The organism is Kitasatospora sp. NPDC051853 (genome assembly GCF_044452665.1).
Lineage (GTDB): Bacteria > Actinomycetota > Actinomycetes > Streptomycetales > Streptomycetaceae > Kitasatospora.
On the sequence record NZ_JBITBY010000023.1, the window covers coordinates 1 to 57671 of the forward strand.

Annotated in this window: 45 protein-coding genes and 1 rRNA gene; 34 read left to right on the top strand and 12 right to left on the bottom strand. The window is 73.9% G+C overall.

Going from position 1 to position 57671, the window contains the following annotated elements; all coding sequences use genetic code 11:
• From rrf to ACIA8O_RS39065, 8 genes are all read left to right on the top strand, one after another.
• Window positions 1-92: ribosomal RNA gene (gene rrf / locus ACIA8O_RS39030) — 5S ribosomal RNA — on the top strand; the annotation flags it as partial.
• A 239-nt stretch (window positions 93-331) separates the two neighbouring features.
• A complete protein-coding gene (locus tag ACIA8O_RS39035; RefSeq protein ID WP_396298839.1) occupies window positions 332-1690 on the top strand; it encodes a sensor histidine kinase in 1359 nt (452 codons plus the stop codon).
• Window positions 1642-2328 (top strand): LuxR C-terminal-related transcriptional regulator, encoded by a 687-nt coding sequence (locus ACIA8O_RS39040; RefSeq protein ID WP_396298840.1) that lies wholly within the window; start codon window positions 1642-1644, stop codon window positions 2326-2328. The genes ACIA8O_RS39035 and ACIA8O_RS39040 overlap by 49 nt, the downstream gene beginning before the upstream one ends.
• Window positions 2329-2455: 127 nt before the next feature.
• The gene (locus tag ACIA8O_RS39045; RefSeq protein WP_396298841.1) at window positions 2456-4069 is read left to right on the top strand and encodes a DUF2637 domain-containing protein; all 1614 of its coding nucleotides are present in this window, start codon (window positions 2456-2458) and stop codon (window positions 4067-4069) included.
• Window positions 4070-4157: 88 nt separating this feature from the next.
• The gene (locus ACIA8O_RS39050) at window positions 4158-5435 is read left to right on the top strand and encodes a DUF6986 family protein (protein WP_396298842.1); all 1278 of its coding nucleotides are present in this window, start codon (window positions 4158-4160) and stop codon (window positions 5433-5435) included.
• Window positions 5436-5575: 140 nt separating this feature from the next.
• Window positions 5576-6229 carry a YigZ family protein gene (locus ACIA8O_RS39055; protein WP_396298843.1) on the top strand — a complete coding sequence of 218 codons (654 nt, stop codon included), beginning with the start codon at window positions 5576-5578 and terminating at the stop codon, window positions 6227-6229.
• A 376-nt stretch (window positions 6230-6605) separates the two neighbouring features.
• A complete protein-coding gene (locus ACIA8O_RS39060) occupies window positions 6606-8180 on the top strand; it encodes a hypothetical protein (RefSeq protein ID WP_396298844.1) in 1575 nt (524 codons plus the stop codon).
• Between the two features lie 105 nt (window positions 8181-8285).
• The gene (locus ACIA8O_RS39065) at window positions 8286-10004 is read left to right on the top strand and encodes a restriction endonuclease (RefSeq protein WP_396298845.1); all 1719 of its coding nucleotides are present in this window, start codon (window positions 8286-8288) and stop codon (window positions 10002-10004) included.
• 92 nt (window positions 10005-10096) lie between these two features.
• Here the strand turns inward: ACIA8O_RS39065 and ACIA8O_RS39070 are convergent, their stop codons facing one another.
• The gene (locus ACIA8O_RS39070) at window positions 10097-10504 is read right to left on the bottom strand and encodes a DUF6278 family protein (protein WP_396298846.1); all 408 of its coding nucleotides are present in this window, start codon (window positions 10502-10504) and stop codon (window positions 10097-10099) included.
• A gap of 384 nt (window positions 10505-10888) precedes the next feature.
• On the opposite strand from ACIA8O_RS39070, the gene ACIA8O_RS39075 reads away from it, so the two are divergent.
• Window positions 10889-11656 (top strand): ZIP family metal transporter, encoded by a 768-nt coding sequence (locus ACIA8O_RS39075; protein ID WP_396298847.1) that lies wholly within the window; start codon window positions 10889-10891, stop codon window positions 11654-11656.
• 49 nt (window positions 11657-11705) lie between these two features.
• Here the strand turns inward: ACIA8O_RS39075 and ACIA8O_RS39080 are convergent, their stop codons facing one another.
• On the bottom strand, window positions 11706-12608 hold the full coding sequence (locus tag ACIA8O_RS39080; protein ID WP_396298888.1) for a LysR family transcriptional regulator: 903 nt from the start codon (window positions 12606-12608) through the stop codon (window positions 11706-11708).
• Window positions 12609-12712: 104 nt separating this feature from the next.
• Between ACIA8O_RS39080 and ACIA8O_RS39085 the strand changes: the two genes are divergently transcribed.
• Window positions 12713-13672 carry an EamA family transporter gene (locus tag ACIA8O_RS39085; protein ID WP_396298889.1) on the top strand — a complete coding sequence of 320 codons (960 nt, stop codon included), beginning with the start codon at window positions 12713-12715 and terminating at the stop codon, window positions 13670-13672.
• Here the strand turns inward: ACIA8O_RS39085 and ACIA8O_RS39090 are convergent.
• A complete protein-coding gene (locus tag ACIA8O_RS39090) occupies window positions 13584-14072 on the bottom strand; it encodes a MarR family winged helix-turn-helix transcriptional regulator (protein ID WP_396298848.1) in 489 nt (162 codons plus the stop codon). The two genes, ACIA8O_RS39085 and ACIA8O_RS39090, sit on opposite strands and share 89 nt — an antisense overlap.
• Window positions 14073-14216: 144 nt before the next feature.
• On the opposite strand from ACIA8O_RS39090, the gene ACIA8O_RS39095 reads away from it, so the two are divergent.
• Entirely contained in the window at window positions 14217-14549 is a 333-nt protein-coding gene (locus ACIA8O_RS39095) for a DUF2218 domain-containing protein (RefSeq protein ID WP_396298849.1), read from the top strand.
• Here ACIA8O_RS39095 and ACIA8O_RS39100 read toward each other — a convergent pair whose 3' ends face one another.
• Both ACIA8O_RS39100 and gabT read right to left on the bottom strand, forming a co-directional pair.
• Window positions 14550-15176 carry a phosphatase PAP2 family protein gene (locus tag ACIA8O_RS39100; protein ID WP_396298850.1) on the bottom strand — a complete coding sequence of 209 codons (627 nt, stop codon included), beginning with the start codon at window positions 15174-15176 and terminating at the stop codon, window positions 14550-14552.
• A gap of 396 nt (window positions 15177-15572) precedes the next feature.
• A complete protein-coding gene (gabT, locus tag ACIA8O_RS39105) occupies window positions 15573-16913 on the bottom strand; it encodes a 4-aminobutyrate--2-oxoglutarate transaminase (RefSeq protein ID WP_396298851.1) in 1341 nt (446 codons plus the stop codon).
• Window positions 16914-17153: 240 nt separating this feature from the next.
• Here gabT and ACIA8O_RS39110 point away from each other — a divergent pair, with 240 nt between their 5' ends.
• From ACIA8O_RS39110 to ACIA8O_RS39145, 8 genes are all read left to right on the top strand, one after another.
• A complete protein-coding gene (locus ACIA8O_RS39110; protein WP_396298852.1) occupies window positions 17154-19199 on the top strand; it encodes an ATP-binding protein in 2046 nt (681 codons plus the stop codon).
• 139 nt (window positions 19200-19338) lie between these two features.
• Window positions 19339-20901: a PucR family transcriptional regulator gene (locus ACIA8O_RS39115; RefSeq protein ID WP_396298853.1), complete on the top strand. Its 1563-nt coding sequence runs from the start codon at window positions 19339-19341 to the stop codon at window positions 20899-20901.
• Between the two features lie 366 nt (window positions 20902-21267).
• Complete coding sequence (locus ACIA8O_RS39120) at window positions 21268-22710, top strand: aldehyde dehydrogenase family protein (RefSeq protein WP_396298854.1); 1443 nt, start codon at window positions 21268-21270, stop codon at window positions 22708-22710.
• Between the two features lie 123 nt (window positions 22711-22833).
• Entirely contained in the window at window positions 22834-23241 is a 408-nt protein-coding gene (locus ACIA8O_RS39125) for a hypothetical protein (protein ID WP_396298855.1), read from the top strand.
• A 66-nt stretch (window positions 23242-23307) separates the two neighbouring features.
• On the top strand, window positions 23308-24528 hold the full coding sequence (gene dxr / locus ACIA8O_RS39130; protein ID WP_396298856.1) for a 1-deoxy-D-xylulose-5-phosphate reductoisomerase: 1221 nt from the start codon (window positions 23308-23310) through the stop codon (window positions 24526-24528).
• A 38-nt stretch (window positions 24529-24566) separates the two neighbouring features.
• A complete protein-coding gene (locus ACIA8O_RS39135; protein WP_396298857.1) occupies window positions 24567-25871 on the top strand; it encodes a M50 family metallopeptidase in 1305 nt (434 codons plus the stop codon).
• 142 nt (window positions 25872-26013) lie between these two features.
• A complete protein-coding gene (gene ispG, locus ACIA8O_RS39140) occupies window positions 26014-27174 on the top strand; it encodes a flavodoxin-dependent (E)-4-hydroxy-3-methylbut-2-enyl-diphosphate synthase (protein ID WP_396298858.1) in 1161 nt (386 codons plus the stop codon).
• A 113-nt stretch (window positions 27175-27287) separates the two neighbouring features.
• Window positions 27288-28166, top strand: a complete 879-nt coding sequence (locus ACIA8O_RS39145) for a GNAT family N-acetyltransferase (RefSeq protein WP_396298890.1) — start codon at window positions 27288-27290, stop codon at window positions 28164-28166.
• Between the two features lie 7 nt (window positions 28167-28173).
• On the opposite strand, the gene ACIA8O_RS39150 is transcribed toward ACIA8O_RS39145, so the two are convergent.
• Window positions 28174-28710 (bottom strand): hypothetical protein, encoded by a 537-nt coding sequence (locus tag ACIA8O_RS39150; protein WP_396298859.1) that lies wholly within the window; start codon window positions 28708-28710, stop codon window positions 28174-28176.
• Between the two features lie 99 nt (window positions 28711-28809).
• Here ACIA8O_RS39150 and ACIA8O_RS39155 point away from each other — a divergent pair, with 99 nt between their 5' ends.
• Window positions 28810-29370, top strand: a complete 561-nt coding sequence (locus ACIA8O_RS39155; RefSeq protein ID WP_396298860.1) for a GNAT family N-acetyltransferase — start codon at window positions 28810-28812, stop codon at window positions 29368-29370.
• Here the strand turns inward: ACIA8O_RS39155 and ACIA8O_RS39160 are convergent.
• On the bottom strand, window positions 29343-30263 hold the full coding sequence (locus ACIA8O_RS39160; protein ID WP_396298861.1) for an aminoglycoside phosphotransferase family protein: 921 nt from the start codon (window positions 30261-30263) through the stop codon (window positions 29343-29345). The two genes, ACIA8O_RS39155 and ACIA8O_RS39160, sit on opposite strands and share 28 nt — an antisense overlap.
• 152 nt (window positions 30264-30415) lie before the next feature.
• On the bottom strand, window positions 30416-31510 hold the full coding sequence (locus ACIA8O_RS39165; RefSeq protein WP_396298862.1) for a ferritin-like domain-containing protein: 1095 nt from the start codon (window positions 31508-31510) through the stop codon (window positions 30416-30418).
• Window positions 31511-31742: 232 nt separating this feature from the next.
• Between ACIA8O_RS39165 and rimP the strand changes: the two genes are divergently transcribed.
• The 10 genes from rimP (at window position 31743) to ACIA8O_RS39215 (ending at window position 45157) form a co-directional block, all read left to right on the top strand.
• Window positions 31743-32291: a ribosome maturation factor RimP gene (rimP, locus tag ACIA8O_RS39170; protein ID WP_396298863.1), complete on the top strand. Its 549-nt coding sequence runs from the start codon at window positions 31743-31745 to the stop codon at window positions 32289-32291.
• A gap of 46 nt (window positions 32292-32337) precedes the next feature.
• A complete protein-coding gene (nusA, locus tag ACIA8O_RS39175; RefSeq protein ID WP_396298864.1) occupies window positions 32338-33351 on the top strand; it encodes a transcription termination factor NusA in 1014 nt (337 codons plus the stop codon).
• 69 nt (window positions 33352-33420) lie between these two features.
• Window positions 33421-33714: a YlxR family protein gene (locus ACIA8O_RS39180; RefSeq protein ID WP_396298865.1), complete on the top strand. Its 294-nt coding sequence runs from the start codon at window positions 33421-33423 to the stop codon at window positions 33712-33714.
• A gap of 186 nt (window positions 33715-33900) precedes the next feature.
• Window positions 33901-37029 (top strand): translation initiation factor IF-2, encoded by a 3129-nt coding sequence (infB, locus tag ACIA8O_RS39185; protein ID WP_396298866.1) that lies wholly within the window; start codon window positions 33901-33903, stop codon window positions 37027-37029.
• A 155-nt stretch (window positions 37030-37184) separates the two neighbouring features.
• Window positions 37185-37481: a DUF503 domain-containing protein gene (locus ACIA8O_RS39190; RefSeq protein ID WP_345285664.1), complete on the top strand. Its 297-nt coding sequence runs from the start codon at window positions 37185-37187 to the stop codon at window positions 37479-37481.
• A 147-nt stretch (window positions 37482-37628) separates the two neighbouring features.
• Complete coding sequence (gene rbfA, locus ACIA8O_RS39195) at window positions 37629-38072, top strand: 30S ribosome-binding factor RbfA (protein ID WP_396298867.1); 444 nt, start codon at window positions 37629-37631, stop codon at window positions 38070-38072.
• A 2-nt stretch (window positions 38073-38074) separates the two neighbouring features.
• A complete protein-coding gene (locus ACIA8O_RS39200; protein ID WP_396298868.1) occupies window positions 38075-39196 on the top strand; it encodes a bifunctional oligoribonuclease/PAP phosphatase NrnA in 1122 nt (373 codons plus the stop codon).
• A 48-nt stretch (window positions 39197-39244) separates the two neighbouring features.
• Window positions 39245-40174 carry a tRNA pseudouridine(55) synthase TruB gene (gene truB / locus ACIA8O_RS39205; protein WP_396298869.1) on the top strand — a complete coding sequence of 310 codons (930 nt, stop codon included), beginning with the start codon at window positions 39245-39247 and terminating at the stop codon, window positions 40172-40174.
• A gap of 541 nt (window positions 40175-40715) precedes the next feature.
• Window positions 40716-44144 carry a hypothetical protein gene (locus tag ACIA8O_RS39210; RefSeq protein ID WP_396298870.1) on the top strand — a complete coding sequence of 1143 codons (3429 nt, stop codon included), beginning with the start codon at window positions 40716-40718 and terminating at the stop codon, window positions 44142-44144.
• Window positions 44145-44209: 65 nt separating this feature from the next.
• Window positions 44210-45157 (top strand): bifunctional riboflavin kinase/FAD synthetase, encoded by a 948-nt coding sequence (locus ACIA8O_RS39215; protein ID WP_396298871.1) that lies wholly within the window; start codon window positions 44210-44212, stop codon window positions 45155-45157.
• A gap of 72 nt (window positions 45158-45229) precedes the next feature.
• Here ACIA8O_RS39215 and ACIA8O_RS39220 read toward each other — a convergent pair whose 3' ends face one another.
• From ACIA8O_RS39220 to eccE, 3 genes are all read right to left on the bottom strand, one after another.
• Window positions 45230-47227: a MinD/ParA family protein gene (locus tag ACIA8O_RS39220; RefSeq protein WP_396298872.1), complete on the bottom strand. Its 1998-nt coding sequence runs from the start codon at window positions 47225-47227 to the stop codon at window positions 45230-45232.
• A gap of 166 nt (window positions 47228-47393) precedes the next feature.
• Window positions 47394-48152, bottom strand: a complete 759-nt coding sequence (locus tag ACIA8O_RS39225) for a hypothetical protein (protein ID WP_396298873.1) — start codon at window positions 48150-48152, stop codon at window positions 47394-47396.
• Window positions 48152-49408: a type VII secretion protein EccE gene (gene eccE, locus ACIA8O_RS39230; protein WP_396298874.1), complete on the bottom strand. Its 1257-nt coding sequence runs from the start codon at window positions 49406-49408 to the stop codon at window positions 48152-48154. The genes ACIA8O_RS39225 and eccE overlap by 1 nt, the downstream gene beginning before the upstream one ends.
• Before the next feature lie 355 nt (window positions 49409-49763).
• Between eccE and ACIA8O_RS39235 the strand changes: the two genes are divergently transcribed.
• From ACIA8O_RS39235 to mycP, 4 genes are all read left to right on the top strand, one after another.
• Entirely contained in the window at window positions 49764-51335 is a 1572-nt protein-coding gene (locus ACIA8O_RS39235; RefSeq protein ID WP_396298875.1) for a type VII secretion protein EccB, read from the top strand.
• A 213-nt stretch (window positions 51336-51548) separates the two neighbouring features.
• Window positions 51549-51821, top strand: coding sequence for a WXG100 family type VII secretion target (locus tag ACIA8O_RS39240; protein WP_396298876.1), 273 nt, complete (start codon window positions 51549-51551; stop codon window positions 51819-51821).
• A gap of 79 nt (window positions 51822-51900) precedes the next feature.
• Entirely contained in the window at window positions 51901-52194 is a 294-nt protein-coding gene (locus ACIA8O_RS39245) for a WXG100 family type VII secretion target (RefSeq protein WP_396298877.1), read from the top strand.
• Window positions 52195-52360: 166 nt separating this feature from the next.
• Entirely contained in the window at window positions 52361-53611 is a 1251-nt protein-coding gene (mycP, locus tag ACIA8O_RS39250) for a type VII secretion-associated serine protease mycosin (RefSeq protein ID WP_396298878.1), read from the top strand.
• 81 nt (window positions 53612-53692) lie between these two features.
• On the opposite strand, the gene eccCa is transcribed toward mycP, so the two are convergent.
• The gene (gene eccCa, locus ACIA8O_RS39255) at window positions 53693-57643 is read right to left on the bottom strand and encodes a type VII secretion protein EccCa (protein WP_396298879.1); all 3951 of its coding nucleotides are present in this window, start codon (window positions 57641-57643) and stop codon (window positions 53693-53695) included.
• Between the last annotated feature and the right edge of the window lie 28 nt (window positions 57644-57671).

Here is a 57671-nt window from a genome sequence, read left to right on the forward strand (position 1 = left end):
CGCCCGGTTACATTCCGAACCCGGAAGCTAAGCCTCACAGCGCCGATGGTACTGCAGGGGGGACCCTGTGGGAGAGTAGGACGCCGCCGAACAATTCTTCTAGAAAGCCCCCGCCGGGTCTCCCGGCGGGGGCTTTCTGCATTTCCGGAACGAAATGCCCCGTCCGGGGGTGGACCTAGCACCACCCCGAACTGGGGAGTGATGACCAGTGCGCCACCACGGGCCTCCGGGCAACACTGATGACCGTAAGTCGAGTCAGTCACGTTCCAGGAGCCGTCAGGTGACCACAGTCAGTCCTCCGAACCCCGCCGCCCCGCTGTACCGAGCTGCCGTGGATCTCGTCCGAACCGGGATCGGCTCCATCGGGTGGTTGGGGGCGGTCGTGGTCAGCTCGCTGCCGGGGGTGGCGGCGCCGGTTCTCGGGGCGTTGCTGGTCAGTGGCACGGTGCTGGCGGTCACCGGGTACAGCGATGCGGGTGCGCTGTTCGCCTTCGTGTTGGCATTGGCCGCCGCCGTGCTGATGGCCTCGCCGGCCGTGCGGTTGAACGCGGGCTGGACCCGTTCGCAGATCGAGCGTCGGTGCGGAGTCCAGGTGCCGGTGTCGTACACGGCGCGGCCGGAGCTGGAGATGGACGAGCGCGGGTACTGGTGGACGGGGTACTCGTACCACCGGGGCCAAGGGGTGGCCAGGGCGGCGCAGTTGGTGCACTGGTCGTTGAGGGATCCGGCGACGCGGGCGGAGATGGTCTGGCTGCTGGTGAATCCCGTCGCGGTGCTGGTCCTGCTGGGGCCGGTCGTCGGCTTCGGGCTGGGTGGTGTGATCCTCACCTTCAGCGGGTTCATGACCTACCAGACCTACGGGCCGGTGTCGGGTGCCGGCGCGGCCCTGATCTCGGCGGTGCTCGGTGGCACGATGGTCCTGCTCACGCTCGCCCTGCTGCCTCACGCGCTCCGGGTGCACGCCGATCTGGCACGCCGCATCCTCGACCCGAACGGGCGGGCGTCGAACATCCAACTCACCCGCCGGGTGGTCGAGTTGACGGAGACCCGGGCGGACGCGGTGGGTAGCCAGGCGGCGGAGCTGCGGCGGATCGAGCGGGATCTGCACGACGGGGCCCAGGCCCGGCTGGTGTCCATCGGGCTGACGCTCGGGACGATCGAGCACCTGCTGGAGAGCGACCCGGACGCGGCCAAGCAGCTGCTGGCCGAGACGAGGGAGTCCTCGGCGAAGGCGCTCCAGGAGCTGCGTGACCTGGTGAAGGGCATCCACCCGCCGGTGCTGGCCGAGCGCGGGCTCGGGGATGCGGTCCGCGCCCTGGCGCTGGACAGCACCCAGGACGTCGAGGTGACGGTCGGCCTGCCGTCCCGGCCGGAGCTGCCGATGGAGGCGGCGGTCTACTTCTCGATCAGCGAGCTGCTGGTGAACGCGGCCAAGCACTCCGGCGCGCAGCACGTCTGGGTGGACATCCTGCACCGGGCGGGCCGACTGCGGGTGACCGTCACGGACGACGGCAGGGGAGGGGCGACCAAGACGCCGCGCGGTGGACTGCGGGGCATCGAGCGGCGGTTGGGTACCTTCGACGGTGTCCTGTCCGTCAGCAGTCCGCTGGGCGGTCCGACCACCATCACCATGGAGCTGCCGTGCGCGTTGTCCTCGCCGAGGACCTCTACCTCCTCCGAGAAGGGCTGACCCGGCTGCTGGAGGCGCACGGGTTCACCATCGCCGCGGCGGTGGAGACCGGGCCCGAGCTCCTGGCGGCGTTGCTGGAGCACCGGCCGGACGTCGCGGTGGTGGACGTCCGGCTGCCGCCGACGCTCACGGACGAGGGTCTGCAGGCGGCGCTGGCGGCCCGTCGGGAGATCCCGGGTCTGCCGGTGCTGGTGCTCTCGCAGCACGTCCAGCAGCTCTACGCGCGGGAGTTGCTGGCGGACGGCACGGGCGGGATCGGGTACCTGCTGAAGGACCGGGTGTTCAACGCGGACCAGTTCGTGGACGCGATCCGTCGGGTGGCGGCGGGCGGGACGGCGATGGACCCGGACGTGATCGCCAAGTTGCTGGAGAGCAGGTCGCGTTCGCAGCCCCTCCAGTGCCTCTCGCCGCGGGAGCGGGAGGTGCTCGGGTTGATGGCGGAGGGGCGTTCCAACTCGGCGATCGCGAGCCGGCTGGTGGTCAGTGACGGGGCGGTGGCCAAGCACATTGCCAATATCTTCACGAAGCTGGGGCTGGCACCCGCGGACGACGCCAACCGCCGTGTGCTGGCGGTGTTGGCGCACCTCAACGGCACGCCTGCGGAGGTGGTCCAGACCGGAGGGCGACGCGGCGACTGAACGCCCGTACGAGTAGTATCCGGTGGGCCGAGACGGTCGCCGGCGTGGTGGTCCCGAACCTCGATGGGGGGATCCGGCAGCAACGGCCGAGTCCGGCAGCCGCCGAATCCCAGGGGTTGATCATCGAATGGCACGTCCGTCCCTCACCCGCGCCCACCGCGCCCTGCTCGGTGTGGTCGCGGCCGGCGCCTGTCTGATCTCGGGCATCGGCTTCGCCGGTTCCTACAACGCGGTGCGCGACCTGGCGATGGAGAAGGGGTTCGGCGCCTTCTCGTACGCCTTCCCGATCGGTGTGGACGCGGGCATCGTGGTGTTGCTCTCCCTGGACCTGGTGCTCACCTGGCTGCGGATACCGTTCCCGCTGCTGCGACAGACGGCCTGGCTGCTGACGGCCGCCACCATCGCCTTCAACGCCGCCGCCTCCTGGGGCGACCCGCTGGGGATGGCCATGCACGCGGTCATCCCGGTGCTGTTCGTGGTTGTGGTGGAGGCCTCCCGGCACGCGGTCGGGCGGATCGCGGCGATCACCGCGGACCGGCACATGGACTCGGTCCGGCTGATGCGCTGGGTGCTGTCGCCGGTGCCGACCTTCCGGCTGTGGCGGCGGATGAAGCTCTGGGAGCTGCGGTCGTACGACGAGACCGTCCGGCTGGAGCAGAACCGGCTGGTGTACCGGGCGCAGCTGCGGTTCCGGTACGGCCGGGGCTGGCGCCGCTCGGCGCCGTTCCAGGCGCTGCTGCCTCTGAAGCTCGCCAAGTACGGGGTCCCGCTGGACCCGAGCATCCTGGACCGGATCGACGGTCCGCTGGAGGGTTCCCCGGCGGAGGGCCCGGCCCGTGGCCGGGCGCTGCCGGTGATGGCGGCTCAGGTGACGGCCGGTCAGGACGAGGTCGTCGCCGCGCCCGTCGCGGTGGCTGCTGCGGGTGCGGGCCGGGCGGTGCAGTCGGCTCCGGCGCAGCAGCAGGCCCCCGTCCAGCAGGCCCCCGTCCAGCAGGCCCCGGTGCAGCAGGCTCCTGCTCAGCAGGCACCCGTGCACGAGAAGCCGGTCGCCGATGCGCAGGCCGTGTCCGATGCGCAGGTGACGGCCGCGTTGGCGGCGCCGACGCTGGCGAAGCTGGCGGCGGTCCGGTTGCGGGACGCGCAGGACCCGAGTGCGGCGGAGCCGCGGCCGGTCCCGACCGAGCCGGAGCTGAACGTGTGGACGGCGCGGGCGGTCCGTTCCCCGGCGCAGCCGAGCGAGCCGGTGCAGACGGCGCGGGTGCCGGGACAGCCGTCGCCCTGGTTCAAGGCGCCCCAGCCGCAGGCCGAGCCCGTCCCGGCGCCGGGACCCGTTCAGCAGCCGCAGCAGTCGCAGCAGCCCGAGCAGCCGCAGCGGGGCCCGCAGGAACAGCCGCAGGTGCGGCGTCCGGTGCGGCTGGAGCAGCTGGCCCCGCAGGGGGTGCCGGCCGGGTACGTGGAGGAGCTGCCGTTCGAGGAGGAGGCGGCCGTCGAGGTGCCGGCCGAGACGGAGCGGCGTCCGGTGGGCCCGGCTCTTCCGCTCGACCCGGAGGTCTGCTTCGAGGCGCTGACCCGGTACATCGAGAAGTTCGAGCAGCAGCCGGACCCCCGGCAGCTGGCCGACTTCCTGACCGCGGAGTACGGCCTGGAGGGCAGCGGGCGGGACGGTTCGGTGGTCGCGAAGGACGTGGAGCGGGTCTGGCCCAAGTTGAACGAACGTTTCATGGAGCTGGGCCTGGGCTGAGGTCTCTCGGAGGATCCGCCATTGACGGTCTGCGAGCCGCGCCGTTACCTTCGCCTCAACAAACTGTTGAAGGCGTGGAGGGTTCCGCATGTCGCAGGCCAAGGACGGTAGCCAGTCCGTCGAGTTCTCCGAGGCCGCCCTGGCCGCCGTCGAGGAGCTGCTCGCCCCGGTCGACGCCGATCTGACGCGGCGTTACCCGGGTGACGACGGCAGCCGCCAGCCGGTGCACACGGTCTACGTACCGGCCGACGCCTTCGCCGCCGACACCGTCCGCAGCTGGGGCGCCCAGGCGCTGGCTGCCTTCGACGAGCACGCCGCCACCCCCGCCCAGCTGGCGCAGGCGCTCGGTGTGTCGGACGACGAGCTGCTGGCGGACGTCCACGCCCGGGTCCGGGCCAAGCTGGAGCGGGAGCCGGTCGAGGACCTGCGGATCGACTTCGAGGACGGCTACGGCCCGCGGCCGGACGCGGAGGAGGACGCCGAGGCCGTGCGGGCCGCCCGGCTGGTCGCCGCCGCGGTGGCGGACGGCACCGCCCCGCCGTACGTCGGCATCCGGATCAAGTGCATGGAGGCGCCGGTCCGGGCCCGCGGCATCCGCACCCTGGAGCTCTTCCTCTCCACCCTGATCGCCGAGGGCGGTCTGCCCGACGGGCTGGTGCTGACCCTGCCGAAGGTCACCTACGCCGCCCAGGTCACCGCGCTGGTCCGGTTGTTGGAGGACTTCGAGCGGCGGGCCGGGTTGCCGGCCGGCCGGATCGGCTTCGAGATCCAGATCGAGACCACCCAGGCGATCCTCGGCCCCGACGGCCGGGCCACCGTGGCCCTGATGATCGAGGCGGCCGAGGGCCGGGCCACCGGCCTGCACTACGGCACCTTCGACTACAGCGCCTCCTGCGGGGTGAGCGCGGCCTACCAGAGCATGGACCACCCGGTCGCGGACCACGCCAAGGCGGTCATGCAGGTGGCGGCGGCCGGTACCGGCGTGCGGCTCTCGGACGGTTCCACCAACGTGATCCCGACCGGTGGCACCGAGCAGGTGCACGCGGCCTGGAAGCTCCACCACGGCCTGGTGCGCCGCTCGCTCGCGCGGGCGTACTACCAGGGCTGGGACATGCACCCGGCGCACCTGCCGACCCGCTATGTCGCGGTGTACGCCTTCTACCGCGAGGGCCTGAAGGCGGCGGCGGCGCGGCTGGCGGCCTACGTGGCCAAGGCCGGCGGCGACGTGATGGACGAGCCCGCCACCGCGCGCGCGCTGAGCGGCTACGTGCTGCGCGGCCTGGACTGCGGCGCGGTGGACCTCGACGAGGTCACCGGTCTGACCGGCCTGGACCGCAAGCAGCTGGACGCGCTGGCCGGCCGCTGAGGCCGGGCCCGCGGGCCGCTGCTCGCGGCGGGGCCGCCCCGGTGCCGGCCTGCGCCCGGCCCGGCGGCGGTCCCGCCTAAGCTGGCAGGGACGATCACCGTCCCTGCCGGCTTTTCTCGCGTCTGGAGACCCACCGCCCCATGTCGGAGCCGACCCCCAAGCCCTACCTCACCGTTCGGGGTTCCGGCGTGCACGAGCTGGAGATCAAGAAGTCCCGGTTCATCTGCCACCTCGCCCGGGTCGCCGACGAGGAGGAGGCCCAGGCGTTCATCGCGGGCATCCGCAAGCAGTACTGGGACGCCCGGCACAACTGCACCGCCTTCGTGGTGGGCGGGGAGCACCCGAGGGAGCGTTCCAGCGACGACGGCGAGCCCGGCGGCACCGCCGGGGTGCCGATGCTGGAGGTGCTGCGCCGGCGCGGCCTGACCGACACGGTGGCGGTGGTGACCAGGTACTTCGGCGGCATCAAGCTGGGCGCGGGCGGCCTGGTCCGGGCGTACGGCACCGCCGTCTCGGAGGCGGTGGACGAGCTCGGGCTGCTGGAGCGGCGGCCGGTGGCGGTGCTCGCGGTGCAGACGGACCACACCCGGGCCGGGCGGCTGGAGAACGACCTGCGGGCGGCCGGTCACGTGGTGCGCGACCTGGCGTACGCCGCGGACGGGGTGCGGATCGAAGTCGGCGTCCCGGAGGCCGGGGTGACGGAGTTTCAGGTCTGGCTGGCCGAGGCGACCGGTGGCGCGGCGGTCGCCGAGCCGGTGGGCCGGGACTTCGTCGAGGTGCCGGTGGAGGCCTGAGCGGGGCCTGGACACCGGTTCGGGGGGACCTGACGGAGTCGTCGGAGCGGGCCCGGAGCCCAGCCTGAGAGTCTGGCCCAGCAGGCGCGGGCCAAAACCGAGTGACACTCGAACGAATTAACCATGCCCGGAGTTGGAACTTCCGCTCCGGGCACCTGCGTTTCCTGGAACAAGGAACCGCACCGAAGTCCGGTGCGGCGCCGCCCGACCACCCCGCAGACGGAGGACGTCAGACCCCAACCACCCCGCACCACGGGAGGTACCTCGCATGACGCCACACCACAGCCCGGCAGAGTCCACGAGTCGATCAGACGGCCGGCGAGCGGGACAACCCGCGTCGCAGACGGGCCGGTTGGACCGCCCGACGCCGTACCGGATGACGCTGACCACCCCACGCCCCCGGCAGGAGGTGGCCGCCCTGGCGGACCAGCTGCTGGCCGCCTGGCTGAAGCGGGAGGGGCGGGACGAGCCCCCGCCGGGTACCGCGGGGCTCCCGGCCGAGCGCCTGCGCCTTGGCGAAAGGGTCCTGCTGGACCGGGACTTCGGCGAGCTCCGGGAGGTCCCCGGCGGCTACCTCCGCCGCCGGCTGCGCACCCCCGCCCCGCACGGTACCGACCAGCTGACCCTCACCGTCGCCTCGGCCGGCCCCGACGGGCCGAGCTGGGTGCGGCTGGAGGCCGAGCAGTTGGCGTCCGCCCCCGGCCTCCGGGCCGGCGGCCGGGTGCCGGTGCCCGAGCTGGCCCGGCAGCTGCTGCCGCTGCTCGACGCCTCCGACGGCCCGGTCCGGATCGGAGACACCCCCCGGGTCGTCCGGCCCGCCGGCGTGGAGGCCCTCATCGACGAGCTCTGCGACCCGGACCGCACCCTGCCCGTGGTGGTGGCCAGCCTCCCGCCCGCGACCACCACCGCCGCCTGGCTGGAGGACACCGGCCGCCAGCTCACCCGGCAGCTCACCGGCCTGGCCGCGCTCTACCTGCTGGACCACGAGGCACTGCCGCTGTTCAACGTCGCGCTGGAGTACCACAAGGTCTACGGCGGCGCGGTCCGCACCTACCTGCCCGAGGTGGATCCGGCCTCCCGGGCGGACGGCGGCCGGCACCCGGTGCTGCCCCGGCACCGGATCGAGGAGGACGTCCGCCGGGCGGCCGCGCTGCTGGCCCGCGAGCCGGGGCGGCTGGCCGCCGAGCTGCCGCTGCCCGCCCAGCTGGCGGCCGTCCCGGTCTACCAGCCGCCCGCCGAGCCGTCCCCGGAGGCGGCGGGCGCGGCCCATCGGTCGGTGGACAGGGCTGAGCGCCAGGCCCGGGCCGACGAGTTGCAGCGGGTGCGGCACAGCCTGCACCGGTCACGCCGCCGGGAGCGGATGCTGCTCGCGGTGGGCGAGGAGCAGCGCACCGCCCTGCGCCGGGCGAACGCGCAGGTGCAGGTGCTCTCCGGCCGGCTCTGCACCGCCCGCCCGTCGGACGGCAGCCCGGTCAGCTTCGGCGAACTGGTCGGCCGCTTCGGCGAGTTCCCGCTGCTGGAGTTCACCGGTGACCAGAAGGAGGCGCTGGCCCTGGACGGCCAGTGCGACGGCACCGGCTGGGCGCGGCTCACCTGGGAGGGACTGACGGCGCTCCAGGAGTACGCGGCCGCGGCGGTCCGGGGCGAGGCGCACGGCGACTTCAAGCAGTGGTGCGAGCACACCCCCGACGGCTGCCACCGCTTCCCGCCGCGCAAGGCGGTCCGGGGCGAGTCCCGGACGGTGGAGAGCCACACCAAGTGGAAGCGCGAGCGGATGCTCCCGGTGCCGGAGTGCGTGGACTCCTCCCGGCGTGCGTTCATGGGTGCGCACCTGCGGATCGGCGGCGGCCGCACGGCTCCCCGCCTGCACTACCTCGACGACTGCTCGGGCAGCGGGCGGATCTACGTCGGCTACATCGGGCTGCACCTGACCAACACCAGGACGAACTGACGGGCCGCCAGGCGGCGGTGCGGGAGCGGGAGTCGGCCCCTCGGGCGGCCCGGACGGTGGACAATGCCTTACAGCAGCCGGACGAGCTTGGGGGTACGACCACCGATGCAGTACGCACCTGAGGGTCAGTCGGACGGTACCGCCGCCGCCACGCTCCAACCCGGCTTCCTGGCCTCGCTGTTCAGCGACCTCGGCGTCGGGGAGGAGGCCGGGGCGGCCGCGGGTGACGGGGGAGCGGGCGTTCCCGCCGAGCCGTCCCCGGAGGCGGCGGGTGTGGAGGCCGCGGAGGACGAGGTCGCCGCGCGCGGGCGGGCCGCCGTGCTCAGCCACCAGCGGACCGCCGCCGTCCGGGCCGAGCACGAGCACCTGGCCGACCTGCTGCGGCGGGCCGCGCTGCCGGTCTCCGCGATGGACTTCGAGAGCCAGCTGCGCAGCTACCGCCCCCGGCCGTTCCCGGCCGCCGGGGGCACGGAGGAGCCCGGCCCGGACGGCCCCGAGCCGCGCTGGGAGGACTTCGCGCCGCCCGTCCCCGAGCCGCAGGAGGGGGCGGAGGGCGCGGGCCGTCCGCTGCTCGACTCCGGCTACCAGCGGGAGTTGGCGCAGGCCCGGCTGCGCCACCAGCGCGCGCTGCGGGAGTGGCGCGCCGGGCGGGCGGCCGCGGCCGACGACTCGGCCTCGGCGGAGCGGCGGGCGCACGAGGCCCTGGAGGAGGCCAGGGCCCGGGCGGTGCAGGAGTACAACGACAGCCTGGAGGAGTGCCGCCGGGCCTACCGGCTGGCCGAGCCGGCGGCCGTGGAGTCGCTGCTGGAGCGGGCGTTGGCGGCGGCCGAGGGGGCGACGCTGGACCTGGCCGCGCCGTGCCGGGCGGTGTTCCGCCCGCTGACCAGGACGGCGGTGCTCGACCTCGACCTGCCGCCGCTGGCCCTGGTGCCCTCGCTGGACGGCTACCGGCTGACCACCGAGGACACCGTGGAGCCGGTGCCCCGCCCGCTCGCCGACCGGGCCAACGACTACCTGCGGCTGGTCGCCCGGCTTGCACTGCGCGCGCTCCAGGCGGCGGACGCGGTGGACACCGACGAGATACTGACCGGCGTCGTGCTCAACGGCTGGCTCCGTGACACCCCCTCAGGGGCCCCGCTCTGCCTGCTCAGCGTGGACGCGGACCGGGACGCGCTGGCCCGTACCCGGCTGCTCCCGGCGGTGGCGGACGGCGACGGGTGGGCCGGGGAGGGCCCGGAGCCGGGGGAGGGCACGGACGGCGCCGGCCACGACGGTGCCGCCGACGACGGTGCCTACGGCGGTCTGTACGCGGACGCCGAGCAGGACGAGGCGCTGGTGCGGCTGCGGGAGCTGTCGGCGGCGGTCTCGCCGGACCCGTACGGCCTGGTCGGGGTGGAGCCGGGTGCGGAGGCGGGCATGACGGTGCCCACCGCCGAGGACCTGTCGGCCCATGAGTTCGCCCACCTGGTGCGGGAGTTGCTGACCAGGGGCGGCCTGGCGGAGTGGAGCGTCCGGCTGCGCGGCCCGGCCGGGCTGGTGGCCACGGCGGTGGGGGAGGAGGGCAGCGCACTGCCCGGGAGGTGGGTGGTCTGGGCCTCGCGGCCCCGGGGCGGGGCCGAGGTCGCGGCGGCGGAGCTGCGGACGCTGGTCGAGGCGGTCCGGGAGGAGGGGGCGGAGCGCGGGCTGCGGCTGACCACGGGCCGGTTCGCGGAGTCGGCGCTGGACCTTGCGGCGGAGCTGCCGCAGATCCACCTGGTGGACGGGGACGGGGTGCGGGAGCTGACCGAGAGTCAGCTCGGCATGCTGCTGGGGGCGGGTGGCTGAGCCCGCGAGGGCGAAGGCCCGCGGCTGCGGGAGGCGGGAGGCGGGCTACGGCCTGCGGATGGCGGATGGCGGGACCGGTGCGAGCGCGGCGGTCAGCCGTCGGTGGCGGTGAGGTAGGCGGTGGCCAGTGGGGGTGAGCCCTGGTCGGCCCAGCCGTGGCCGAGGGTGGTGACGTCCAGTTCGCGGCCGCCGGGCAGCACCAGCAGCGGCCGGTCCTCCGGGCCGAGGCGCCAGCGGGTGCCGGGGACGGTGCGGCGCAGCACGGTGCCGAGGTAGAGCCCGGCGTCGTTGCCCAGCCGCTCGGAGAGGCCGGGGTTCTCGCGCCAGCGGGGCAGCAGTTGGTCGAGGGCGGTGAGGGAGTGCTCACTGTCGTCCAGCCGCACGCCGGCCGAGTCGGCGAGCTCGCGCAGCAGTTCGCACTCGGCGAGCAGTCCCGCCAGTGCGGCCTCGGCGGCGCCGGCCGAGCGGGGGTGCCGTCGCCGGCCGAGGAAGCTGCCCATGGGGCCAGGGTGCCAGGGCCGGGGGCGGGCGGCGAGGGGATCGGTCCCGTCGGTGGCCGTGTCGGTGGCCACGGCCACCGCAGAACGTTCCGTGCTCCGGGCCCGTGGCGGGGGGCGGCGGATGTCCTGGGAGGATGGGCGCTTCGGTCAGGTGGTGTCGAGGAGGGGCCGGGTGGGTGTGAGGCGGATCGGGGGACCGTGGCCGGAGGTGAGGGGCCGTCACCCTGACGGACCGTCCGGCGGGCGGGTGGCCCGGGCGGCGGAGAGGCTGGCCGGCAGGGCCTGGGGTTGTTGCTCCGGTCCGGGCCGGGCGTCTGCGCCCGTGGGCAGCGGTCCGCGCAGCCGTCCGGCCCCATCGGGAGCGGACGAGCGGGAGGGCCGTCGATGACCGCGGTGCTGGTGGCCGCCGGGGCGTTCCTGATGACGCTGCTCGGCGGGTTGGTGGCGCAGCGGGTCGGGGACCGTCGGCACCTGGTGCTGGGGTTCGCGGCCGGGCTGATGCTCGGGGTGGTGGCCTTCGACCTGCTGCCGGAGGCGATGCACGCGGCGCCGCAGGAGCTGCACGGGGTGCCGCAGGCGCTGCTGATGTTCGCGGCCGGGTTCCTGGCGATCCACGTGGTGGAGCGGGCGGTGGCGATCCACCGCGGCCACGAGACGGAGTACGCGGAGCACTCGCACGGCCACGCGCACTCCCACGGCCACGCGCACGGCGGCAAGCAGGGGGTCGGACTCACCGCCGCCGGTGCGCTGGTGACGCACAGTCTGATGGACGGCTTCGCGATCGGGGCGGCGTTCCAGGCGGGCAGCACGGTGGGCACGGTGGTGGCGATCGCGGTGGTGGCGCACGACTTCGCGGACGGCTTCAACACCTACACGATCACCCGGATGTACGGGAACGACCGCCGCCGGGCGCTGGCGCTGCTGGGCGCGGACGCGCTGGCGCCGGTGACGGGCGCGGCGATCACGCTGCTGTTCACCATCCCGGAGCAGGCGCTTGGCCTGTACCTGGGGTTCTTCGCCGGTTTCCTGCTCTACCTGGCGACCTCCGACATCCTGCCGGAGGCGCACAGCCCGCACCCGTCCCGCACCACGCTGATCTGCACGGTGCTCGGGGTGGCGTTCATGTGGCTGGTGATCGGCTTCGCCGAGTAGCCGACGGGCATGGACCTACGGGCGGGGGCGGGCCGGGGCTGACGGGCGGTCAGTGGGTGGCGTCCCACTGTGCGCGGACGGCGGCCAGGGCGGCGGCCACGGCGGGCCGCCGACTGGTCCTGGTCCGCCAGAGCACGAAGACCCGGCGGGCCGGTTCGGGCACCACGGGCCGGGCGACCACCCCGGGCGGCAGCGGGCCGCGGCCGAGCCGGGGGACCAGGCCGAGGCCGAGCCCGGCCCGGACCAGCGCGATCTGGGTCTCGAACTCGCCGACCTGGTAGACCACGTCGGGCTCCTCGCCGGCCTCCCGCAGGGTGCGCACCAGCCAGTCGTGGCAGATGTTGCCGGGCGGCACGCTGGTCCAGCGCTGCCCGAGCAGGCGCTGCACGGGGACCACGGCCAAGGCGGCGAGCGGGTGCTCGGCGGGCAGCAGCAGGTCGACCGGGTCGTTGCCGAGGTCGAGCCGGGAGAGGCCGTCCTGGACGGGGAGCGGCACGGTGGGCCAGTCCTGGACCAGGGCGAGGTCGACCTCGCCGCGCGCGACCAGTTCGGCGGCCTGGTAAGGGTCCGACTCCAGCAGGCGGACGTCCAGGTCGGGGCAGTCCTGCCGGAGGGCGGCGAGCGCGCCGGGCAGTACGCCGCGGGCGCCGGTGGGGAAGGCGGCGACCAGCAGCCGGCCGACGGCCCGGCCGCGTTGGCGCTCCAGGGTGACCTCGGCCTGTTCGACCAGGGCGAGCACCTCGCGGGCGGTGTCGGCCAGGGTGCGGGCCGCGTCGGTGAGGACCACGCCGCGGCCCTGCTTCTCCAGCAGCACGGTGCGGGTCTCCCGCTCCAGTTTGGCGATCTGCTGGGAGACCGCCGAGGGGGTGAAGCCGAGCGCGGCGGCCGCGCCGCCGACCGAGCCGTGCACGGCGACGGCGTGCAGGGCGCGGAGCCGTCCGAGGTCCATCACGGAGCCTCCCTTCCAGGGCATCGTGCAGCGATGCTAAAGCATGCCCTGTAGGACATGTCGCTGGTGCTACACGATCGGGCCGGGCCATGCTGACGGGCATGCAGATGAGCCCCCGTCACATCGCCCTCGCCGTGCTGGTCGCCGCCGTGTGGGGGGTCAACTTCGTGGTGATCCACGTGGGGCTCGGCCACTTCCCGCCGTTCCTGTTCGGGGCGCTGCGGTTCGCGGTGGTGGCGGTCCCAGCGGTGTTCTTCGTGGGGCGGCCCCGGGTGGCGTTCCGCTGGGTGGTGGCGGTGGGGCTGACGCTCGGGGTGGCCAAGTTCGGGCTGCTGTTCTTCGCGATGAACGCGGGGATGCCCTCGGGGCTGTCCTCGCTGGTGCTGCAGAGCCAGGCGGTCTTCACGGCGGTGTTCGCGGCCGTGCTGCTGCGCGAGCGTCCGCCGGGGCAGCGGATCGCGGGGCTGGCGGTCGCCTTCGCCGGGATCGGCCTGGCGGCGGTGGACCGGGGGCTGGACGGCCCGGTCGGGGCGTTCGCGCTGGTGATCCTGTCGGCGGCGTTCTGGGGGCTGTCCAACGTGCTGACCAAGAAGGCCGCGCCGGCCGACGCGTTGCGCTGGATGGTCTGGATGAGCGCGGTGCCGGTGCTGCCGCTGCTGGCGCTCTCGCTGCTGTTCGAGGGTCCGGCGGCGGCGGGGGAGGCGTTCGCGGCGCTGAGCCCGGCCGGGATCGGGGCGGTGCTCTACGTCGGGCTCGGCTCGACCCTGTTCGGCTTCATGGCCTGGAGCTTCCTGCTGGGCCGCTACGACGCCTCGGCGGTGGCCCCGTACTCGCTGCTGGTGCCGGTGTTCGGGATGTCCTCGTCCTGGCTGCTGCTGGGGGAGGGGATCAGCCCGCTGGGGGCCGGGGCCGCGTTGCTGGTGGTGCTCGGCATCGGGCTCACCGCGCTGCGTCCCGGGACGCCGAGCCCCGGGGTGCTCAGCCCCGGTCGGCCGGGCGGGCCGCTTCGAAGGCGAGTTCGGCCGACCGCAGGGCCCGCAGCAGAGCCTCCTGCTCGGCTCGGCTGACCGGTCCGAAGTACTCCTGGGCGACCTCCTGGCGGACCAGGCCGATCCGCTCCAGCGCGCCGTGCCCGTCGGCGGTCAGCACCACCCGCACGGCCCGGCGGTCGTCCGGGTCGGGGGTGCGCTCGACCAGGCCGGCCTCCTCCAGGGCGTCCACCACGGTGGTGGCGGAGCGGGGGGCGATGTGGAGGCGCTCGGCGAGTTCGCTCAGCCGCATGGTCTCCCGGCCCTCGCAGCCGGGGGCGTGCGCCAGTGTGCGCAGGGCCCGGGCCTGGCCGGGGGTGATGCCGTAGGGCTCCAGCCGCACCATGGTCTGCCGCCGGATCCGCTTCATCGCCCTGGTCAGCGCGTCGGCCAGGTCCGCTGCGGTCTCGGCGGGCGGCTCGGCGGCGGGCACGGACATGGGGGCGGCTCCTGGGGGCGGTAGGTGGTGACCAGGGTATCGGGGCGGCCGGTCCGCCATCCGGGGGTGTCGCCGCCGAAATACCTTGAGCTTGGCTCACCATTCACTTAGGCTGGCCTAATCTAACCGAGGAGAGTCACCGACATGTCCGTTTCCCAGGCCCGTGTCCTCACGGACCGTCCGTCCCGCTACGGCAAGCAGCTGGCCGCCCACATGGGCCGCAAGATCCAGGCCGACTGGTCCGAGGAGAGCGGCCGCGGCGAGCTGGTCTTCACCGCCGGCACCGCCACGCTCACCGCCGAGGAGGGCGCGCTGCTGCTGGTGGTCGAGGGCGCCGAGGAGAGCCTCCCGCAGCTGGAGGACGTGGTCGGCCGCCACCTGGTCCGCTTCGGCACCCGCGACGAGCTGGTGGTCGCGTGGCAGCGCGAGGGCGGCGTGGCCGGCACCGTGCAGCGCAACGACGCGCCCGACGAGTAGTCAGCTCCGGCCGCGCGCCCACGGGATGACGTACCGCCACAGGCACCACAGCACCGTCCCGGTCAGGCACCAGGCGGCCACCACGTCCAGCAGCCAGTGGTAGTCGCTCCACACCAGCCCGGCCCCGACGCCCAGGCAGAGCGGTGCGGTCAGCCCGTACAGCCACCGCTGCGCGGGCCGGGCCAGGGTGGGGCCGAGCAGCAGGGCGGCGGTGCCGTAGGCGAGGGCCGAGGTGGCAGTGTGCCCGGAGGGGTACCAGCCGAGCTGGTCGGCGGCCAGCGGCACGCCGAACGGGCCGGGGCGGGCGAACGCCGCCTTGGCCGGGATCACCAGCAGCGGCACCAGCAGTCCGGCGGCCGCGGCGATCGGCAGCGGGTACCACCAGCGCCGCCGCCCGGCGGCCCGCTCGCGCCGGGCGGCCAGGGCCGCCGCGGCGAGCAGCACCGGCATCGCGGGCACCGGGCCGCCGAGGTCGGCCAGGCCGGCGCCCAGGTGGTTCAGCAGGGTGCTGTGCAGGCCCGTGCGGACGGCCCGGGTGGTGCGCCGGACCCAGTCGTCCAGCTCCAGCAGCGGGCCGTCGGCGGCCACCTGCCAGGAGACCGCCGCCAGGACGGCGAGCAGCAGCACCGGGAGCCAGAACCCCGCCAGGACGTGCGAGAGCCGCCCCGGAGCAGGGGGGAGAGCTCCGGGGCGGCTGGGGAGATCGCCGTTCCGTGCGCCCCGGGGGGTGTGGGCCGGACGGTCGGTCGATCGGTCCTCGGCTGCCGCTGTCCCCGAGGGGACGGTGGGCGTCGTCGGTAAGGAGTGTGGCTCGCTGTCCATCTGTCATGACAGTACGTCAGAATCAGGCCGCACAGGGCGGGCGGCACGGTTTCCCACAGCATCTTCACCACTGCGCGTGCAGCCACCGCGCGCATCCAGCGCGCGCATCCGCCGGTCGCATCGGAGCGAGCAAGCGGAGGGGCCCGGTCCGTGCGGACCGGGCCCCTCACGCGTGACGCGGCGTCAGCGGGGTCGGCGGGATCAGACCGCCGCGAAGGCGCTCTCGATGATGTCGAGGCCCTCGACCAGCAGGTGCTCCGGCATCACCAGCGGCGGCAGGAAGCGCAGCACGTTGCCGTAGGTGCCGGCGGTCAGCACGACCAGGCCCTCGGCGTGGCAGGCCTTGGCCACGGCGGCGGTGAACTCCGGGTTCGGGTCCTTGGTGCCCGGCTTGACCAGCTCGACCGCGATCATCGCGCCGCGGCCGCGGACCTCGCCGATCACGTCGAACTTCTCCTGCATGGCGCGCAGACGGCCGAGCATGACCTCGCCGATGTGCTGCGCCTTGCCGTTCAGGTCCTCGGACTTCATGGTCTCGATGGAGCCGAGCGCGGCGGCGCAGGCCACCGGGTTGCCGCCGTAGGTGCCGCCCAGGCCGCCGGCGTGCGCGGCGTCCATGATCTCGGCACGGCCGGTCACGGCGGCCAGCGGCAGACCGCCGGCGATGCCCTTGGCGGTGGTGATCAGGTCCGGGACGATGCCCTCGTCGTCACAGGCGAACCACTGGCCGGTGCGGCAGAAGCCGGTCTGGATCTCGTCGGCGACGAAGACGATGCCGTTGGCCTTGGCGTACTCGACGATGGCCGGCAGGAAGCCCTTGGCCGGCTCGATGAAGCCGCCCTCGCCCTGGATCGGCTCGATGATGATCGCCGCGACGTTCTCCGCGCCGATCTGCTTGTTGATGATGTCGATCGCCTGGGCGGCGGCCTCGGTGGCGCAGTTCTCGGCGCCGGTCAGCCAGCGGTAGGGGTAGGCGACCGGGACGCGGTAGATCTCCGGGGCGAACGGACCGAAGCCCTGCTTGTACGGCATGTTCTTCGCCGTCAGGCCCATGGTGAGGTTGGTGCGGCCGTGGTAGCCGTGGTCGAAGACCACGACGGCGGTGCGCTTGGTGTAGGCGCGGGCGATCTTCACGGCGTTCTCGACGGCCTCGGCGCCGGAGTTGAACAGCGCGGTGCGCTTCTCGTGGTCGCCCGGGGTCAGCTCGTTGAGCTGCTCGGCCACGGCCACGTAGCCCTCGTACGGGGTCACCATGAAGCAGGTGTGGGTGAAGGCGGCCAGCTGCTCGGTGGCCTTGGCGACCACGGCGGCCGCGCTGTTGCCGACGTTGGTCACGGCGATGCCGGAGCCGAAGTCGATCAGCGAGTTGCCGTCCACGTCCTCCAGCACGCCGCCGCCGGCGCGCGAGACGTACACCGGCAGGGTGGTGCCGACGCCGGCCGCCACCGCGCCCAGCTTGCGGGCCTGCAGCTCCTGCGACTTCGGGCCCGGGATCGCGGTGACCAGGCGACGCTCCTGCGGAAGCGGCGTTGCAGCGCTCATCGTGTGTTCTCCATGTCTAGGGGCCCGGAATTACAAGGCGCGGTCCTCGCAGGCTACGGCCGGGTACGGCCGCCGGGCATGCGCCACTCGGTAGCACTGGGCCACCTGAATTGTCCGGGGCGGCCAGCGCGCGAGATCGCCCCGCCCGATGTGGGAAGAGGGGGCGGGAAGGCTCCGCTCCACTACATTGGTGCCGACCTTCCAACGGGGGAGCGCGGGCAGAGGGAGCGGGGCCGCCACATGGGACTGGACGGGACCTACGGGCAGCGGGCGGCCGATCCGGGCCAGGCGGTGGTGCCGCCGCAGCGCGGCGTCGCGCCGTTCGACCTCGGCGCCTGGGTGAACGCGCCCAGACCCGAACTCGCCCCCGGCGTCTGGCGGCTGAACCACCGTCAGCGCAGCGAGGCCGACCGCGAGGCCGCCGCCGTCCCGGCCGGGCCGCTGCTGTGGCGGGCGGCGCTGAACGCGGTGGTCGCCTGGATCGTCCAGATCTACGCCCCGGACCTGGTCTGGTGGGTGATCGACCTGCTCGGCCTGCGGGACGGCATGGGCGCGGGGGTCACGACCTTCCTCGCGCTGCTGGTGTACGGCCTGGTGCTCGCCGTGGTGATCCGGGTCTTCGGCCGGATGGGCCGCTGGCTCGAGGTCTGGCGCCGCTGGGTCGCCCCGCTGCTGGCCCGCACCGTCACCCGGGAGGAGCCGGCCCCGGACGCCGAGCCCGCCGGCCTCACCGACCCGTGGGCCGCGCTGCGCCTCGGCGGCGCGGCGGAGGCGGCCCGGCTGCTGGACGCCCGGCCGGTCGGCGACGTGGACTACGTCCGGATCCAGCGCGCCTGGGAGACCGTCCACCAGGACCCGGCGCTGCTGCCCGCCTTCACCGAGCAGGTCGCGGCCCGCGGCGGCGCCGCCTGCGCGCACCCCTCCGAGGCCCGCGACCTGGCCGGCCGGGGCCCCGGCCACGACCTGCTGACCCGTCAGGTCCGGCTCGGCACCGCCCAGGACGTGGTGAAGAACCCGCAGGCCCACCGGGCCACCGGTTTCGCCCTCGACCCCTCCCTGCTCGGCACCTCGCTGCTCGCGGTCGGCCCGGCCGGCACCGGCAAGACCGCCAGGCTGGCCCGCCCGCTGGCCGAGGCGCTCTGCCTCCAGGCACTGGCCGGCACCGCCTGCGCGGTGGTGCTCGGCTCGGCGGAGGCCGACCTCGGCCCGGACGACTGGTACGACGTGGTGATCGCCCCGGGCGACCCGTCCTCCCCGTACGGGCTCGACCTGTTCGGCGCCGCCGCCGAGGTGGAGCAGGCGGCCGCCCGGCTGGCGGACGCGCTGCTGCCGGACGAGCTGGCGCCGCGCGGCGAGGCGGCCCGGGCCGCGCTCCAGCAGACGGTCGGCCCGTTCCACGCCGCGTACGGCCGCTACCCCGGGGTGCGGGAGCTGCGCGCGCTGCTCGGCGGTGCGGCCGCGGCCTGGCAGACGCTCCGTCAGACCCTGGACGACACCGGCCGGCTGGCACCCCACGAGGCCGACCTCCAGCACCGGGAGCGCCAGCACGGCCGGGCCGACGACCCGGGCGCGCTGCTGGCGGACCGGCTGGCCCTGCTGGACCGCCCGGCCTTCGCCGGGCACTTCCCGGGCGACGGCCCGGGCCGTCCGGCCTTCGCGATGCGGGTGCTGGACCACCCGCTGCGGGTGCGGGTGAAGCTGCCCGAGCGCAGCCACCCGGAGGCGGCCCGGATGCTCTCCCGGCTGCTCACCGGACAGTTCGTCCAGGCGGCCGGGGCCCGGACCGAGCGGGCGCTGTTCGCCGGACTGGTGGTGGACGACGCCTCGGCGGCGGTGGACGCGCAGGTGGTCCGCGGTCTGCAGGGCATGCGCGGGGCCAACGCGGGCGCGGTGCTGCTGCTGCGCACCCTGGTGGACCTGCCGGAGGCGCTGCGCACCGCGCTGTTCGGCGCGGTCGGCTGCCGGATGGCCTTCCCCGGCATCGCGCCCTGGGACGGCAAGCTGTTCTCCGAGGCCTGGGGCACCCACCTGGTCCGCGAGACCGCCGTCACCCACACCCCCGACACCTCCGGCGGGATGTTCCGCAAGGCCGGCCGGGGCCTGCGCAAGGCGCTCTCGGGCACCGCCGCGCAGACCGAGAGCGTCACCGTGCGGGACGTCGAGCGGCACCGCTGGTCGCCCTCCGACCTGGCGCACGCGCTGCCCGGCGGGCACGCGGTGATCTCGCTGGCCTCGGTGACGGGTGATCAGGTCCCGCCGCTGCTGGTCGACCTGAGGGGGCAGTAGCGGAGCGGCCCCGGAACGGTGGACTACGGTCCGGAGGATTCGGTCCGTCCGCTTGTCCGGAGCGTCCATAATGGGGGGAGAAGCCCTCCTCGCCAGGCCGCAACGGCGCGTCCCCGGCGGCAAACCCTCCGAAGGTGCCATGCCCCCCACACTCGCCTCCGTCGTCCGCAACAGCTCGCTCCACCTGACGGTCCTCGCCGGCGCGGACCACCTGGAGCGGCCGGTCCGCTGGGTGCACACCAGCGAGCTGGACGACCCCACTCCGTTCCTGGAGGGCGGGGAGCTGCTGCTCACCACCGGCATCAAGCTCGGCAAGGCGGCCGCCAAGCTCCAGGCGTACGTGCACCGGCTGGCCGACGCGGGCGTGGTCGGGCTGGGGCTCGGCGTCGGGCTCTCGCACACCGAGGTGCCGCAGGCCCTGGTGGACGCCGCCGCCCAGCGCGGCCTGCCGCTGCTGCGGGTGCCGGAGGCCACGCCGTTCATCGCGATCAGCAAGGCCGTCTCGGCCGCGCTCGCCGCCGAGCAGTACGAGGCGGTCACCACCAGCTTCGAGGCCCAGGAGGAGCTGACCAGGGCCGCCCTCGGCAAGGACGGCACCACCGCGGTGGTGCGCCGCCTGGCCGCCCGGCTCGGCGGCTGGGCCGCGCTCTACGACGGCTCCGGCGCGCTCTCCGCCGTCGCCCCCGACTGGGCCGCCCGCCGGGCCGGCCGCCTGGCCGCCGAGGTGGACCGGCTGCGCCGCCGCCCGGCCCCGTCCAGCGCCGCGCTCCAGGGCCGCGCCCCCGGCATCGACACCGCCGACGAGGACTACGTGGTGGTCCAGTCGCTCGGCGCCGACCGCCGCGCCCGCGGCTTCCTCGCGGTCGGCACCGAGGACCGGATCACCCCCACCGAGCGCTACGTGCTGAACGCGGCCGTCGCCCTGCTCACCCTCACCCTGGAGCGCTCCCGCGAGCTGCGCCAGGCCGAGGAGCGGATGGGCGCCGCCCTGCTCGGCATGGTGCTGGCCGGCGAGGCGGCGACGGCCCGTCAGGTCGCCGCCGGGCTGTTCGGCGGCCTGCCCGAGGGCACCGTCCGGGTGCTGGTCGGGGGCCTGGGCCCGAACGGCGACCCGGAGGCGCTGAACGAGCTCGGCGACCGCGCCGAGCAGGCCGGCAGCCGGGTCGGCGAGCGGCTGCTGGTCTCCCGCGAGGACGGGCCGCACGGCCCCCGCCTCACCGTGCTCGCCCCCGACGGCGGCGCCGCCCACCGGGCCTGCCTGGGCGCGGCCGAGGAGCACGAGGGGATCGCGCTCGGCGTCTCCGCCCCCTGCACCGTGGAGGAGGCCGGCACCGCCTTCGCCCAGGCCGAACGGGCCCTCGCGGTGGCACTGCGCGGCGGGCGCCGCTCGGTGGACCACGAGGAGGTCGGCGCCGGTTCGCTGCTGCCGCTGCTCGGCGAGGAGGCCGTCACCGCCTTCGCCGAGGGCCTGCTCAGACCGCTGCGCGAGCACGACCGCACCGCCCGGGGCGACCTGGTCGCCTCGCTGCGCGCCTGGCTCTCCCGGCACGGCCAGTGGGACGCGGCCGCCGCCGACCTGGGCGTGCACCGGCACACCCTGCGCTACCGGATGAAGCGGGTCGAGGAGCTGCTCGGCCGCTCGCTGGACGACACCGACGTCCGGATGGAGCTCTGGCTGGCGCTGCGCGCGGGCGAGGACTGAGCCTGCTCCAGCGCGCGACGCTCGGTTGCAGCCGCCCAGGGGCGCGGGGCTCTGCTGATATGCGGCTCCGCCGCGTGGGCGCGCTTCGGAAGGCGGACCACCGGCAACTGAATCGCCGTCAGCCAGTTGCACGTGCCGCCGTTCCCCTGCGCGCCCACGCGGCGGCGCCGCACATCAGCTGAGCCTCGCGCCCCTGGTGGCGCAGCCACGTGCGCCCCGAGATCGCCGATCGTCGCCGGGCCACGTGCCGATCCGGAGTGGCGGTGTGCCGCAGTCCGCCGCCGTGTCCAATCCTGCTCGCGCGGGTGCGCCCCTACCGTGGATCCGGTAGAGCACCACACGACGACAGAAGGGGCCGGTACGACCGTGACCACCACCCATGAGTTCTGGCTGGCCGGCCGCAAGGCGTCGGGCGACGCCGAGTTCGAGGTCCGCCACTCGTACGACGGCAGCCTGGTCGGCAAGGTCAGCATCCCGACCGACGCCCAGGTCGAGGAGGCGCTGGACGCCGCCGTCGCGGTCGCCCCGGCCCTGGCCGCCACCCCCGCGCACGTCCGCGCCACCGCGCTGGACCACGTCGCCCGCCGGCTGACCGAGCGGACCGAGGAGATCGCCCGCCTGATCACCGCCGAGAACGGCAAGCCGATCAAGTGGGCCCGCGGCGAGGTCGGCCGCGCCGCCTCGGTCTTCCGCTGGGCGGCCGAGGAGGCCCGCCGGACCAACGGCGAGACCATGCGGCTGGACACCGACCCGGGCGGCGTGGGCCGCTTCGCGGTGGTGCGCCGCTTCCCGCGCGGCGTGGTGCTGGGCATCGCCCCGTTCAACTTCCCGCTCAACCTGGTCGCCCACAAGATCGCCCCGGCGATCGCGGTCGGCGCCCCGATCATCCTCAAGCCGGCCCCGGCCACCCCGCTCTCCGCGCTGCTGCTCGGCGAGATCCTGGCCGAGACCGAGCTGCCGGCCGGCTCCTGGTCGGTGCTGACGGTCGAGAACGAGAAGATGCCGGCCCTGGTCAAGGACGAGCGCCTGCCGGTGATCTCCTTCACCGGTTCGGACAAGGTCGGCTACCAGATCATGGACTCGGTGCCGCGCAAGCACGTCACCCTGGAGCTCGGCGGCAACGCCGCCGCCGTGGTGCTCGCCGACTGGTCCTCCGAGGCCGACCTCGACTGGGCCGCCACCCGGATCGCGATGTTCTCCAACTACCAGGGCGGCCAGTCCTGCATCTCGGTGCAGCGCGTGATCGCCGACGCCTCCGTCTACGACGCGCTGGTGGAGAAGGTCGTCGCCAAGGTCGGCGCCCAGGTCACCGGCGACCCGTCGGACGACACGGTGGACGTCGGCCCGCTGGTGGACGAGAACGCCGCCAAGCGCGTCGAGTCCTGGGTCGAGGACGCCGTCACCAAGGGCGCCAAGGTGCTGGCCGGCGGTACCCGCGAGGGCGCCACCTACGCCCCCACCGTGCTGGCCGACCTGCCCGAGGACGCCATCCTGGCCAAGGCCGAGGTCTTCGGCCCGGTGCTCTCGCTGCACAAGGTCGACTCCACCGACGAGGCCTTCGCGCTGGTCAACGACTCGCCGTTCGGCCTCCAGACCGGCGTCTTCACCCGCGACCTGCAGGCCGCCTTCAAGGCCCACCAGGTGCTCCAGGTCGGCGGCGTGATCATCGGTGACGCGCCGTCCTACCGCGCCGACCAGATGCCGTACGGCGGCGTCAAGGACTCCGGCGTCGGCCGCGAGGGCGTCAAGTACGCGATGGGCGACTTCACCTACGAGAAGGTCATGGTCCTCACCGGCCTCGACCTCTGAGCCCTCCGACTCACCCTCTGATGCCCCGTCACCGACCGTTGGTGACGGGGCATCGGCCCGCCTTGACACCTCTCCCGGGCGGGCGTAGTCCGGAGGACAGGGGGCTCACGAAGGGAGACGGTCATGCTCGGCGACCTCCTCGGCGAACTGCAGGGCAACGTCACGGTGCAGCGGGTGCTCCCCGGGGAGCACGGACTGGCACCCACCATGGAGAGCTCGTTCCAGGCGACCGGCGCGCTCCTGGGCACCCCGGTGGCGGACACCGGGACCTACGAGGCCCGGCTACGGGCCGACGGCACCCTCCAGGGCACGGGGCAGGGCATCACGATGAGCGCCTCGGGTGACTCCGTCACCTGGCAGGGCTCGGGCGTCGGCCGGTTCAACCAGGACGGCTCGATCAGCTGGCGCGGCTCGATCATCTTCACCTCCGACTCCGCCGCGTTCGCGGAGCTGCGGGGCCTCATCGGGGTCTTCGAATGGGAGACCGCCCAGGACGGGAAGGCGACCGGGAAGATCTGGGCCTGGAAGTAGGCGCCCGTCCGACCGGACACACCCGTCCGGCCGGACCCACCCGTCCGACAGGACACAATGGGGCGCATGACTTCGCTCGCCCACCCGCAGCTGCGCTTCTCACCCGTCGTCAGGGACCCGGAGGGTCCCCGGGAGCTGGTGATCCTCGGATCGACCGGCTCGATCGGCACCCAGGCCATCGACGTGGTCCTGCGCAACCCCGGCCGCTTCAAGGTGGTCGCCCTCTCGGCGGCCGGCGGCCGGGTCGCCCTGCTCGCCGAGCAGGCGCTGCAGCTGGGCGTGCACACCGTGGCGGTGGCCGACGAGGCCGCCGTGCCGGCGCTGCGCGAGGCGCTCGCCGCCGGGGCGGCCGGCCGGCCGCTGCCGCAGGTCCTGGCGGGCCCGGACGCGGCCACCGAGCTGGCCGCCGTGGAGTGCCACTCGGTGCTCAACGGCATCACCGGCTCGATCGGCCTGCGCCCCACCCTGGCCGCCCTGCGGGCCGGCCGGGTGCTGGTGCTCGCCAACAAGGAGTCGCTGATCGTCGGCGGCCCGCTGGTCAAGGCCGTCGCGAAGCCCGGGCAGATCGTGCCGGTGGACTCCGAGCACGCCGCGCTCTTCCAGGCGCTGGCCGGCGGCACCCGCTCCGAGGTGCGCCGCCTGGTGGTCACCGCCAGCGGCGGCCCGTTCCGCAACCGCACCCGGGACGAGCTGGCCGGGGTGACGCCCGATCAGGCGCTGGCCCACCCGACCTGGGCGATGGGCCCGGTGGTCACCATCAACTCCGCCACCCTGGTCAACAAGGGCCTGGAGGTGATCGAGGCGCACCTGCTCTACGACGTCCCGTTCGACCGGATCGACGTGGTGGTGCACCCCCAGTCGGTCGTCCACTCGATGGTCGAGTTCACCGACGGCTCCACCCTGGCCCAGGCCAGCCCGCCGGACATGCGGATGCCCATCGCGCTCGGCCTCGGCTGGCCCGACCGGGTGCCGGACGCCGCCCCCGGCTGCGACTGGACCAAGGCCGCCACCTGGGAGTTCTTCCCGCTCGACACCGAGGCCTTCCCGGCCGTCGACCTGGCCCGCGAGGTGGGTACGCTCGGCGGGACCGCCCCGGCGGTCTTCAACGCCGCCAACGAGGAGTGCGTGGACGCTTTCCTGAAGGGGCAGCTGCCCTTCACGGGAATCGTGGACACTGTGGCGAAGGTGGTGTCCGAACACACGGTGGGAACTTCGCTCACCGTCGAGGACGTACTCCACGCGGAGACCTGGGCGCGCGCCCGGGCCCGCGAGCTGGCAGCGGGCTAGCGAGCAGACCTAGGGAGCGGCATGACGGAGGCTCAGCGGTGACATTGGTGTGGTGGGGCCTCGGCATTCTGCTCTTCGTCCTGGGGCTGCTGTTCTCGATCGCCTGGCACGAGCTGGGCCACCTGTCCACCGCCAAGCTGTTCGGCATCCGGGTGCCGCAGTACATGGTCGGCTTCGGCCGCACCGTCTGGTCCCGGAAGAAGGGCGAGACCGAGTACGGCCTCAAGGCGATCCCGCTCGGCGGGTACATCCGGATGATCGGGATGTTCCCGCCGGGCGAGGACGGCCGGATCACCCAGCGCTCCAGCTCGCCCTGGCGGACCATGATCGAGGACGCCCGGGAGGCCTCCTACGAGGAGATCAAGCCCGGCGACGAGGACCGGATGTTCTACACCCGGAAGCCGTGGAAGCGCGTCATCGTGATGTTCGCCGGCCCGTTCATGAACCTGATCCTGGCCTTCGTGCTCTTCCTGGCCGTGCTCATGGGCGTCGGCCAGCAGACCGCCGTGCCGACCGTCTCCTACGTCAACAAGTGCGTGGTGGCGGCCGGCCAGCCGACCGACAAGTGCCCCGACGGCGCGCCCCAGAGCCCGGCCCTGCGGGCGGGCCTGCAGGAGGGCGACACCTTCGTCTCCTACGGCGGGGTCCCGATCACCGACTACAAGCAGCTCCAGGCCGAGATCCGCAGGACCGCCGGGGTGCAGGTGCCGATCGTGGTCGAGCGGGGCGGCCAGCGGGTCACCCTGACGGCCACCCCCGAGAAGAACGAAGTCCAGAAGATCGACGCGGACGGGTACCCGGTCAAGGGCGAGACCGTCACGGCGGGCTTCCTGGGCTTCGCCCCGCGCCAGGTCATGCAGACCCTGACCTTCGGCGAGAGCGTCGACCGGATGGCCGACATGGCCGCGAACGGCATCTCCTCGCTGATCGCCCTGCCCGGCAAGATCCCCGGCCTGTGGCACGCCATCGTCAGCGACGACCCGCGCCCGGCCGACTCCCCGATGGGCATGGTCGGCGCGGCCCGGATCGGCGGCGAGATGTTCGAGATGGACATCCCCTCCTCCAGCAAGCTGGTCGGCATGGTCCAGCTGCTGGCCGGGATCAACCTCTCGCTCTTCCTCTTCAACATGCTGCCGCTGCTCCCGCTGGACGGCGGCCACATCGCTGGCGCCCTCTGGGAGTCGGTGCGCCGCCGCTGGGCCAAGCTGTTCCGCCGCCCCGACCCGGGCCCGTTCGACGTGGCCAAGCTGATGCCCGCCGCGTACGTGGTGGCCGGTGTGTTCATCTGCTTCACCGCACTGGTGATGGTGGCCGACCTTGTCAACCCCATCCGCCTGAACTGACCCGGTTCCGTCGGGTACGTGCGTTGGCCCCCTCACCCGTGCCGTACCGTTGGACGCCGGGCGCCCCGTGACTTCCGGAGCGCCCGGCCCGGCCGGAGCCGATGGCCGGACCACCAACCGCACCCCTGGGGAACCTGCGCACATGTCCGCGATCTCGCTCGGAATTCCGTCCCTGCCGCTCAAGCCGCTGGCGACCCGTCGCGTCTCCCGGCAGATCATGGTCGGCAACGTCCCGGTCGGCGGTGACGCGCCGATCTCGGTCCAGTCGATGACCACCACGCTCACCTCCGACGTCAACGCCACGCTCCAGCAGATCGCCGAGCTGACCGCCTCCGGCTGTCAGATCGTGCGGGTGGCCGTGCCGTCCCAGGACGACGCCGACGCGCTGCCGATCATCGCCAAGAAGTCGCAGATCCCGGTGATCGCGGACATCCACTTCCAGCCCAAGTACGTCTTCGCCGCGATCGACGCCGGCTGCGCCGCGGTCCGGGTCAACCCGGGCAACATCAAGCAGTTCGACGACAAGGTCGGCGAGATCGCCAAGGCCGCCAAGGACGCCGGCGTCCCGATCCGGATCGGCGTCAACGCCGGCTCGCTCGACAAGCGCCTGCTGGAGAAGTACGGCCGGGCCACCCCCGAGGCGCTGGTCGAGTCCGCGCTCTGGGAGTGCTCGCTCTTCGAGGAGCACGACTTCCGCGACATCAAGATCTCGGTCAAGCACAACGACCCGGTCGTGATGATCAACGCCTACCGCCAGCTCGCCGCGGCCTGCGACTACCCGCTGCACCTCGGCGTCACCGAGGCCGGCCCCGCCTTCCAGGGCACCATCAAGTCGGCGGTCGCCTTCGGCGCCCTGCTGGCCGAGGGCATCGGCGACACCATCCGGGTCTCCCTGTCGGCCCCGCCGGCCGAGGAGATCAAGGTCGGCATGCAGATCCTGGAGTCGCTGAACCTCCGTCAGCGCGGCCTGGAGATCGTCTCCTGCCCGTCCTGCGGCCGCGCCCAGGTCGACGTCTACAAGCTCGCCGAGGAGGTCACCGCCGGCCTGGAGGGCATGGAGGTGCCGCTGCGCGTCGCCGTCATGGGCTGCGTCGTGAACGGCCCGGGCGAGGCCCGCGAGGCCGACCTCGGCGTCGCCTCCGGCAACGGCAAGGGCCAGATCTTCGTCAAGGGCGAGGTCATCAAGACCGTCCCCGAGTCGAAGATCGTCGAGACCCTGATCGAGGAGGCCCTCAAGCTGGCCGAGCAGATGCAGGCCGACGGCGTGGAGTCCGGCGCGCCGGTCGTGACCGCCGCCGAGTAGTGCTCCCTGGGAGGTGCGGGCCCGTGCTCGCACCTCCTCTCCGGCGGGGCGGGCGGAGTAGGGTGCGACAAGCGTTCCTAGTGGTGAGGTGCCCCGTGCTCGATCGAGGTGTGATGCTCCCCGGCCCGTTCCAGGTGGCCCGGGCCCTGGCGACCACCCGGGTGCTCGACCCCCAGGACCTCGACGAGGCACTGGAGATCCTGCACCGGGACCCGGTCGCCAACGCCTTCGTCGCCACCCGGGTGGAGGCCGTCGGGCTCGACCCCTGGCGGCTCGGCGGCGAGATGTGGGGCTGGTACGACGCCGACGGCCGGCTGGAGTCCCTCTGCTACGCCGGGGCCAACCTGGTGCTCGTCAACGCCGGCCCCGAGGCCGTCCGCGCCTTCGCCGAGCGGGCCCGCCGCCAGGGCCGCCGCTGCTCCTCCATCGTCGGCCCCGCCGGGCCCACCGCAGCCCTCTGGGCCTGCCTGGAGCGCAGCTGGGGCCCCGCCCGCGAGGTCCGCGCCCACCAGCCGCTGATGGCCACCCAGAGCCCCGCCCCGGCCCCGATCACCCCCGACCCGCTGGTCCGCCGGGTCCGCAAGAACGAGGTCGACGCCCTGATGCCGGCCTGCGTCGCGATGTTCACCGAGGAGGTCGGCATCTCCCCGCTGGCCGGCGACGGCGGCCTGCTCTACCAGGCCCGGGTCGCCGAACTGGTCGGCGGCGGCCGCTCCTTCGCCCGTTTCGCCGAGGACGGCTCGGTCGTCTTCAAGGCCGAGATCGGCGCCGTCACCGCCGGCGCCTGCCAGATCCAGGGCGTCTGGGTCGCCCCCGAACACCGCGGCCGGGGCCTCTCCGTCACCGGCATGGCCGCCGTCCTGGAGACCGCCCTGCGCGAGGTCGCGCCGACCGTCTCCCTCTACGTCAACGACTACAACCTCCGCGCCCGCGCCACCTACGCCCGGGTCGGCTTCCGCGAGATCGGCGCCTTCATGAGCGTCCTGTTCTGACGGACGCTCAGAACAGCTCGGAGAGGTACCCCCAGAGCGGGGAGCCCAGATGGCCCTCCAGGTCTGCCGCGGCCAGCACGGTCAGGAAGAGCTGCAGCGGCTCCGAGGGCCGCGCGAGCTCCCACCTCCCCAGCCGACGGGTTGCCAGCTCGGTGCCGGACCGGTCCACCACGACCGTCCGCCCGCCGATCCGCCGGAGGGCGAGCCCGTCCTCGCCGATGTGGAGGGTGACCCGGCGCTCCGAGACCTTCACCGACTTCTGGGCGGCCAGGGTCCCGGTCCGGCCCGCGTACTCGACGGTGATGCCCCGCTCCGCCCGCTCGTGCAGGTCGTGCCCGGGGGAGCCGGCGTCGTGCAGGGTCAGCACCCGTCCGGACACCGGGCGGAACTCCCAGGACTCCACTCGAGGGCCCGCCGGCGGGAACGGGCCGAGGGCACGGTGCACCTCCACCGTCCCCCACGTGAACTCGGCCTCGGCGTACTTCCCCGGTCTGCGGGCGGGCGCGTTCCAGCGCCAGAACCCGACGGTCGTCCTGAACTTCATCGGTCCCCTCTGATGATCCGTCCGGAATCGTAACGTCCGTTCGGCCGACGGCCGGGCGCCGGACGCCCCGGGGCCGGGCGGGGGAGTAACGTCCGGGGCATGGAGCAGCTGACCGAGGTGACGATCGAGGCCGTGGAGTTGGCGGCGTGGGCGGCGGAGGCACTGGAGGTGCAGGCGGTCGCCTTCGGGCTGACGGCGGACGAGGTGGCGGTGCGGCTCCAGATCGTGCGGCGGCACGCGCTGCAGCCGGGGGTGCTGGCCTTCGGGGCGTTCAGCGGGCAGCGGCTGGTGGGCTTCGGGTACGGGATGCCGAACCGGCGCGAGCACTGGTGGAGCACGGTGATCGAGCCGCACCTGGAGCGCAACGGGTACGACGACTGGCTGGACGGGACCTTCGCGGTGACCGAGCTGCACGTGCTGCCCGGGTTCCAGGGGCAGGGGGTGGGGACGCGGCTGATCCGGAGCCTGACGGAGGGGTCGGGGGCGCGGCGCAGCATCCTGTCGGCGATCGACGCGGAGACGCCCGCCCGCCGGCTGTACCGCTCGCTGGGGTACCGGGACCTGGCGCGGATGGTGCTGTTCCCGAACACCGTCCGGCCGTACGCGGTGATGGGGGCTCAACTGCCGCTGGGTCAGAGCCAGTCGGCGAACTCCAGGTAGAGCTCGGCGGTGTCGGCGGCGCCCGCCTCCAGGTGGCGCAGGCCGGTCTCGACGGTGCGGAAGAGGGTCCAGCCGCGCAGCCGCTCGTGGTCCACCTCGACGGCGTCGGCGAGCTGGTGGAGGCGGCGGCGGACGGCGCCGCGCTGGCCGGGGGAGCCGGCCAGGGTGTCCATCCGGTCCTGGGCCAGCCGGGCCAGGTCCCAGGCGCGTTCGCCGACCAGCGGGCGGGGGGAGACGGCCAGCCAGGGGGAGCGGTCGGCAGCCAGCACCTTGCCGTGGTGGAAGTCGCCGTGCAGCAGGTAGGACTCCTCGCCGGAGCCGAGCAGGGCGGTGGCCAGCTCCACCGCCTCGTCGGCCAACGGCGCCGCCTCCGGGGCGAGTTCGCGCCGGTGCCGGACCGCGTCGGCCAGCTCGGTGACCCGCTCGGCCAGCGGGGTGAAGGAGTGGCCGTCCGGCGGGGAGACCCAGAGCCGCTGGAGCAGGCCGGCCGCCTCCAGCATGGCCTTGGCCTCGGCCAGCGAGCGCAGCGGGATGTCCCCGTGCAGGCGCTCCAACAGCAGTGCGCCGTCGGCCGGTTCGGCGGCCAGTGCCAGGACGGCGCCGCGTCCGGCCCAGTGGGCCAGCGCGGCGTGCTCCCGGGCGTTCTCGGGGGTGACCAGGGAGGTCTTCAGGACGGCTGCCGAGCCGTCGTCCCGCCGTACGGTGCAGACCAGGGAGAGCCGGCCGCCGGGCTCCACCACCCGCTCGGGGGTGAGGTCCCAGCGCTCCAGCCCGGCGCGGACCAGCCCGGGCAGGGCGGCCAGCCAGGCCGCGCCCTCGGCGCCGTACCGGGACCGGACGGTCTCCGCGAGCCGCGCCGGGACGGTGATCTGCTGCCCTGCTGCTGCCGACATGCTGGCCTCCCGTTTGGCGCCGCCCGGCCGGGCCGGTGCGGCGGTTCGCCCGTCCATTGTCGGCCATGGTGGTGAAACCGCTGGTCAGGGGCTCGGCGTGGCGTCCCGACGGTCCGTCAGGAGCGGTCGCCGGGGCGGCGGTTGAGGAGGGCTCAGGAAGCGGACGGGGACGGGGACGGGGAGGCCGAGGCCCCGGCGGCCGGGAGGCCGGGGAAGGCGGTGAGGTCGCCGCCCCAGCGGCGGGCGTTCAGGGCGGCCTCGCGCAGCGCGGTGGCGGCGGTCTGCCGCAGCTCGCCGGTGGTGGCGGCGACCAGGCCCGCGTACACCCCGGTGAGCTGGACCTCGATGTGGGCGGCCAGCTGGCGGGCGGTCTCCGGGCTGTTCACCGGGAAGGGCAGCTGGTACCCGGCCGCGGCTGCGGTCGGGGTGGCCGAGCCGGCGGCCAGCCGCCGCTGCCAGGTGTCCCGCTGGGACTGGTGGTCGGCGAACACGGAGTGCGCCTCGGCCCGGCCGGGCCCCGGGATGCGGGCTCCGACCACGCCGTAGCCGTAGACGGCGGCGTGCTCGGCGGAGAGCGCGGTCTGCAGGGCGGTGGCCATGGGTGCGGGCAGCGGCACCGGCTTGGCGGAGGCGGACGCGGACGCGGAGGCCGACGGGGAAGCCGACGGGGACGGGGAGGCCTGGCCGGACCCGGAGGCGGACGCGGACGGGGAGGCCGTGCCGTCCCCGGGCACCGCGACCGGCGTGCGGTCGCCCAGTGCGGCGGCGTGCAGCGCCCCCGAGGCGGCGACCACCGCGAGCAGCTTGGCCAGCTCCGGCGAGGCGCCCGCGAGCTGCGCGAGCCGCGCCTGGGCGGTGAGCCGCTCGGCGGCCGCCAGCTGCGCGACGGAGCCCACCGGGCCGCCGCTGCCGGAGGCCGAGGGGGTGCCGGAGGCGGCCGGGGCGCCCGAGGTGGCGGTGCCGCCGTCCGGGAGCCCGGTGGCCAGCGCGGCCCGGTGCTCGGCGACCTCGGCCCGCAGCGCCTTGACCTGCTCGGCCCGGTCCCCGGCCGAGGCGGCCGCCGCGTCGTACCCGGCCAGCAGCCGGTCGGTGTCGGCCACCGCCTTGGCCCGCACCGGCCGGTCGGCGTCCTCCCGCTGCCGTGCCTCGGCCGCCGGTCCCTCCTCGTCGGTGCAGCCGCAGACCAGCAGCGAGGCACCGGTCAGCGCGCCGAGCGCGAGCAGACTGCGCCGGGTGAGGGACGGCATCGGTGGGGCTCCCGGGTGAAACTCGTGGGAGGGCGTGGGTGGCCCCCCGTGGCCCGTGCATCATGACAGACGGCCTGCGGCACCGTTGTGACCTTGCTCGCAGCGCGCCCGGCGTACGGGGCCCGCGCGCCGTGCGGAGTCGGTGGAACGGTCCGGGACCGGATAGGCTTGCCGCTGCGCTGAGAAGCGAGCACCTACCGACAACAGCAGACGCGGCCGAGGAGTCACCCGGATGAGCACCACCCCCACCGACCGGCTGCGCGCGTTGTTGGAGCCGCTGGCAGCCGAGGCCGGTCTCGACCTCGAGGACGTCACCATCACCCAGGCGGGCAGCCGCCGTCAGGTGCAGATCGACGTGGACGCCGACGGCGGCGTCGACCTGGACGCCATCGCCGAGTTCAGCCGGGTGGTCAGCGAGAAGCTGGACGCCGCCGAGGACGTGATGGGCTCCGCCCCGTACGTGCTGGAGGTCGGTTCGCCGGGGGCCGAGCGCCCGCTGCGCGAGCCCCGCCACTGGCACCGGGCCACCGGCCGCCTGGCGAAGATCCACCTGGTGGACGGCGGCGAGATCACCGCCCGGGTGCTGGAGAGCGACGAGGACGGCGCGCTGGTCGAGGTGCAGCCCGTGAAGGGCCGCGGCAAGCCCAAGGAGCGCCGCCTGGAGTACTCCGAGGTGGCCCGGGCCCGGGTGCAGGTGGAGTTCAACCGCAAGGAGGACGAGGGGCTGCTCGACGAGTCCGCTCCGGTCGAGGACTCCGACGACGACACCGACGACGAGTGAGCAGCACCCCCGACATGACCGTGAAGAGAGAAGAGGAGGCGTAGCCGTGGACATCGACATGAGCGCCCTGCGTGGGCTGGTTACCGAGAAGAACATCCCGTTCGACCTGTTGGTCGAGTCGATCGAGTCGGCCCTCCTCATCGCGTACCACCGCACCGAGGGCTCCCGCCGCCGCGCGCGGGTGGAGCTGAACCGCAAGACCGGGCACGTCACCGTCTGGGCCCTGGAGGACGCCTCCGAGCTGGAGGAGGGCGTCGAGCCCAAGGAGTTCGACGACACCCCGAGCGGCTTCGGCCGGATCGCCGCCTCCACCGCCAAGCAGGTGATCCTGCAGCGCCTGCGCGACGCCGCCGACGAGAAGACCTTCGGCGAGTACGCGGGCAAGGAGGGCGACATCGTCACCGGTGTCGTCCAGCAGGGCAACGACCCCAAGAACATCCTGGTCGACATCGGCAAGCTGGAGGCCATCCTCCCGCCGCAGGAGCAGGTCCCGGGCGAGGTCTACGCCCACGGCACCCGCCTGAAGTGCTACGTGGTGGCCGTCCGCCGCGGTGTCCGCGGCCCGTCCGTGACGCTGTCCCGGACCCACCCCAGCCTGGTGAAGAAGCTGTTCGCGCTGGAGGTCCCGGAGATCGCCGACGGCACCGTCGAGATCGCCGCGATCGCCCGCGAGGCCGGCCACCGCACCAAGATCGCCGTCTGGTCCCGCCGGGCCGGCCTGAACGCCAAGGGCGCCTGCATCGGCCCGATGGGCACCCGGGTGCGGAACGTGATGGCCGAGCTGCACGGCGAGAAGATCGACATCGTGGACTGGTCCGAGGACCCGGCCGAGATGGTCGCCGCCGCACTGTCCCCCGCGCGGGTGAGCAGCGTGGAGATCGTTGACTACGGCCAGCGCTCCGCGCGGGTGATCGTGCCGGACTACCAGCTCTCGCTGGCGATCGGCAAGGAGGGCCAGAACGCCCGCCTCGCCGCCCGTCTGACCGGCTGGCGGATCGACATCCGGCCGGACACCGAGGCCCCCGCCGAGGACAATCGCCGGGAATCTCGGGCCGAGTAGCCACGTTGTAGACGTCCTACCGCGATCGGCGGGGCGGCGTCATGTCCCTCCGGAGGGGTAGACTTGAGCTTGTCTGGCCGGACGCATGTCCGAGCATGCCCTGAACGCACCTGCGTGGGCTGCCGCAAGCGCGCGGCCAAGCACCAGCTGTTGCGTGTCGTGGCGGTCGAGGGCATCTGCGTTCCCGACCTCCGCGGCGCACTGCCGGGCCGGGGTGCACACCTGCACCCCGACCTGGCCTGCCTCGACCTCGCGGTCCGCCGACGGGCGTTCCCCCGGGCCTTCCGGCTCCAGGGCGCGCTCGACACCACGGCGCTGCGCGAGTACGTCGAGCAGCGGGCGGGCGACGCCCCGCCAGGCTGAGAGAACCACCGCAACAAGCACCGGACGGGCCTGCAGGCCCGCGCCCGGTGCGCACCACGTCAGGTACCTCGCGAGTTGGAAGTAGGTCGAGATTGCGATGAGCACTCGATGAGTACGCGATGAGTACGCCCATGAAGTAGCGATGGTCCGGCGGACGAATACCCCGGACACGTAGACAGGAGCGAAGTGGCTAAGGTCCGGGTATACGAGCTCGCCAAGGAGCTCGGCATGGAGAGCAAGGCCGTCATGGCCAAGCTCACCGAGCTGGGTGAGTTCGTCCGTTCGGCGTCCTCGACGATCGAGGCGCCGGTCGTGCGCAAGTTGACTGACGCTTTGGGAGTGGCTGCCCCCTCGGGCAGCGGTGCTGCCAAGCCTGGCCCGCGGAAGCCCGCGGCGCCCCAGCCCACCGGCGGTGCCGGTGCGGCCGCACCCAAGCCGGGTGCCCCCACCCCTGGCCCGCGGCCCGCCGCGACGCCGGGTCCCCGTCCGACCCCGGCCGCCGCGGCTCCCGCCGCCCCGGCCGCCCCCGCCGCGCCGAAGCCGGCCGGCGCTCCGACGCCGGGCCCGCGCCCGGCGGCGCGTCCCGCTGCCCCGGCCGCTCCGGCCGCCCCGGCGGCGGAGTTCTCCTCCCCGGCCCCGGCCGGTGAGGCTCCGGTCCGTCCGGCCGCCCAGGCCCCGCGTCCGGCCAACCCGGCCGCCCGTCCGGGCCCGCGCCCGGCCGGCCCGCGTCCGGGCAACAACCCCTTCACCTCGGGCTCCGCGACCGGCATGGGCCGCCCCGGCGACCGTCGTCCGGCCGCTCCGGGCGCCCCGCGTCCGGGTGCCGGTGCCCCCGGCGCCGGTGCTCCGCGCCCCGGTGGCGACCGTCCGCGTCCGGCCGGTGCCCCCGGCGCCGGTGGTGCTCCCCGTCCGGGCGGCGACCGTCCGCGTCCGGGTGGCGCTCCGGGCCAGGGTGCCCCGCGTCCCGGTGGTGACCGTCCGCGTCCGGCCGGTGCGCCGGGTGCCGGTGCCCCGCGTCCGGGTGGCGCTCCGCGTCCCGACGGGATGCCCCGTCCGGCCGGTCCGCGTCCGGGTGCCCCGAGCCCCTCGGGCATGCCCCGTCCGAACCCCGGCATGATGCCGCAGCGTCCGGGCCCGCGTCCGGGCCCGGGTGCCGGTGGCCGTCCGGGTGGCCCCGGTGGCCGTCCGGGTGGTCCGGGTGCCGCCGGTGGTGCCCGTCCGGGCTTCGCCGGTCGTCCGGCCGGTCCGGGCTCGCGTCCGGCGGGTGGCGGCTTCGGCGGCCCGCGTCCGGGTGGCGGTGCCGGTGGCGGCGGCGGTTTCGCCGGCGGCGGTGCCCGTCCGGGTGGCTTCAGCGGCCGTCCGGGTGGTCCGGGTGCCCGTGGTGGCACGCAGGGTGCGTTCGGCCGTGGCCCCGGTGGCCGTCCGGCCCGTGGCCGCAAGTCGAAGCGGGCGAAGCGCCAGGAGTACGAGGCCATGCAGGCCCCGTCCGTCGGCGGCGTGATGCTGCCGCGCGGCAACGGCCAGTCCGTTCGCCTGTCGCGGGGCTCGTCCCTGACGGACTTCGCCGAGAAGATCAACGCCAACCCGGCCGCGCTCGTCTCGGTGATGTTCAACCTCGGTGAGATGGTCACCGCGACCCAGTCGGTCTCCGACGACACGCTCCAGATGCTGGCCGAGGAGATGGGCTTCCAGCTGGAGATCGTCAGCCGGGAGGACGAGGACCGCGAGCTGCTCGAGTCCTTCGACATCGACTTCGGTGCCGACGAGGGCGACGAGGAGATGCTGGCCCCGCGTCCGCCGGTGGTCACCGTCATGGGTCACGTCGACCACGGTAAGACCCGCCTGCTCGACGCCATCCGCAAGTCCAACGTGGTGGCGGGCGAGGCCGGTGGCATCACCCAGCACATCGGTGCCTACCAGGTCGTCACCACGGTGAACGGCGAAGAGCGTCCGATCACCTTCCTCGACACCCCGGGTCACGAGGCGTTCTCCGCCATGCGTGCCCGTGGTGCGAAGTCCACCGACATCGCGATCCTGGTGGTCGCGGCCAACGACGGCGTCATGCCGCAGACGGTCGAGGCGTTGAACCACGCCAAGGCCGCCGGCGTGCCGATCGTGGTCGCGGTCAACAAGATCGACGTCGAGGGCGCCGACCCGACCAAGGTCCGCGGCCAGCTGACCGAGTTCGGTCTGGTGGCCGAGGAGTACGGCGGCGACACCATGTTCGTCGACATCTCCGCCCGCCAGGGCCTGCACATCGACTCCCTGCTGGAGGCCGTGGTCCTGACCGCGGACGCCTCGCTCGACCTCCGGGCCAACCCGGAGCAGGACGCGCAGGGTATTGCCATCGAGGCCCACCTCGACAAGGGCCGCGGCGCCATGGCGACCGTGCTCGTGCAGCGCGGTACCCTCCGCGTCGGTGACTCGATCGTGGTCGGCGACGCCTACGGCCGCGTCCGCGCGATGCTGGACGAGAACGGCAACAGCCTCGCCGAGGCCGGCCCGTCCCGCCCGGTGCTGCTGCTCGGTCTGACCTCGGTGCCCCGCGCCGGCGACAGCTTCATCGTCGTCGACGAGGACCGCACGGCCCGTCAGATCGCCGAGAAGCGCTCGGCCCGCGACCGCAACGCCGCCTTCGCGCAGCGTCGGGTCCGGATCTCGCTCGAGGACCTGGACAAGGCCATCGCAGCGGGCTCCATCGAGCAGCTCAACCTCATCATCAAGGGTGACGTCTCCGGTTCCGTCGAAGCCCTCGAGGACGCCCTCGTCAAGCTCGACGTGGGCGAGGAGGTCGAGCTCCGGGTGCTGCACCGCGGCGTCGGTGCGATCACCGAGTCGGACGTCGACCTGGCCATGGGCTCGGACGCCATCATCATCGGCTTCAACGTGCGCGCCGAAGGCCGCGCCCGTACCGCTGCCGAGAAGGAAGGCGTGGACGTCCGGTACTACTCGGTCATCTACCAGGCCATCGAGGAGATCGAGAACGCCCTCAAGGGTCTTCTCAAGCCCGAGTACGAGGAGGTGCGCCTCGGCTCCGCGGAGATCCGCGAGGTCTTCCGCTCCTCCAAGTTCGGCAACATCGCGGGTGTCATCGTCCGCGAGGGCCTGCTGCGCCGCAACGCCAAGGCCCGCCTCATCCGCGACGGCAAGGTCATCACCGAGAACCTCACCATCGAGGGTCTGCGCCGCTTCAAGGACGACGCCACCGAGGTCCGCGAGGGCTTCGAGGCCGGTGTCACGCTCGGTTCGTTCAACGACATCAAGGTCGAGGACGTCATCGAGACCTACGAGATGCGCGAGAAGCCGCGCGCGTAACGCGGTGTGAGCCGGGGGGGGGGGGGGGGGGGGGGGGCGCCCCCCCCCCCCCCCCCCCCCCCCCCCCCCCCCCCCCCGGCCTCACTGTTAGCCTCCAGGTACGCCCGTTCGGGCAACTCCTTCGAGGCCCCCAGGCCGGCTCTGGCCTGTCACACATGTTCGTAGGAACACTCACCTTCGACCTGCTCCTCGGCGACGTGCACTCGCTGAAGGAGAAGCGTTCGATCGTGCGGCCCATCGTGGCCGAGCTGGCGCGCAAGTACAGCGTGTGCGCCGCAGAGGTAGGGAACCAGGACCTCCACCGCAGGGCCGAGATCGGCCTGGCGGTCGTCTCCGGCGACGCCGGGTACGTCACCGAGGTGCTGGACAGCTGTGAGCGGCTGGTCGCCGGCCGCCCCGAGGTGATGCTGCTCTCCGCGAGGAGGCGGTACCACGGCGACGACGATGATTGAGGTGGGACGTCCGGCCGGGTGGTCGGGAGCGTCACACCGACGAGGACCGAGAGCGCCCGCAAGGCCGGGCGCGGGCGGGTACGTTGGGGCCAGGGCCGCACCGGGTGCGACCGTCCCGGTACCGCGCTCACTGCACGAGGAGGCAACGTGACCGACACCGCAAGGGCGCGCAAGCTCGCCGACCGCATCCAGGTGGTGGTGGCCGAGACCCTGCAACGCCGGATCAAGGACCCGCGGCTGGGCTACGTGACCATCACCGACGCCCGGGTCACCGGTGACCTGCGCGAGGCCACCGTCTTCTACACCGTCTACGGTGACGAGGCCGAGCGGGAGGCCACCGCCGCGGCGCTGGAGAGCGCCAAGGGCGTGCTCCGCTCCGAGGTCGGCAAGCAGACCGGCGTCCGCTTCACCCCGTCGCTGACCTTCGTCGCCGACGCGCTGCCGGACAACGCGAAGAACATCGACGACCTGCTCGACAAGGCCCGGCTCTCCGACGCCGCGGTGCGCACGGCCTCGGCCGGCGCCACCTACGCCGGGGACGCCGACCCCTACCGGGTGCCGGCCGCCGAGCGCGACGACGAGGACGAGTAGCCATGACCGGCGAGCCGGTCGAGGCCGGCCAGGGGGCATCTTCCACCGACACGGTGGAGGGTGCCCTCGCGGTGCTTCCCGGGCAGCGCAGCGCGGGCGACGGCGAGCCGTCCGCCGCGGGCGGGGCCCAGGGCCCCTCGCTGGCCGGCGAGTGGCAGCGGGTGGTCGAACTGCTCTCCGGGGCCGACGAGGTGGACCTGATCTGCCACGTGAACCCGGACGGCGACGCGCTCGGTTCGGCGCTGGCCGCCGGGCTGGCGCTGCGGTCCCGTGGCTGCCGGGTGCGGGTCTCCTTCGGCGACGACCCGCAGGTGATCCCCGAGTCGCTCTCCTTCCTGCCCGGTCAGGAGCTGATCGTGCCGGCCGCCGAGGTGCCCGAGGTGCCCGCGCTGGTGGTCTGCTTCGACGTGGCCTCCACCGGGCGGCTGGGGTTGCTGCACGACAAGGCCTTCGCCGCCCCGGTGCTGGTGGTCATCGACCACCACGCCTCCAACCCGGGCTTCGGCACCCACCGGCTGATCGATCCGTCCGCCCCCGCGACCGCGGTCCTGGTGGACGAGCTGCTGCGGCGGCTCGGCGTCGAACTCGACCAGGAGCTGGCCGCCTGCCTCTACACCGGCGTGGCCACCGACACCGGCTCCTTCAAGTACGCGGCCACCACCCCGGCCACCCACGAGTTCGCCGGGCGGCTGCTGGCCACCGGCATCCGGCACGACCTGATCTCCCGTCAGCTCTGGGACACCTGCTCCTTCGGCTACCTCAAGGTGCTGGCCGCCGCGCTCGGCCGGGCCGTCTACGAGCCGGAGGCGGCCGGCGGCCGCGGGCTGGTGTGGACCTGGGTGCCGTACCAGGAACTGGCGCTGTACGGCGTCACGGTGGAGGAGATCGAGGGCCTGATCGACGTGCTGCGGCGCCCGGCCGAGGCCGAGGTGGCACTGGTGCTCAAGCAGGACCCGGACGGCACCCTGCGCGGCTCCTGCCGGGCCAAGGGCGAGGTCGACGTGGCCGCGGTCTGCGCGGACCTGGGCGGTGGCGGGCACCGCTTCGCGGCCGGGTTCTCCGCGCGCGAGGACGTGGACGTCACGGTCGGACGGTTCCGGGCGGCGCTGGGCGCGCACGGCTGATTTCTTCTTCTTGGTAAGTACTGAGTACTAGGTGCAGAGAAAGAACTGATGAAGCGTAAAGGCACGGGCCCGGACGGACTGGTCATCGTCGACAAGCCGGAGGGCCTGACCTCGCACGGCGTGGTGGCCAAGCTCCGCTGGCTGGCCGGGACGAGGAAGGTCGGGCACGCGGGGACGCTGGACCCGATGGCGACCGGCGTCCTGGTGATCGGCGTCGAGCGGGCCACCCGGCTGCTCGGGCACCTGATGCTCACCGCCAAGACCTACGAGGCGACCGTCCGGCTCGGGCAGACCACCGTCACGGACGACCGCGAGGGCGACGTCACCGCCTCGGTGGACGCCTCCGGGGTGGCGCGGGAGGCGATCGACGCCGGGATCGCGGCGCTCACCGGCGAGATCATGCAGGTGCCGTCGAAGGTCAGCGCGATCAAGATCGACGGGAAGCGTTCGTACGCCAGGGTCCGGGAGGGCGAGGACTTCGAGCTGGCGGCGCGGCCGACCACCATCTTCTCGTTCGTGGTGCACGAGCAGCGCGCGGCGGTGGCGGAGGACGGCACGCCGGTGATCGACCTGGACGTCACGGTGGAGTGCTCCTCCGGCACCTACATCCGGGCGCTGGCCCGGGACCTGGGCGAGGGGCTCGGCGTCGGCGGGCACCTGACGGCCCTTCGGCGCACCAAGGTCGGGCCGTACGGGCTGGACTCGGCGCGGACGCTGGAGCAGCTGGAGGAGGCCGTCAAGGGGGAGGACGGGGCCCCGCTGGAGGTGCTGGCGATCGGTGACGCGGCGGCAGCGGCGTTCCCCCGCTGGGACGTCGACGCCGAGCAGGCCGAACAGCTCTCGCACGGCTCCCGCCTCAAGGCCCCGGGCCTGGGCGTGGACGGGCCGGTGGCGGTCTTCGCGCCGGACGGGCGGTTCCTGGCCCTGATCGAGGAGAAGGGCGGCCAGGCCAAGCCGGTCGCGGTCTTCGTCGGCTGACCACCACATCTGCGGACCGCCCTCGGACCGCCCTCGGACCGCCCTCGGACCGCCCTCGGACCGCCCTCGGACCGCCTTCGGACCGCCTTCGGACCGCCCGGAGGGCGGTCAGGGGCGCGGGGAACTGCGCGAATCGGAAGTTGACGACCCGTGTGCCGGGTACGGACAGCCACTTGCACGTGAGCCTCCGTACCCGGCACACGGGTTTCCTCCTTCCGCAGCGCGCAGTTCCCCGCGCCCCCGGTGTGACCACCTGCCGTGCGCCCCGGGGGTGGTGATCCTCGTGCCCGGGTGTGGCCACCTGCCGTGCGCCCCGGGGTGGTACTTCCCGTGCCCGGGTGTGACCACCTGCCGTGCGCCCCCGGTGTAACCACCTGCCGTGCGCCCCGGGGGTGGTCTTCGGTGCGCTCGTAGTGCGCTGACCGGTTCGTGGGAGGCCGTTCCGGAGGGAGTTCATCCGTTCAGGTGAGTGGCGGTAGCGGCGGCCGTGGGGGCGGGCAGGCTCCGGGCGGGTGTTGCCGGGGACGGAGGGGCGGGCGTCGTGCTGCTGCGGATCTGCGGGGCGGACGGGCTGGTGCGGGGGCTGGGCTTCGTGGCGGACCGGTCGGGCACCGTGGTGACGGCCCGTCAGGTGGTGGCGGGGGCGGCGGAGCTGGTGCTGCACACGATGGGCGGGCAGGCCCGGGTGCTCGGGCCGGAGAGCGTGGAGGAGCTGCCCGGCGCGGGGCTGGCGTTGCTGCACACGGCGGGCGTCGGCGGGGTGCCGGAGCAGCCGCCGCCGATCGTCGGCGGGGTGGGCAGCGGCCTGCTCACCGTCTGCCAACTCGCGGCCAGGGTGTGGGAGTTGACCCAGCTCCAGGGCGGTGTCCGGGCGGTCGGTCCGGACGGGGTGCTGGAGCTGGAGCTGCCGCAGCTGCGCGGCCCGGTGACGGCCGGGGCGCCGGTGCTCTGTGCGGAGAGCGGGGCGGTGCTGGGAGTGTTGGCGGCGGGGCCGGGGGCGCGGCCGGTCGCGCTGCCGTTGGACGGCCCGGAGCTGGCCGGGCTGCGGAGCAGGAACGCGGAGGCGGCTCCCGCGTACGGGCGGGCGCTCAACCTGGGCGGGGTGCTGCAGTTGGCCTCGGTGCAGCTCGGTTCGGCGAGCGCCGGGCCGGGCCGGATCGCGGACCTGGTGGCGGACCGGGTGGACCGTCCGGACGGGCTGACGGGGGAGGAGCCGCAGGCAGTGGTGTCGGCGCTGCTCGGCCCGGCGGGCTGCGGGCGCTCCACCGAGTTGGCTGCGCTGGCGGTCCGCCGGGCGGGCGGGGCCGCGCCGCTGCCGACGCTCTGGCTGCGCGGGGCCGACCTGGCGGCAGGGGAGCCGACTCCGGCGGCTGCGGTGCAGCGCCAACTCGCTCGCTCCGCAGGCTTGTTGGGCGTCCCGGCGCCGGAGCTGCCGGAGCTGCTGCTGGTCTGTGCGAAGGCCGGGCGGCCGTTGCTGGTGCTGCTGGACGGGTTGGAGGAGGCGCCGGCCGCAGTGACGGGGGAGTGGCTGGCGGGGACGGTGGAGTGGCTCGCGCTGACCGGGACCAGGTTGCTGGTGGCGGCCCGGCCGGAGGGCTGGCCGGGGCTGCCGGGGGCGGCGGTGCACGGGCTGGGGGCGCTGCCGGCCGAGGCGGCGGCGCGGGTGGCGCGCCGGTACGGGACGGAGCCCTTCGAGGGGAGCCCGCTGGCGCTGCGGCTGGCGGGGGAGGCGGGGGTGCCGGCGGACCGGGCGGAGCTGTACGCGGGCTGGCTGGAGCGGCGCTGCCGGGAGGCCGCCCGGGCGATGGCGGGGGCCGGGTCCGCGCGGCGGGCGGGGGCGCACCGGCGGGGCGGGCCCTCGCCCGAGCCGGTGGAGGCCCGGGAGCGCGAGCGGGCCGGGGTGCTGGCGGACCGTCTGCGGGAGGCGGCCCGCCGGATGTTGTCGAGCGGTCACGGCACCCTGGACGCCGCCGACTTCGCCGACCTCTTCCCGGCCGCGGGCGGCTGGGACGGGGCGGCCCTGGGCACCCCGCTGCTGGTCCCGGCGGGGCCGGGCTACCGCTTCCCGCACGAGGACCTGGCGGACTGGCTCCAGGCGGCCCAGCTGGACCTGGACGCGGCCCTGCGGCTGCTGCTCGGCGAGACGGTGGGGGGCGGCGGCACGGCGGCGGACGGCCACTCGGACGGGGGACCGGCCCAACCGGAGGACGGCCGACCCGGCGGCACGTCGGGCCCGTCGGGCAACGCCGCCCGCTCCGGCCCGCCCGAGGCTTCCGAACAGCGGCCGGGCGGCTCGGCCTTCGTCTCCGCCGCACTCGGCTCGGTGGCCCTGAGCTCCGCGCCTGCCTTCGCCCCGACGTCCGTGCCTGGCCCCGCGCACGGCCCCGTCCCCGCCGGCGGCGTGCCGCGGTGGCGGGCCGGGGTGGTGGGGTGGGCGCTGCGCCGGGTGGCGGAGCGGTACGGGGCGGAGGGGTTGGACGGCTGGCTGTGGCGGTTGTGGCGCGGGGTGGAGACGGCGCCGGGGCCGGAGGAGGGCTGGTGGGCGCGGCGGCTGCTGGTGGACGCGCTGGGCTTCGGGGCCGGCCCCGCCGTGCACCGGGAGCTGTTGGAGCGGATCGCCGAGCGCGGGGGCGGCGGGCTGGAGCCGGAGTTCTGGACGGGGTTGCCGCTGCCGGTGGAGGACCGGACGGACCTGTTGCGGCGTCTGGTGGCGGCGGGCCGTCCGGCCCGTCCGGCGGTGGTGGAGCTGTTGGCGGCGGAGCCGCGGGCGGTGCTGCCGTTGCTCTGCGGCTGGTACCGGGAGACCGGCGGCAGTGCGGCCGCGGACCTCGCGGACGACCTGCTGTTCGCCCACCGGCACGGTGCGGTGGACGACCTGACGGAGTGTCTGGCGATCGCCGCCCATCCCCGGGCCGACGCGCTGCTGGCCCGGCTGGCGGTGGAGGAGCCCTCGGCGCTGTGCCGGGCGGTGGACCGGTGGAGCCACCGCCCGGGCCCGCAGTGGCACGTGGCGGCGGCGGTGCACGGGCTGCGGGTGGCTCCGCACGCCTCCGGGACGGGGGCGGAGCTGCTGCGGCACGCGGCCCGTACGCTGCTGGCCCGGGAGGAGGAACCGGCCCTGCACGGTGCGGCGTTGGCCCTGTTGGTGCGGGAGCCGGAGGGCCGGGCGCGGTACCTGGGGCGGGCGCTGGAGGCGTACCTGCGGGACGACGCCTTCGTCACGGCCGAGGCGCTGGCCCCGGTGCTGGCGGAGGAGCCCGGGCCGGTGCTGGCGGCGTTCCGGGGGCGGTTGGCGGAGCCGGGGGCGGCGGTGGCGGAGGTGTTGCGGGTGCTGGCCGGGCAGCCGGGCCCGGAGCTGCTCGGCCCGGCCCTGGACCTGGCCGCCGAGCTGCTGGAACGCGTCCCGGAAGGTGACGGGCCCGGGCGGGAGCGGACGGTGGGTCAGGTGGCCGAGCACCTGGCCGGTCTGCTGGCGGGCCCGGCCGGCCCGGGGGCCGTGGTGGCCGCCGCGACCGTCCGGCCGCCGGTGCTGCGCGGGGTGCTGGCGCTGCTGCTGACGGAGCCCGGGCACCCCGCCGAGCTGCTGGCCGCCCTGCTCGACGGGGAGCGCGACCCGCTGGTGCTGGTGCCGGTGGTGGAGCGCCTGGCCGCCCGTTACGATGGCCAACCAGCGGATGGGACAAGGGAGTTGGTGCGGATCGCGGCGCAGGCCGGCGGGTCGGGGGTGGACGCCGCGCTGGTCCGCGGGGCGGGCCGCTCGGCCGGGTTCGCCCGGCTGCTGGCGGACTGGCCGGCGGAGGAACCGGGCCCGCGCGGTGGCCCGCTGCTGGCCCGGATGCGGCTGCTGGCGGCCGGCGGACGGGATCCTCAATACGCCGCGGCGGAGGCCGAACGCTGCGCCCTGGTGCGGACGCCGCGCGCAGCTGTGGTTCCGGTGCCGACACAGCATCGGGCGCATGGCACGCTATAGGGGTCCGGTAAGGAAGCGAGGGCGTGCGGAGGCCGCACGCCGGTTCGGGAACAAGGAGCGGTCAGGTGCAGCGCTGGCGTGGCCTGGAGGAGATCCCCGGGGACTGGGGGCGCAGCGTCGTCACCATCGGATCGTTCGACGGTGTGCACCGGGGCCACCAGCTGATCATCGGCCGGGCGGTGGAGCGGGCCCGGGAGCTCGGGGTGAAGGCGGTCGTGGTCACCTTCGACCCGCACCCGAGCGAGGTCGTCCGGCCGGGCAGCCACCCGGCCCTGCTGGCGCCGCAGCCGCGGCGGGCCGAGCTGATCGGGGGGCTGGGCGTGGACGCGGTGCTGGTGCTGCCGTTCACCGCGGCGTTCTCCCAGGAGTCCCCGGAGACCTTCGTGCGGACCGTCCTGGTGGAGGCGCTGCACGCGAAGCTGGTGATCGAGGGCCCGAACTTCCGCTTCGGCCACAAGGCGGCGGGGAACGTCGCGCTGCTGGCCGAGCTGGGCCGGGCGGACGACTTCGAGGTGGAGGTGCTCGACCTGGAGCTGCGCGGAGCGGCCGGGGACGGCGTGCCGTTCTCCTCGACGCTGACCCGCCGGCTGGTCGCCGAGGGCGAGGTGGAGGCGGCCGCCGAGGTGCTCGGCCGGCCGCACCGGGTCGAGGGCGTGGTGGTCCAGGGCGCCCAGCGCGGGCGGGAGTTGGGCTACCCGACGGCCAACGTGGACACCGTCGCACACAGCGCGATCCCAGCCGACGGGGTGTACGCCGGTTGGCTGACCGCCGGTGGCGAGCGGATGCCGGCCGCCATCTCGGTCGGCACCAACCCGACCTTCGACGGGACCCACCGGACGGTCGAGGCCTACGCCATCGACCGCGTCGGGCTGGACCTGTACGGCCTGCACGTGGCCGTGGACTTCCTGGCCTACCTGCGCGGGATGGAGAAGTTCGACTCCATCGAGGCGCTGCTGGACCGGATGGCCGACGACGTGAAGCGGGCCCGCGAGCTGACCGACTCGGCGCTCTGACACCAGGTCTGACGGATCGTACGCCGGAGGGCGGCCCACCCGCGGGTGGGCCGCCCTCCGGCGTACGCGTGCCTACTGCTGCGGGGGCGGCGGCGGGTAGCCGTACCCGGGCTGCTGCGGCGGCTGCTGCGCCCACTCCTGGGGCAGCGGCTGCTGCGGGTAGCCGCCGGGCTGCTGCGGGGGCTGCTGCTGCGGGGCCCAGGGCTGGCCCTGCTGCGGGTAGCCCGGCTGGCCGCCCTGCTGCGGCGGGTAGCCGCCCTGCTGGGGGTAGCCCGGCTGGCCCTGCTGCTGCGGGTAGCCCGGGTAGCCGCCCTGCTGCTGCGGCTGGTTCCAGCCGCCGGCCGCGTGCTGGGCCCGCATGATGTCCTCGCCGACCAGGGTGGCGAGTTCGAAGTAGGCGTCCCGGACCTTGGGGCGCATCATCGCGAGGTTGACCTCGGCGCCGGCCGCCAGGCTCTCGTCGAAGGGCACCACCACGACGCCGCGGCAGCGGGTCTGGAAGTGCGCGACGATGTCCTCGACCTTGATCATCTTGCTGGTCTCGCGGACCCCGGAGACCACCGTGATGGCGCGCTGCACCAGGTCGGCGTAGCCGTGCGCGGAGAGCCAGTCCAGCGTGGTGGAGGCCGAGCTGGCGCCGTCCACGCTGGGCGTGGAGACGATGATCAGCTGGTCGGCCAGGTCGAGTACGCCGCGCATCGCGCTGTAGAGCAGACCGGTGCCGGAGTCGGTCAGGATGATCGGGTAGTGCTGCCCGAGCACCTGGATCACCTGGCGGTAGTCCGAGTCGTTGAAAGTGGTCGAGACGGCCGGGTCCACGTCGTTGGCCAGGATCTCCAGGCCCGAGTGCAGGTCCTGCGAGGTGAACTGGCGCACGTCCATGTAGCTGCGCAGGTGCGGGATGGCCGTCACCAGGTCGCGGATGGTCGCGCCGGTCTGCCGCTTCACCCGGCGGCCGAGGGTGCCGGCGTCCGGGTTGGCGTCGATCGCGATGACCTTGTCCTGGCGCTCGGTGGCCAGCGTGGCGCCCAGTGCGGTGGTCGTGGTGGTCTTGCCGACACCGCCCTTGAGGCTGATCACGGCGATCCGGTAGCAGGAGAGCACCGGGGTGCGGATGACCTCCAGCCGGCGGGCCCGGTCGGCCTGGGCCGCCTTGCCGCCGAACTTCAGCCGGGACTCCCGCTGCTGCTTCGGCTGGCCGCGCAGCAGGCGGTCGGAGGAGAGCTCCACGGCCGCGGTGTAGCCGAGCGCGGCGCCGTGCGCCATCGGCTGCTGCTGGCCCTGCCCCTGGAAGGCGACCGGCGCCTGCGGCACGGCCTGCTGCGGGTAGGGCTGCTGCACCTGCTGCTGCGGGTACGGCTGCGGCGCGGGCTGCTGCGGCGCGGCCTGCGGCCAGCCGCCCTGCCGCGGGTCGACCGGCTGCTGCGGCGGGGCGGTCTGAGGGTGCGTCGGCTGCTGCTGCGGCCAGGGCCCGGGCTGCGGGCCGGGCGGCACGGCCGCGCCCTGCTGCGGGTACGGCGGCGGCGGGCCGGGCTGGGCGTGCGGCGGCTGAGGGTGCGTCGGCTGGGCCTGGACCGGCTGCGGCGGCACCGGGCCGGGAGCGGCCTGCCCGTCCGCGGGTGCGGGAGCAGGTGCGGGTACGGGAGCCGGGGCGGGGGCCACCGGAGCCGGCGCGGACTGCAACTCGACCGGGGCGGGCGCCGGTTGGCCGTGGTCGGTGACCGGCGGCATGACGGCGGTCTCGACCACGTCGGCCGGTGCGGGGGCGACGGGCGCGGCGGCGACGGGCGCCGGAGCCACCGGCGCGGGAGCCACCGGCGCGGGCGTCTCGGCGGCCGGGGCCGCAGCCACCGGGCCGGGTGCGGGCGGCGTCACCGGGCCGGGGGTCGGCGCAGGTGCGGGAGCCGGGGCGGGTGCGGGAGCGGGGGTCTGGGCGGCGGCGGGCGCGGCCGCCGCCGGGTCGCCCTGGGTGTACCAGGACGGCGGGGAGTAGTCAGGAACGTCCGACCAGTCGTCGTCGTCCTCCGCCGCGTTGTCGCCGACGTAGACGCCGTCCCGATCGCTGCTCACTTGGGCTCCCTCGTGTTCGCCGCCGCTGTTCGCGGTGCCGTAGGCACAAGACTAGGACGTGTGGTCCGGTTGGCCTAAGGCGGTGCCGGAACTCACACCATCGTGGACGAATGGAGAGGTCCGTACACCGTGCCTCCGGTGTACGGACCGTCCTGCCGCCGTGCGGTCAGTCCATTCGGCGCGGGCCGCCGAGCACCTGGGCCTCGGCCTCGCCCGGGTTGGTCATCACGAACTGACGCCGCATCCGGGTCGCCCAGAGCGTGATGTTGTCGCCCAGGGTGGGCAGCGCGGCGACCTCCTGGTCGCCGAGCGAGAGCAGCCGGGCGAGGATCTCCGCCTCCTGCGGGGAGACCCGCTGGACGCCCACCAGGTCGGCCGAGTTGATCACCCGTGAGGCGTTCGGGCCGAGGTAGGGGAGGAGCGTCAGGGTGGTCTGCCAGGGGGCGGCGGAGAGCCGGCTGCGCGGCGGACGGGCGCCGAGGTCGCGCACCACCAGCACCGGCGAGGCGACCGAGGCGCCCTGGGCGCCGAGCCGGCCGACCTGGTGGATCGTCACGCAGGGCTGGCCGCCGCCGGCCGCCTGGGCCATCGGGGACCAGGCCTGCGGACGGGCGGTCTCGACCGCCACCCGGGCACCGGTGGCGGCCGCGCGGAGCGCGATCACCTGGGCCGTCCACATGCCGCCGACCAGCACCAGCTCGTACTGGCTGGGGCGGAACAGGCCGATCACGGCCGGCTGGTTCTGCGGGTCCACGCCGACCAGCACGCCGTCGTCGCCGACCGGGAAGGCCAGCGCGGTCAGGTCCTCGGCGGCCAGCACGTGGCGCTCGCGGCGCGGGCCGCGCAGGCCGAAGCCGGGGCGCAGCCGGGGGGCGCGGACGGTGGGCTCGGGCGCGGTCTGGCCGGGATAGCTCTGATAGGCCATCAGGAAGTCCCTCCCAGGGGCAGCGTGGCGAGCAGGCCGGGCGCCTGCTCCAGGTCGAGCCGGGTCAGGCCGATCCCGGAGGTCTGGGCGCGCGACTCCACCATCCGGCCGACCTGGGCGACCTCGCTCTCGCTGCGGCCGGTGACGCGCACGTGCGCGCTGACGGCGATCGCGTCGCCGGTGCCGCGGCTGGCGGTCAGGCTGAAGGTGCTGGCCAGCGCGGGGGTGTTGGTGACCAGGTTGACCAGGTCGGGGGCGGCGATCCGGCCGGGGGCGCCGCCGGGGCGGCTGAGCTGGGGCCACTTGGAGACCCAGAAGGTGGCGTGCCAGCGGTCGTCCACCCGCCAGAACTTGCGGCTCTCCTGGGTGCGGCGGCCGTTCCCGCCACCGCCGCCGGTGCCCTGACGGCCCGCCACCGCGATCGGGTTGGCGCAGACCGAGATGGCCAGCGCGGCGATCAGCTCGCGCTCGTCCAGCACGGTGGCGGTGAAGCCGGCCCCGTTGAGGCGCCCGGCCAGCTGGTCGGTGACGCGCTGGAGCGCCTTGCGGGCGCCCTCCTCGCCGCCGCCGCGGGCCTCGACGGCGGTGCGGGTGAGCTCCGGGCTGAGCTTGAGCGCGACCCAGGTGAGCCGCAGGCCCGGGGTGGACACGCCGTCCGGGAGCTGGTGGTAGGCGCGGGCCGCCAGCGACTGGTCGGGCAGGTGCGGGGCCGGGGCCGGCTGGGTGTGCTGCACCAGCTGCACCGACTCCAGCGCGATGTCGTCCACCTGGAGGGCCGAGCAGAGCACGTCCAGCGGGAGCGGCAGCGCGTTGCGGTGCGGCCGCAGCGGCTGGTCCTTGGCCTGCACCAGCAGGATCGAGGTGAGGAAGGTGCCGTCACCGACCATGCCGGTCTCCCGGCGGACGGGGCGGCCGCCGCCGAGGTCGGCCTCGATCGCGTGGGTGTAGGTGCGCAGCGCCGGCTCCAGCTCCAGGGCCGGGGCCAGCGCCGGGTCGGTGCCGGGCGGCGGCACGTTCTGCTGGGCCTGGCGGCGGCGCGAGTTGAGCTCGGCGCGGACCCGCAGGCCCTCGGGCAGGCTGAGCCCGTTGAGCGGCAGCAGCGCGAACACCACGAGCAGCAGCGCCGGGACCGCGAACACCCCGGCCATCGCCTTGCTGATCGTCCAGCCGACCGCCACCAAGGCCAACGCGACCTCCAGCAGCACGAGTTGCTGGAGGCGCAGGCGGGTGCCGAGCAGGCCCGGCCGCGGGTGCACCTTGACCGGCACCGGCGCGGTGGCCCGGGCGGGCCCGGACTGCGCGCGGCGGCTGCCGCCGCTTCCCCTGCCGTGTCCTGTGCTGCGTCGCCCTGGAGCGGTCTGACTTGGCATCCCCCGAGTGGCCCTCTCTGAATCAGATAATCCACGGCCCGGTTGACCGGTCGGCAAACCGTACCCGTACCGTACTCACCGTCTGCTGCCGCATCGTAGAGGGTTGGCTGCGATGCGCACCCGGCGGGTGGCAGACTCAGCCGCCGCGGCCCGGGACGGGGAACGCACGTACGGGCCGGTCGGGCTGACGCACACACAGTTGTCGGACTGGCAATTCGGTCGAACAGGGGAGACGACGAGCATGGCATCACGCCGCGACGAGCTGAACGCCTACACCTCGGCGCGCAAGCGGACGGTGGGGGCCTTCCTGCTGCCCAGCGGCGGGGGGAACGACGAGGACGCGCCGCGCCCGGTGAAGGCGGTGCTGCCCAGTGTGGTGGTGGCCGCGGTGATCGTGGCCGGCTTCGCCATGTGGGGGGTGATCAAGCCCGCGGCGCCCAAGGACTGGGACAGCGGGGCCAACATCATCCAGGGCAAGCAGTCGACCACCCGCTACGTGATCCTGCCGAACCCGAAGACCAAGGAGAAGGAACTCCACCAGGTCCTCAACATGTCCTCGGCCCGGCTGGTGCTGCCGGCCGGCGCCAAGGTCGTGATCGTGGCGGACAAGGTGCTGGACGCGTACAAGAACCACGGCGCGACCATCGGCATCCCGTACGCCCCGGACAAGCTGCCGGCCGACTCGGTGGCCAGCAAGCCGAAGCTCTGGACGGTCTGCAACAAGCCCGGTGCGGACGAGATGAAGCCGCCGAACCAGGCGGTCTTCGTGGCGGCGGACAAGGACGCGGACGAGCTGCACAACCCGGCCCGGATGATCGGCCCGGGCCAGATGCTGTACGTCCAGGGCCCCAAGCAGGGGGCCAACCCCGGCTCCAAGTACCTGATCGACAACAAGGGTTACCTGCACTTCCTGGGCGGTCCCTCGGCCACCGAGAAGCAGCGCTCGGCGATGGAGGACGGCCTGTTCGGCAGCAACGCCGACCCGCAGCAGGTGACCCAGGAGTGGCTGAACACCATGGAGGACGGCTCGGCGGTGAAGTTCAAGCGCCCCGAGGAGTTCGACGCCAAGAAGAACCAGGCCTCCCAGCTGCCGATCGACGCGGCGCACAAGAAGGTCGGCCGGCTGGTCTCCTTCCAGAACCGCAGCTTCTTCATGGTTGGTACCAACAAGCTCTACGAAATGTCCCCGTTCCAGTCCCGGCTCATGATCAACGACCTCGAACTCCGGGCGCTCTACGGCGGATCCACGCCCAAGTTCGCCGAGCTCTCGCCGAACGACTACGCCCAGGTGAAGGGCATGATCGACGACAAGGAGCTGCAGGACGAGAAGGACCTGCCGGACGAGCTGCCGCAGGACCAGGCGGTCAACTTCGACAAGGAGCGCCGCACCCTCTGCAGCACCTACGAGGGCATGGACGGGAAGACCGTCAAGCGCAGCGTCTGGGCCGCCAAGGACTACCCGGCGCCGATCCTCTCCGGTGCCGCCAGTGCCCGCGTCTCGCCCGGCCACGGGCTGCTGTTCCGCTCCATGGACACCAACGGCGAGGACACCTCGGGCTCCAACTTCCTGATCACCGAGACCGGTCTGCGGTACTCGGTGCCCATCAACGGCGACGGCGGCAAGGCTGCCCAGCCGGGCACCGAGCAGCCGCCGCAGGGGCAGCCCGCCGGGGCCGAGAAGGCCAACGAGACCCAGGCCAGGCTCGGCTACGAGAAGGTGACCCCGGTGCCGGTGCCCGGCGTGTGGGCCAATCTGGTGCCCGCCGGGCCGGTGCTGAACACGGCCGCGGCCCTGCAGACGCAGGTCGCCTGACGCTCGATCAGTTCGCCTGCGCGGGCTGTGTGTCATGGCTTGGTAACTACCCGGCTCCCGATGTTGGGCCACTTGCGCACGGCGGCTACAGTGCTGGAGGACATCACACCGTGATGTCCGGCGGACCGTCCGTGCCAGTACGGTCCGCGGGGAAGTCTGTCTCATGGGGGACGGTGGATCATGGCTGGTCAGTTCACGACTACGTCTGAGGAAATGAACGCGTTTGCCAACCGCATCGGGGAGGTGAACGCGTCCGTGCAGGGCGAGATCCAGCGGCTCAACACGCTGGTCGACGAGATCAAGGCCGGCTGGCGCGGCCAGGCCGCCGCTGCGTACCAGCAGCTGCAGACCCGGTTCAACGAGGACGCCACCAAGCTGAACCAGGTGCTCGACGAGATCCGTCAGGCGATCGTGGCCACCACCCAGGCCTACACCGCCACGGAAGAGGAGCAGCGTGCCGCGATGAACAGCGGCGGCGGCTTCTAAGCCTCTCGGCCAGTCCGAAGACACCACTCGCGGTCCGCTGGACGCAGACCGCATCGACTCCATCGGAACAGGGGAAACCATGGGCGACCAGATTCTTGTCAGTTTTGAGACCATCCAGAACGCCAGCAGCGAGGTCAAGCAGGGTGCCACGCGCATCCAGTCCCAGCTGGACGACCTGAAGGCCGGCGTTCAGAAGATCGCGGCCTCGTGGAGCGGCGTTGCCCAGGAGGGCTACCAGGCCCGCCAGGCGATCTGGGACTCCAGCGCGGCCGACCTGCAGCAGGCGCTGCAGCAGATCTCGGTGACCCTGGACAACGCGGCCCAGAGCTACCAGGCGACCGAGGCCAAGAACGCCGGCATCTGGAACGCCTGACCCGGCAGCCGCCCCTGCGGGTGGCACGCTGAGCAGCACTGCAGGGGCGGGCACCCGTACGGGTGCCCGCCCCCGGTGCGTATCCTGGCCCGGGCTCGAACTCCGGGCCCGGGGAGGGCCGTTCCACGGGGGCACGGCACGGGGTGAAGCATGGAGGGGACGTCAGGTGCAGTTGGTCAGGTACCGCAAGGCGGCTGCGGCCTTCGTCGCGCTCGGGGTGGTCGGCACTCTCGCCGCGACCCCGGCGCACGCGGAGGCGCCGGGTGAGCGCTGGTCGCCGCTGGGGATCGCGGCCTCGGCCGAGTGCAGCTTCCCGTCGAACAACGTGGACAGCACGCCCTGGTCGATCCAGCGGCTGCTGCTCGGCCAACTCTGGGGCAGTGACGGCAAGTTGAACGGCGCCGGGACGAAGGTCGCGGTGATCGACACCGGCGTGGACGACACCAACCCGCAGCTCCAGGGCAAGGTGGAGGAGGGCCTCTTCACCCTCACCGACAAGTCCACCGGCAAGAAGCCCGACGGCACGGCCAAGACCGACCCGGTCGGCCACGGCACCAAGGTGGCCGGCATCATCGCGGCCCGCAAGGTGCCCGGCACCGGCTTCGTCGGGATAGCCCCCGGCGCCACCATCGTGAGCTACCGGCAGAACGACGCCCAGGGCAACGGTGACGTGCAGACCCTGATCGACTCGATCAAGGACGCCATCGCCCGCAAGGTCGACGTCATCAACATCTCCCAGGACGTCCGGGCCACCAACGAGAAGGGTGAGTTCGACCGCAGCGCGCAGCTCGAGGAGATCGTCAAGATCGCCGAGGAGCAGAAGATCGTGGTGGTCGCCTCGGCCGGCAACGACGGCCACGAGGTGAACACCTACCCCGCCGCCTACGAGACCGTGCTCGCGGTCGGCGCCTCGGACCGCAACAACGAGCGCGCCACCTTCTCCCAGTACGGCGAGTTCGTCGACGTCGCCGCCCCCGGGGTGGACATGCTCTCCACCGTTCCCAAGGGCGGCCAGTGCGTGGACAACGGCACCAGCTTCTCCACCCCGTACGTGGCCGGCGTGGCCGCCCTGCTCAAGCAGCGTCACCCGGACTGGACCCCGGCCCAGATCCGGACCCGGATCATGCAGACCGCCCAGCGCACCGAGCGCACCGCCAACCGCTTCGTCGGCTGGGGCGTGGTCGACCCGGTGAAGGCCGTGCGCAGCGATCTGCCCGCCGCCTCGGCGCCGACCGACGACCCGGTGATCCAGCTGGCACAGGACCCGCTGGTGGCCCAGCCGGCCGGCCTGGTGGAGACCCAGCAGGACCGTGACTCGCGCACCGCCACCTACGTGCTGGGCCTGGGCGGCCTGCTGGTGGGCGGCCTGGCGGGCGGCTCGGTGGTGCTGCGCGACCGGCGCCGCCGCGAGCACTGATCCCCGCTCCGGCCCGCAGCGCCGAAAAGGGCCGTGGCCCCTCCTTCCGGAGGGGCCACGGCCCTTTCTGGCGGGTACCGCTCAGAGGGTCGGCAGCCAGCCCGTCTGGACGGTCTGACCGGCCGTCATGCGACGGGTCACCAGGATGCCTCGGCCCGGCGGCAGCGGCTGCGGCTTGACGGTGCCCAGCAGGGCGCCCTCGCCCTTGTCGCCGGACATGATCAGGCCCTGGCCGCCGAGCTCCTTCATCCGCTGCATGACCGGCTCGAACATCGCGCGGCCGGCGCCACCGGAGTTGCGCGCGATGATGATGCGCAGGCCGATGTCCCGGGCGAACGGGAGGAACTCGGCCAGCGGGGCCATCGGGTTGCCCGAGGAGGTGGCGACCAGCTCGTAGTCGTCCACGATCACGAACATGTCCTTGCCGGTGTACCAACTGCGGTTGCGCAGCTGCTCCGGGGTGACGTCCGGGCCGGGCAGGCGGCGCGAGCAGGCGCCGCGCAGCATCTCCACGATCGAGGACATCGCCGGGGCGGCGGCCGCGTACTCCACCAGGTACTCCGGCGGGACGACGCCGAGCAGCGAGCGGCGGAAGTCGCCGACCACGATGCCGGCCTGCTCCGGGGTGTACCGCTCGGTGATCTGCTTGATCATCATGCGCAGCACGGCCGACTTGCCGGACTCGCTCGCACCGAACACCACGAACAGCGGGTCGGTCTCGAAGTTGAGGAACACCGGGGCGAGTTCGACCTCGTCCACACCGAAGGCCACACCCAGCTCGGGGTGCTCGAAGCCCTTCGGCAGGGAGTTCCCGTCGAGCACGGCCGGCAGCATCCGGACCTGCGGGGCGCGCTGCCCCGTCCAGCCCGCGTCGACCTGGGCGACCAGGTCGGCGACCCCGTCCACCAGGTCCTCGACCGTGCTGTTGCCGTCCAGGCGGGGCAGGCCCGCCAGGAAGTGCAGCTTGTCCGAGGTGAGGCCGCGGCCGGGCTGGCCGGCCGGGACGTTCTGCGCGACCTTGCGGTCGATCTCGGACTCCATCGCGTCACCGAGGCGCAGCTCGGTGCGGTTCTGCAGCAGGTCCTTGAGGGCCGGCCGGACCTCGGCGTAGCGGGCCGCGGTGAGGATCACGTGCACGCCGTAGCCGAGACCGCGCTGGGCGATGTCGGCGATGACCGGCTCGAGCGCCTCGAAGTCCTGCTTGAAGGTCAGCCAGCCGTCGATGATCAGGAAGACGTCGCCGAACTGCTCGTCCGGCAGCTGCCCGTTGGCCCGCTTGGAGCGGTAGGTGGCGATGGTGTCGATGCCGGTCGAGCGGAACAGCTCCTCGCGCCGGTTGAGCACCCCGTGCACCTCGCTGACGGCGCGTCGGACCTTCTCCACGTCCAGACGCCCGGCCACCCCGCCGACGTGCGGCAGGCCCTGCAGGCTCTGGAAACCGCCACCACCGAAGTCCAGCAGGTAGAACTGCGTCTCGGCGGCGGTGTGGGTGACCGAGAAGCCCGCCACCATGGTGCGGATCAGGGTGGACTTGCCGGAGCGCGGACCACCCACCACCAGGCCGTGACCGGCGGCGCCGGAGAAGTCCTGGTAGAGCACGTCGCGGCGCTGGTCGCGCGGCTTGTCGACGATGCCGACCGGCACCACCAGACGGCCGAGCGCACCGAACTCCGGCGAGGTGAGGCCGCGTTCGGGGGTCACCTGGAGCGGCGGCACCAGCTGGTCCACCGACGGCGAGGTGTCCAGCGGCGGCAGCCAGACCTGGTGGGCCGGCGGGCCCTGGGAGATCATCCGCTGCACGAAGACGTCGAGCATGGTGTCGAGCAGCGAGTCGTCGACCTCCTCGACCTCCTCGACCGGGACCTCCTCGACCACCGGCTCGACCACCTCGACCTCGGCGGCGGTGAACAGCACCGGCTGGGCGGTGACCACCCGGCCGCCGGAGACGACCTGCTGGCCCGGTGGACGGTACGGACCGGACACGTACGCGGCCCGGAACCGCTCCATCACGTCGGAGCCGAACTTCAGGTAGCCGACGCCCGGGATGGGCGGCAGGTGGTACGCGTCCGGCACGCCGATCGCGGCCCGCGACTCGGCGGCCGAGAAGGTGCGCAGACCCAGGCGGTAGGAGAGGAAGGTGTCCAGACCGCGGAGCTTGCCCTCCTCCAGACGCTGGGAGGCGAGCAGCATGTGCATACCGAGTGAACGGCCGATGCGGCCGATCTGGATGAACAGGTCGATGAAGTCCGGCTTGGCGGTGAGGAGTTCGGAGAACTCGTCGATGATCATCAGCAGCGAGGGCAGCGGGTCGAGCGGGGCGCCGGCGGCGCGGGCCCGCTCGTACTCGTTGATGTTCGCGTAGTTGCCCGCCGAGCGCAGCAGCTCCTGACGGCGGTTCATCTCACCCTCGATCGCATCGCGCATGCGGTCGATCAGGGTGGCCTCGCCCTCCAGGTTGGTGATCACGGCGGCGGTGTGCGGCATCTCCGACATGCCGGCGAAGGTCGCACCACCCTTGAAGTCCGCGAGCACCAGGTTGAGCACCTCGGAGGAGTGGGTGACCGCGAGCGCCAGCACGATGGTGCGCAGCACCTCGGACTTGCCGGAACCGGTCGCGCCGACGCACATGCCGTGCGGGCCCATGCCCTGGAGCGAGGCCTCCTTGAGGTCCAGCCAGACGTACTCGCCGTTCTGGCCCACGCCCAGCGGCACCTTGAGCTTCTCCGAGATCGGCTTCGGCCGCCAGTGCCGGGCCGGGTCGAAGGAGCCCGGGTCACCGGTCTCCATCATCTCGGTGAAGTCCATCGAGACCAGCGACGGGTCGCCGTCGTCACCGCCGGCCGAGACCCGGAACGGCGCCAACTGCCGCGCCAGCGCCTCGGACTGCCAGGACGACAGGGTGTCCGGCTTGCCCGAGTAGGAGGCGCCGGAGGCGGACTCCAGCAGCAGCCGGTCCTTGGTCAGGGTGACCACCAGGTGGCCGCTCGGCTCGTCCAGGTCACCCGGCACCACCTCGATGATGGTGACGTTCTCGACGCCCTCGACCCCGGCCAGCACCGAGTCGTGCGGGACGGAGGCACCGTCCATCACGACCACCAGGTGCGGCTGGTCGGCGGACGGCACCGAGTCCCGGGAGAAGCCCTTGCGGCCGTTCAGCTCGGTGGCCAGCAGCACCTCCAGCTCGCCCAGCCCGGTGGCGATCAGACGGCGCGAACCGGCGCCGTCGCTCTCCTTGCGGTGCTGGGTGTGCGGCAGCCACTTCGCCCACTCCCACTCGTCCACCGCGCCGGGCGCGGCGGCCACCCCGATGACCAGGTCGTCGGGGGAGTGCAGGGTGGCCAGCTGGGCCAGCATCGCGCGCACGTTGCCGTACACGGTGTCCGGGTCGCCGCAGACCGTGATGTGGTAGAAGGCGCGCAGCGAGACCGCCAGCGGCAGGTCCTGCAGGGTGCCGTGCGCGGTCAGGAAGTCCTTCATCGCGGCCGCCGAGAGCGGCTCCAGCTCGTCCATCGGAGCGGTCTCGGGCGCCTTCAGCGGCGTGTTCAGCTGCTGCGGGCCCTGGCCCAGACGGATCTGCGCGAAGTCCGGGTCGCTCGGACGCCGCTCCCAGAGCCGGCGGCCCTCGGCGACGATCGACCAGAGCTGGTCCGGCTCCGGGTGCAGGAACAGCTGCGCACCGCGCTGCCGGTCGGCCGTACGGCGGACCTGACGGCGCATCTGCTGCAGGTACTTCAGGTAGTCCCGGCGCTCGTCCGCCGTCCCGGCGCTACCGCCCTTGCGGGCCTTGACGATCTGCGCCACCGCCATCGCGGCGGTGGAGGCCACCATCAGCACGCCCATCATCTTCATCGGCCCCTGGCCGTTGAAGAGGAACGCCGCCGAACCGCCCATGCCCAGCAGGGGCAGCAAGGACATCATCCAGTCCTCGCCACCGGCCCTCGGGAGCTCCGGCGGCGGCACCAGCTCCACCGGCTCGTCCGGTACCGCCGGCGGATACGCCCGCGCCGGACGCTTGACCGTAATCACACTCACTGGCATCAGCCCTCACGCACACGCAACT

Bases quoted from the DNA above. Each gene is read 5' to 3' on its own strand.
- ACIA8O_RS39190 (WP_345285664.1), top strand. From the start codon at position 37,185: ATGTTCGTAGGAACACTCACCTTCGACCTGCTCCTCGGCGACGTGCAC.
- ACIA8O_RS39125 (WP_396298855.1), top strand. From the start codon at position 22,834: ATGCTCGGCGACCTCCTCGGCGAACTGCAGGGCAACGTCACGGTGCAG.
- ACIA8O_RS39045 (WP_396298841.1), top strand. From the start codon at position 2,456: ATGGCACGTCCGTCCCTCACCCGCGCCCACCGCGCCCTGCTCGGTGTG.
- ACIA8O_RS39235 (WP_396298875.1), top strand. From the start codon at position 49,764: ATGGCATCACGCCGCGACGAGCTGAACGCCTACACCTCGGCGCGCAAG.
- ACIA8O_RS39155 (WP_396298860.1), top strand. From the start codon at position 28,810: ATGGAGCAGCTGACCGAGGTGACGATCGAGGCCGTGGAGTTGGCGGCG.
- ACIA8O_RS39200 (WP_396298868.1), top strand. From the start codon at position 38,075: ATGACCGGCGAGCCGGTCGAGGCCGGCCAGGGGGCATCTTCCACCGAC.
- ACIA8O_RS39065 (WP_396298845.1), top strand. From the start codon at position 8,286: ATGCAGTACGCACCTGAGGGTCAGTCGGACGGTACCGCCGCCGCCACG.
- dxr (WP_396298856.1), top strand. From the start codon at position 23,308: ATGACTTCGCTCGCCCACCCGCAGCTGCGCTTCTCACCCGTCGTCAGG.
- ACIA8O_RS39095 (WP_396298849.1), top strand. From the start codon at position 14,217: ATGTCCGTTTCCCAGGCCCGTGTCCTCACGGACCGTCCGTCCCGCTAC.
- ACIA8O_RS39245 (WP_396298877.1), top strand. From the start codon at position 51,901: ATGGGCGACCAGATTCTTGTCAGTTTTGAGACCATCCAGAACGCCAGC.
- ACIA8O_RS39165 (WP_396298862.1), bottom strand. From the start codon at position 31,510: ATGCCGTCCCTCACCCGGCGCAGTCTGCTCGCGCTCGGCGCGCTGACC.
- ACIA8O_RS39055 (WP_396298843.1), top strand. From the start codon at position 5,576: ATGTCGGAGCCGACCCCCAAGCCCTACCTCACCGTTCGGGGTTCCGGC.
- ACIA8O_RS39050 (WP_396298842.1), top strand. From the start codon at position 4,158: ATGTCGCAGGCCAAGGACGGTAGCCAGTCCGTCGAGTTCTCCGAGGCC.
- ACIA8O_RS39160 (WP_396298861.1), bottom strand. From the start codon at position 30,263: ATGTCGGCAGCAGCAGGGCAGCAGATCACCGTCCCGGCGCGGCTCGCG.
- truB (WP_396298869.1), top strand. From the start codon at position 39,245: ATGAAGCGTAAAGGCACGGGCCCGGACGGACTGGTCATCGTCGACAAG.
- ACIA8O_RS39150 (WP_396298859.1), bottom strand. From the start codon at position 28,710: ATGAAGTTCAGGACGACCGTCGGGTTCTGGCGCTGGAACGCGCCCGCC.
- ACIA8O_RS39090 (WP_396298848.1), bottom strand. From the start codon at position 14,072: ATGTCCGTGCCCGCCGCCGAGCCGCCCGCCGAGACCGCAGCGGACCTG.
- rimP (WP_396298863.1), top strand. From the start codon at position 31,743: ATGAGCACCACCCCCACCGACCGGCTGCGCGCGTTGTTGGAGCCGCTG.
- ACIA8O_RS39145 (WP_396298890.1), top strand. From the start codon at position 27,288: ATGCTCCCCGGCCCGTTCCAGGTGGCCCGGGCCCTGGCGACCACCCGG.
- ispG (WP_396298858.1), top strand. From the start codon at position 26,014: ATGTCCGCGATCTCGCTCGGAATTCCGTCCCTGCCGCTCAAGCCGCTG.
- ACIA8O_RS39070 (WP_396298846.1), bottom strand. From the start codon at position 10,504: ATGGGCAGCTTCCTCGGCCGGCGACGGCACCCCCGCTCGGCCGGCGCC.
- ACIA8O_RS39240 (WP_396298876.1), top strand. From the start codon at position 51,549: ATGAACGCGTTTGCCAACCGCATCGGGGAGGTGAACGCGTCCGTGCAG.
- ACIA8O_RS39060 (WP_396298844.1), top strand. From the start codon at position 6,606: ATGACGCTGACCACCCCACGCCCCCGGCAGGAGGTGGCCGCCCTGGCG.
- ACIA8O_RS39075 (WP_396298847.1), top strand. From the start codon at position 10,889: ATGACCGCGGTGCTGGTGGCCGCCGGGGCGTTCCTGATGACGCTGCTC.
- ACIA8O_RS39115 (WP_396298853.1), top strand. From the start codon at position 19,339: ATGCCCCCCACACTCGCCTCCGTCGTCCGCAACAGCTCGCTCCACCTG.
- ACIA8O_RS39225 (WP_396298873.1), bottom strand. From the start codon at position 48,152: ATGGCCTATCAGAGCTATCCCGGCCAGACCGCGCCCGAGCCCACCGTC.
- ACIA8O_RS39085 (WP_396298889.1), top strand. From the start codon at position 12,713: ATGAGCCCCCGTCACATCGCCCTCGCCGTGCTGGTCGCCGCCGTGTGG.
- gabT (WP_396298851.1), bottom strand. From the start codon at position 16,913: ATGAGCGCTGCAACGCCGCTTCCGCAGGAGCGTCGCCTGGTCACCGCG.
- ACIA8O_RS39110 (WP_396298852.1), top strand. From the start codon at position 17,154: ATGGGACTGGACGGGACCTACGGGCAGCGGGCGGCCGATCCGGGCCAG.